Annotated in this window: 50 protein-coding genes and 1 riboswitch (2 of these 51 only partly in view); of the genes, 21 read left to right on the top strand and 29 right to left on the bottom strand. The window is 44.7% G+C overall.

Annotation, left to right across the window (positions count from 1 at the left end; all coding sequences use genetic code 11):
- Nucleotides 1–232 carry the 5' portion of a homoserine O-acetyltransferase MetA gene (gene metA, locus VER99_RS08100; RefSeq protein ID WP_014232008.1) on the bottom strand. It extends 710 nt beyond the left edge of the window, so only the first 232 of its 942 coding nucleotides appear in the window; the start codon lies at nucleotides 230–232; its stop codon lies beyond the left edge, outside the window.
- A 363-nt stretch (nucleotides 233–595) separates the two neighbouring features.
- On the opposite strand from metA, the gene VER99_RS08095 reads away from it, so the two are divergent.
- From VER99_RS08095 to VER99_RS08075, 5 genes are all read left to right on the top strand, one after another.
- Complete coding sequence (locus tag VER99_RS08095) at nucleotides 596–952, top strand: hypothetical protein (RefSeq protein WP_014232007.1); 357 nt, start codon at nucleotides 596–598, stop codon at nucleotides 950–952.
- A gap of 376 nt (nucleotides 953–1328) precedes the next feature.
- Complete coding sequence (locus VER99_RS08090; protein WP_020336383.1) at nucleotides 1329–2279, top strand: LpxL/LpxP family Kdo(2)-lipid IV(A) lauroyl/palmitoleoyl acyltransferase; 951 nt, start codon at nucleotides 1329–1331, stop codon at nucleotides 2277–2279.
- Between the two features lie 274 nt (nucleotides 2280–2553).
- Nucleotides 2554–2754 (top strand): DUF1656 domain-containing protein, encoded by a 201-nt coding sequence (locus tag VER99_RS08085; protein ID WP_014232005.1) that lies wholly within the window; start codon nucleotides 2554–2556, stop codon nucleotides 2752–2754.
- Nucleotides 2755–2760: 6 nt separating this feature from the next.
- Entirely contained in the window at nucleotides 2761–3627 is an 867-nt protein-coding gene (locus VER99_RS08080) for an efflux RND transporter periplasmic adaptor subunit (protein ID WP_020336382.1), read from the top strand.
- Nucleotides 3628–3629: 2 nt separating this feature from the next.
- On the top strand, nucleotides 3630–5681 hold the full coding sequence (locus tag VER99_RS08075; protein ID WP_020336381.1) for an FUSC family protein: 2052 nt from the start codon (nucleotides 3630–3632) through the stop codon (nucleotides 5679–5681).
- Nucleotides 5682–5837: 156 nt separating this feature from the next.
- Here the strand turns inward: VER99_RS08075 and VER99_RS08070 are convergent, their stop codons facing one another.
- Entirely contained in the window at nucleotides 5838–6800 is a 963-nt protein-coding gene (locus VER99_RS08070; RefSeq protein ID WP_020336380.1) for a ketopantoate reductase family protein, read from the bottom strand.
- A gap of 191 nt (nucleotides 6801–6991) precedes the next feature.
- Nucleotides 6992–8473 (bottom strand): carboxypeptidase M32, encoded by a 1482-nt coding sequence (locus VER99_RS08065; RefSeq protein WP_020336379.1) that lies wholly within the window; start codon nucleotides 8471–8473, stop codon nucleotides 6992–6994.
- A 209-nt stretch (nucleotides 8474–8682) separates the two neighbouring features.
- Between VER99_RS08065 and VER99_RS08060 the strand changes: the two genes are divergently transcribed.
- The gene (locus tag VER99_RS08060) at nucleotides 8683–9318 is read left to right on the top strand and encodes a LysE family translocator (protein WP_024373076.1); all 636 of its coding nucleotides are present in this window, start codon (nucleotides 8683–8685) and stop codon (nucleotides 9316–9318) included.
- A gap of 54 nt (nucleotides 9319–9372) precedes the next feature.
- On the opposite strand, the gene VER99_RS08055 is transcribed toward VER99_RS08060, so the two are convergent.
- The 4 genes from VER99_RS08055 to VER99_RS08040 form a co-directional block, all read right to left on the bottom strand.
- A complete protein-coding gene (locus tag VER99_RS08055; RefSeq protein ID WP_020336377.1) occupies nucleotides 9373–10374 on the bottom strand; it encodes an LLM class flavin-dependent oxidoreductase in 1002 nt (333 codons plus the stop codon).
- Between the two features lie 145 nt (nucleotides 10375–10519).
- Nucleotides 10520–11281 (bottom strand): alpha/beta fold hydrolase, encoded by a 762-nt coding sequence (locus tag VER99_RS08050; RefSeq protein WP_024373077.1) that lies wholly within the window; start codon nucleotides 11279–11281, stop codon nucleotides 10520–10522.
- Entirely contained in the window at nucleotides 11269–12282 is a 1014-nt protein-coding gene (locus tag VER99_RS08045; protein WP_020336375.1) for a DUF2817 domain-containing protein, read from the bottom strand. The genes VER99_RS08050 and VER99_RS08045 overlap by 13 nt, the downstream gene beginning before the upstream one ends.
- A 298-nt stretch (nucleotides 12283–12580) precedes the next feature.
- Nucleotides 12581–13954 carry an alanine/glycine:cation symporter family protein gene (locus VER99_RS08040; protein ID WP_020336373.1) on the bottom strand — a complete coding sequence of 458 codons (1374 nt, stop codon included), beginning with the start codon at nucleotides 13952–13954 and terminating at the stop codon, nucleotides 12581–12583.
- A gap of 115 nt (nucleotides 13955–14069) precedes the next feature.
- A riboswitch (glycine riboswitch) is annotated at nucleotides 14070–14170 on the bottom strand.
- A 592-nt stretch (nucleotides 14171–14762) separates the two neighbouring features.
- Between VER99_RS08040 and VER99_RS08035 the strand changes: the two genes are divergently transcribed.
- Entirely contained in the window at nucleotides 14763–15422 is a 660-nt protein-coding gene (locus VER99_RS08035; RefSeq protein WP_020336371.1) for a nitroreductase family protein, read from the top strand.
- Between the two features lie 36 nt (nucleotides 15423–15458).
- Here the strand turns inward: VER99_RS08035 and VER99_RS08030 are convergent, their stop codons facing one another.
- Nucleotides 15459–16430, bottom strand: coding sequence for a LysR family transcriptional regulator (locus VER99_RS08030; RefSeq protein ID WP_020336370.1), 972 nt, complete (start codon nucleotides 16428–16430; stop codon nucleotides 15459–15461).
- 558 nt (nucleotides 16431–16988) lie between these two features.
- Here VER99_RS08030 and VER99_RS08025 point away from each other — a divergent pair.
- From VER99_RS08025 to VER99_RS08015, 3 genes are all read left to right on the top strand, one after another.
- Nucleotides 16989–19634 (top strand): S8 family serine peptidase, encoded by a 2646-nt coding sequence (locus VER99_RS08025; RefSeq protein WP_014231979.1) that lies wholly within the window; start codon nucleotides 16989–16991, stop codon nucleotides 19632–19634.
- A gap of 478 nt (nucleotides 19635–20112) precedes the next feature.
- A complete protein-coding gene (locus VER99_RS08020; RefSeq protein ID WP_014231978.1) occupies nucleotides 20113–20271 on the top strand; it encodes a hypothetical protein in 159 nt (52 codons plus the stop codon).
- Between the two features lie 32 nt (nucleotides 20272–20303).
- Entirely contained in the window at nucleotides 20304–21038 is a 735-nt protein-coding gene (locus tag VER99_RS08015) for a hypothetical protein (protein WP_020336369.1), read from the top strand.
- A gap of 87 nt (nucleotides 21039–21125) precedes the next feature.
- Here the strand turns inward: VER99_RS08015 and VER99_RS08010 are convergent, their stop codons facing one another.
- From VER99_RS08010 to proV, 12 genes are all read right to left on the bottom strand, one after another.
- Nucleotides 21126–21509 carry a hypothetical protein gene (locus tag VER99_RS08010; protein ID WP_014231976.1) on the bottom strand — a complete coding sequence of 128 codons (384 nt, stop codon included), beginning with the start codon at nucleotides 21507–21509 and terminating at the stop codon, nucleotides 21126–21128.
- Between the two features lie 270 nt (nucleotides 21510–21779).
- Nucleotides 21780–23720: an LTA synthase family protein gene (locus VER99_RS08005; RefSeq protein WP_020336368.1), complete on the bottom strand. Its 1941-nt coding sequence runs from the start codon at nucleotides 23718–23720 to the stop codon at nucleotides 21780–21782.
- Between the two features lie 200 nt (nucleotides 23721–23920).
- Nucleotides 23921–25333, bottom strand: a complete 1413-nt coding sequence (locus VER99_RS08000) for a sensor histidine kinase (RefSeq protein WP_020336367.1) — start codon at nucleotides 25331–25333, stop codon at nucleotides 23921–23923.
- On the bottom strand, nucleotides 25323–25979 hold the full coding sequence (locus tag VER99_RS07995; RefSeq protein ID WP_014231973.1) for a response regulator: 657 nt from the start codon (nucleotides 25977–25979) through the stop codon (nucleotides 25323–25325). The genes VER99_RS08000 and VER99_RS07995 overlap by 11 nt, the downstream gene beginning before the upstream one ends.
- Before the next feature lie 3 nt (nucleotides 25980–25982).
- Nucleotides 25983–26618: a tetratricopeptide repeat protein gene (locus tag VER99_RS07990; RefSeq protein WP_020336366.1), complete on the bottom strand. Its 636-nt coding sequence runs from the start codon at nucleotides 26616–26618 to the stop codon at nucleotides 25983–25985.
- A gap of 14 nt (nucleotides 26619–26632) precedes the next feature.
- Nucleotides 26633–27427, bottom strand: a complete 795-nt coding sequence (locus tag VER99_RS07985) for an SDR family oxidoreductase (RefSeq protein ID WP_020336365.1) — start codon at nucleotides 27425–27427, stop codon at nucleotides 26633–26635.
- An 8-nt stretch (nucleotides 27428–27435) separates the two neighbouring features.
- Complete coding sequence (locus VER99_RS07980; protein WP_020336364.1) at nucleotides 27436–28119, bottom strand: TenA family transcriptional regulator; 684 nt, start codon at nucleotides 28117–28119, stop codon at nucleotides 27436–27438.
- A 10-nt stretch (nucleotides 28120–28129) separates the two neighbouring features.
- A complete protein-coding gene (locus tag VER99_RS07975; RefSeq protein ID WP_020336363.1) occupies nucleotides 28130–29665 on the bottom strand; it encodes an AMP-binding protein in 1536 nt (511 codons plus the stop codon).
- A 7-nt stretch (nucleotides 29666–29672) separates the two neighbouring features.
- On the bottom strand, nucleotides 29673–30284 hold the full coding sequence (locus VER99_RS07970) for a thermostable hemolysin (RefSeq protein ID WP_020336362.1): 612 nt from the start codon (nucleotides 30282–30284) through the stop codon (nucleotides 29673–29675).
- Between the two features lie 242 nt (nucleotides 30285–30526).
- On the bottom strand, nucleotides 30527–31534 hold the full coding sequence (proX, locus tag VER99_RS07965) for a glycine betaine/L-proline ABC transporter substrate-binding protein ProX (protein ID WP_020336361.1): 1008 nt from the start codon (nucleotides 31532–31534) through the stop codon (nucleotides 30527–30529).
- Complete coding sequence (gene proW / locus VER99_RS07960; RefSeq protein ID WP_020336359.1) at nucleotides 31527–32606, bottom strand: glycine betaine/L-proline ABC transporter permease ProW; 1080 nt, start codon at nucleotides 32604–32606, stop codon at nucleotides 31527–31529. The genes proX and proW overlap by 8 nt, the downstream gene beginning before the upstream one ends.
- A 4-nt stretch (nucleotides 32607–32610) precedes the next feature.
- Nucleotides 32611–33798: a glycine betaine/L-proline ABC transporter ATP-binding protein ProV gene (gene proV / locus VER99_RS07955; protein WP_014231965.1), complete on the bottom strand. Its 1188-nt coding sequence runs from the start codon at nucleotides 33796–33798 to the stop codon at nucleotides 32611–32613.
- Nucleotides 33799–34514: 716 nt separating this feature from the next.
- On the opposite strand from proV, the gene ectA reads away from it, so the two are divergent.
- From ectA to VER99_RS07935, 4 genes are all read left to right on the top strand, one after another.
- Nucleotides 34515–35048, top strand: coding sequence for a diaminobutyrate acetyltransferase (gene ectA / locus VER99_RS07950; protein WP_020336357.1), 534 nt, complete (start codon nucleotides 34515–34517; stop codon nucleotides 35046–35048).
- A gap of 35 nt (nucleotides 35049–35083) precedes the next feature.
- The gene (ectB, locus tag VER99_RS07945; protein WP_020336356.1) at nucleotides 35084–36349 is read left to right on the top strand and encodes a diaminobutyrate--2-oxoglutarate transaminase; all 1266 of its coding nucleotides are present in this window, start codon (nucleotides 35084–35086) and stop codon (nucleotides 36347–36349) included.
- A gap of 15 nt (nucleotides 36350–36364) precedes the next feature.
- Entirely contained in the window at nucleotides 36365–36751 is a 387-nt protein-coding gene (locus VER99_RS07940; RefSeq protein ID WP_020336355.1) for an ectoine synthase, read from the top strand.
- Nucleotides 36752–36841: 90 nt separating this feature from the next.
- On the top strand, nucleotides 36842–38266 hold the full coding sequence (locus VER99_RS07935; protein ID WP_014231961.1) for an aspartate kinase: 1425 nt from the start codon (nucleotides 36842–36844) through the stop codon (nucleotides 38264–38266).
- A gap of 144 nt (nucleotides 38267–38410) precedes the next feature.
- Here the strand turns inward: VER99_RS07935 and VER99_RS07930 are convergent, their stop codons facing one another.
- The 5 genes from VER99_RS07930 to VER99_RS07910 all read right to left on the bottom strand — a co-directional run bounded on the left by VER99_RS07930 (nucleotide 38411) and on the right by VER99_RS07910 (nucleotide 43506).
- Nucleotides 38411–39562 (bottom strand): ABC transporter permease, encoded by a 1152-nt coding sequence (locus tag VER99_RS07930; RefSeq protein ID WP_020336354.1) that lies wholly within the window; start codon nucleotides 39560–39562, stop codon nucleotides 38411–38413.
- Nucleotides 39559–40725, bottom strand: coding sequence for an ABC transporter permease (locus VER99_RS07925; RefSeq protein WP_020336353.1), 1167 nt, complete (start codon nucleotides 40723–40725; stop codon nucleotides 39559–39561). The genes VER99_RS07930 and VER99_RS07925 overlap by 4 nt, the downstream gene beginning before the upstream one ends.
- A 21-nt stretch (nucleotides 40726–40746) precedes the next feature.
- Nucleotides 40747–41727, bottom strand: coding sequence for an HlyD family secretion protein (locus VER99_RS07920; protein ID WP_020336352.1), 981 nt, complete (start codon nucleotides 41725–41727; stop codon nucleotides 40747–40749).
- 3 nt (nucleotides 41728–41730) lie between these two features.
- Complete coding sequence (locus VER99_RS07915; protein ID WP_020336351.1) at nucleotides 41731–43146, bottom strand: TolC family protein; 1416 nt, start codon at nucleotides 43144–43146, stop codon at nucleotides 41731–41733.
- Between the two features lie 132 nt (nucleotides 43147–43278).
- Nucleotides 43279–43506 (bottom strand): hypothetical protein, encoded by a 228-nt coding sequence (locus VER99_RS07910; RefSeq protein ID WP_014231956.1) that lies wholly within the window; start codon nucleotides 43504–43506, stop codon nucleotides 43279–43281.
- A gap of 480 nt (nucleotides 43507–43986) precedes the next feature.
- On the opposite strand from VER99_RS07910, the gene VER99_RS07905 reads away from it, so the two are divergent.
- A complete protein-coding gene (locus VER99_RS07905; protein ID WP_020336350.1) occupies nucleotides 43987–45606 on the top strand; it encodes an ATP-binding protein in 1620 nt (539 codons plus the stop codon).
- On the top strand, nucleotides 45603–46289 hold the full coding sequence (locus tag VER99_RS07900; RefSeq protein ID WP_020336349.1) for a response regulator: 687 nt from the start codon (nucleotides 45603–45605) through the stop codon (nucleotides 46287–46289). Before VER99_RS07905 ends, VER99_RS07900 begins: the two co-directional genes overlap by 4 nt.
- An 83-nt stretch (nucleotides 46290–46372) precedes the next feature.
- On the opposite strand, the gene VER99_RS07895 is transcribed toward VER99_RS07900, so the two are convergent.
- Nucleotides 46373–48508 carry a TonB-dependent siderophore receptor gene (locus tag VER99_RS07895; RefSeq protein ID WP_020336348.1) on the bottom strand — a complete coding sequence of 712 codons (2136 nt, stop codon included), beginning with the start codon at nucleotides 48506–48508 and terminating at the stop codon, nucleotides 46373–46375.
- Between the two features lie 120 nt (nucleotides 48509–48628).
- Nucleotides 48629–49549, bottom strand: coding sequence for an AraC family transcriptional regulator (locus tag VER99_RS07890; protein WP_024373078.1), 921 nt, complete (start codon nucleotides 49547–49549; stop codon nucleotides 48629–48631).
- 528 nt (nucleotides 49550–50077) lie between these two features.
- Here VER99_RS07890 and zwf point away from each other — a divergent pair.
- The 3 genes from zwf to gnd are packed head-to-tail and all read left to right on the top strand — an operon-like array spanning nucleotide 50078 to nucleotide 53780.
- A complete protein-coding gene (gene zwf / locus VER99_RS07885) occupies nucleotides 50078–51580 on the top strand; it encodes a glucose-6-phosphate dehydrogenase (RefSeq protein ID WP_014231951.1) in 1503 nt (500 codons plus the stop codon).
- Nucleotides 51577–52296, top strand: coding sequence for a 6-phosphogluconolactonase (gene pgl, locus VER99_RS07880; protein WP_014231950.1), 720 nt, complete (start codon nucleotides 51577–51579; stop codon nucleotides 52294–52296). The genes zwf and pgl overlap by 4 nt, the downstream gene beginning before the upstream one ends.
- Nucleotides 52297–52331: 35 nt before the next feature.
- Nucleotides 52332–53780, top strand: coding sequence for a decarboxylating NADP(+)-dependent phosphogluconate dehydrogenase (gene gnd / locus VER99_RS07875; RefSeq protein ID WP_014231949.1), 1449 nt, complete (start codon nucleotides 52332–52334; stop codon nucleotides 53778–53780).
- Nucleotides 53781–53862: 82 nt separating this feature from the next.
- Here the strand turns inward: gnd and VER99_RS07870 are convergent, their stop codons facing one another.
- A complete protein-coding gene (locus tag VER99_RS07870; protein WP_014231948.1) occupies nucleotides 53863–54066 on the bottom strand; it encodes a hypothetical protein in 204 nt (67 codons plus the stop codon).
- 491 nt (nucleotides 54067–54557) lie between these two features.
- On the opposite strand from VER99_RS07870, the gene VER99_RS07865 reads away from it, so the two are divergent.
- Nucleotides 54558–54695, top strand: coding sequence for a hypothetical protein (locus VER99_RS07865; RefSeq protein ID WP_014231947.1), 138 nt, complete (start codon nucleotides 54558–54560; stop codon nucleotides 54693–54695).
- Between the two features lie 78 nt (nucleotides 54696–54773).
- Here VER99_RS07865 and VER99_RS07860 read toward each other — a convergent pair whose 3' ends face one another.
- Nucleotides 54774–56531 (bottom strand): sigma-54-dependent Fis family transcriptional regulator, encoded by a 1758-nt coding sequence (locus VER99_RS07860; RefSeq protein WP_020336346.1) that lies wholly within the window; start codon nucleotides 56529–56531, stop codon nucleotides 54774–54776.
- A gap of 257 nt (nucleotides 56532–56788) precedes the next feature.
- On the opposite strand from VER99_RS07860, the gene exaC reads away from it, so the two are divergent.
- Nucleotides 56789–57671, top strand: partial view of an acetaldehyde dehydrogenase ExaC gene (gene exaC, locus VER99_RS07855; protein ID WP_014231945.1) — the 5' portion only. Its footprint extends 638 nt past the window's final position; only the first 883 of its 1521 coding nucleotides appear in the window; the start codon lies at nucleotides 56789–56791; the stop codon falls past the right edge of the window.

Here is a 57671-nt window from a genome sequence, read left to right as displayed (position 1 = left end):
TACTCGGGCGATCATCAATCCGCAATAATTCGACATTGACTTGCAAAGGACTGTTTGAAAGCAAACGCAAAAACTGCGTTTCAGTCTCAATTTTTTTAGGCATCAAATTCAGAATCAGTACTCGCAACGGACGTATTTCCTGACTAGCCGCTCGAGTCTCACTCATCACGAAGATGTTCTCTGTCCTTAGTATGTCAGTTGCTGGTAATTGATCTGGAATTCTAATTGGCACGACTTTCTCTCCCTAATTCTAGTCATCTAGACGTCTATACATCTAAAGCTAACTCAAATCGTTATAGATGTCGATACGAAATGTGACTTAAAACAAGTTTAATGCCTGCGCATTGATCTGAACAATAAATACATCTGCGCTTTTCGTGTCTGGTATACCTTCATGGCTGGCTAATTGTGACTAAATCAGAAGTTTTGATGAGACATCATTGAAACACAGTGAACTGTATTTGAAGGTCATTATGTGATCACGCTAATATGGCTTTGTTGACTGAGTAAGCAAAATTCGAGTCATGTAAAACTTATCCATCTCAAAATAATACTGTGGTTTGCAGTTTGAGATGAATCGTCATTGGAGGACACTATGTTCGGTATTTTTAAGCGAAAAACGAAAATCCAGAGCATCGCTCAAGAAGTTCCCAGTTTACTGCTCAGCATGTTTGGCGATAAAAGCACTTATGCGCCCGATGAAATTGATATTGCCTTGCTGCAACTTGGTTACGATAAGCAGAAAGATATCCACCATCACCAATATGCTTATGGCATGTTCAGTAGTGAATCGAGTTATCGACAGCTGGGTTTAATCGATGAGCTTGGAGACTACAGACACTTTCAGCGTGAGGTTGGGAAGATGCTACTCAATACTCCCGAGCCTATTGATATGCATATCTATTTTGTTATTTCTCAGGAGCATCACAAAGCGGCTAATACGCTACATTAATCCTTTCACTGTGCCGCAACTGTTTTCAATAGCGTGGCACAGTTTTCTAGCTTGTTTTTCCAACACATTTTTCTAACACCTTTCTTTATCGTCCTTTCCAAAGCGTATGCGCTGCATTTTCGGGTAGGAAAATTCTATTTATTCAAAAGTTCATGAAAGTATGTAGGTAATTTACTCTAACCAATGTTAACGTGCTCAAATCTTTTGTCGCCTTTACAATTTAATTCGAAGTCAGTTTGGGTTCCCTGTGTAGTGTGTCGAAGATCCATAAAATACCCGCGCTTTAACTTTTTTTGAAGTGCAAACAATGATAAACGTTTATGCAATTATCATTAACTTTAATTACTTATAGATGGGCACATCTGGCGATTCTTTCATGAACAAACAAAAAGAGCCTGTTTTCGAGGCTCGGTTCCTAATGCCTCGGTACTGGGGAACTCTACTCATCATCGGGGTGATGTATTTACTTAGCCTTCTACCTTTCAAATTTCAATTATTCCTGGGACGCAGTATTGGCCGTTTGGCCATGCGATTAATGAAAAAGCGTCAGGTCACCATTCGTCGCAATTTAGAGCTCTGCTTCCCGAAGATGGACGAGAGCAAACGAGAAGCGATACTGAAAGCTAACATCGATAATTCTGGCATTGCACTGTTTGAGACAGCGATGGCTTGGTTCTGGCCGGATCGCAGGGTTAATAAACACGTAACGATAAAAGGGATGGAACACCTAGAAGCGTTAGAAAAAGACGGCAAAGGGGTGTTGATGCTTGCCGTTCATTCCATGAACTTAGAGCTGGGTGCACGTGCATTTGGCATTCAAAAATCTGGAATGGGTGTTTATCGACCGAATAACAATCCTTGTTTTGACTATTTTCAGTACAAGGGTCGTTCGCGTTCCAATCGTACTTTGATCGATCGTAAAAATGTTAGAGGAATGCTGGACGCTTTGAATTCCGGCAATCGCGTTTGGTATGCGCCTGACCATGATTATGGAACCAGAAGATCGACCTTTGCGCCTTTGTTTGCTGTCAAAAACGCCTGTACCACAACAGGCACCAGTTTACTTGTTGATGCAACAGATTGTGCGATTGTGCCGTTTACCATGGTAAGAGGGGATGATGGCCATTACACATTAACGATCAGGGAGCCAGTTGACGGATTTCCTAAAGGTGATACCAGAAACGCGGCGATTTTTATCAATAAAATTGTTGAAGAGTCGATTATGGCTAGCCCTAGTCAATACATGTGGTTGCACCGCCGATTTAAAACCAGACCGCAAGGTGAAGATTGTTTGTACAATCCTCAGTTAATCCCTGCGATGAGTTAGTGAATCGTTTTTAGCTGTTAATGCTAAGTAGTGGTTTAACATTTTGAAGCCCCCAATCGTTCACGATTATTGGGGGCTTTTTATTTGGATAAGTGAAACGATACGGGGATTGAGCCTCTTTTCTCTCGATAGGCTAGATCACTGAGGCCTGTCATTTCTAACCTGTTTAATCTGCTATTTTTTTTACATTCATTGGGTTGTATAGTGAATGTACTAAGCTTTTCTAACAATCCGTTTTTATCAAGCCAACACCAAGAATCGAGAACTATGCCCTATGTTTGACGAGTTAGCTTTTGCCGGGCTTCTGTTTAGTCCGTTGGTGGTTTTTATGCCTCTTGCTTTTTTACTGTCATGGAGTACGCGTTTTGTGCTGCATAAATCAGGCTTATACGCAAAACTGTGGAAGGCACCTTGGTTTGAAGTCAGCTTGTATGTCTGTTATCTCGCGTTAGTCATTTATCTATTTGGGAGCTAATCATCTATGGGAAAATTCGTTCGCATCTCCCTCACTCTTACGACTTTGGTTATTGCCGTTATTCTTGGCCATTGGATTTGGCAACATTATCTGTATTCGCCTTGGACCCGTGATGGACGAATAAGGGCTCACGTGATAACGATTGCTCCGGATGTTTCTGGTTGGGTTAATGATGTTAAGGTCAGTGACAATCAGGATGTCAAAAAAGGCGATGTTATTTTCACCGTTGACGATGCTCGTTATAAAGCGGCGATAGCCGAGCTGGAAGCGCAGGTTGAAAATAAAAAATATGCATGGGAATTAGCAAAACATCAGTACTCACGTCGTGAGACATTAACCAATAAGCAATTGATTAGTGAAGAAACAGCGGAGAGCGCCCGTATCACTACGGAACTTGCCAAGTCCAATTACAAACTGGCGCAGGCCCAACTTGCCAGTGCCCAAATCAACCTAGATCGTACCGTTATCAAAGCGCCAGCGGATGGCAGTATCATCAATTTGACTCTTCGCGTTGGTAATTATGTCAGTCAGGGTAAATCCGTACTTTCATTGGTCAAAGCGAACTCTTTTTATGTGACGGGGTATTTTGAAGAAACAAAAATACCACTGATCAAACTTGGCCAAAAGGCAAAGATCACCCTAATGAGTGGCGGTAAAGCATTAACCGGAACGGTTACGAGTATTGGTGACGCGATTGCTGACAGTAACACGACCGCTAACAGCCAATTGTTACCACAGGTTCAGCAGACCTTTAACTGGGTCCGTTTAGCGCAACGAATCCCGGTGGATATCCAATTGGATGAATACCCTGATGATTTAAATCTTAGTGCCGGGATGACCGTTTCTATTCATTTAGATGAGAACATGCAGTAACCATGCAAGCACTGTTTAATAGTCTAATTTTCCCTGACAAACAGGCGATAAAGTTTGCTATAAAGGGCGTGATTGCGATGGCGCTGTCTCTGTACATCGCCATGTTCCTGAATCTGGACCGACCGTATTGGGCGTTAATTGGTGCGGTATTTCTGCAAATCCGCCCTGAGGGTGGTTTGGTTGTTGAAAAGGGCATGTACCAGATTATCGGCACACTGGTTGGCGGTTTTGTCGGTATCACGATTCTTCAATGGTTCGCACCTTACCCTGAAATAGCACTCGGCTTATTGGCGCTCTGGTTGGGCATCAACTCTGGACTATCAGCAATGGTGCGCCGCCAGAATTTAGTCTACGCCTTTGCGATGGCTGGCATGACAGCGTGTTTAGTCTGTTTGCTTGTTATGATTCAGCCAGAGATGGCGAGCAGCCAGCGCGTTTTCGACATTGCTCAGGCCCGAATTAGTGAGATAGTCATTGGTGTTATCTGTGCGACTCTGGTCAGTAAACTGATTTGGCCAGTGAAAGTGAAAGATGGTCTGGTAGTCAACGCGAGGAACGTGATTAACCAGACGTTAGGCTATTTAGTCATTGAGCTGGATAAAAATGGTACTCACCAGGAACGTCACCACACAATTGATAGCATACTCGAATCGGTGACGGCTCTGAGTGATGACTCCAGTGCAGTGAGCTTTGAAGGGCCGGAAGGTTTAGGTCAAAGCAGAGCTGCCAATGCGATTGGTAATAGCGTGTTGTCGCTATTGGCTCTGGTGCAGATATTCGGGCGCTTACAGCGACGCCATCCGGAGCTTGTCGGCGAGGTTCTTGAGCCAGTACTGGACTCAATGCGCACGAGCTTTACGCAAATGGCAACCTCAAGAGATTATGATGAGTGCTACGCTATTGTCCAGTCACTGCGCCGCAAGCAGATGGAATATGCCAATCAGGTTAGTGAGAAAACTCCGCTGCAAAAACGGTTACTTAAGATTGCTCTTGAGTTGAGTGCTGAGTTGATTGTTTTGTTGAAAGGTTACGCCAAGTTATCCAGCAAAGAGACGACCAATTTGAATGCTCCGAGTTTCCAAAGCCATCGTGATCCGTTAGTTGGCATTACTACCGGGCTTCGCAGTGTGTTGCTATTTCTGGTTGGCGCCGGGCTCTGGGTGGGGACGGGCTCATCCTCGGTCATGATGATTATGATACTGCCGGTGGTGTTTTCAATCATGATGGCTCGCTTACCAATGGCTATTCTTACCACAGTGTTGAAGCGGTTACTGGTAGGTATTGTTATCGCCTTACCATTGGCCATTTTTTATGCACTACCGTTAGTCGCGGCAAGCAGTAAAGATTTTGAGCTGCTAGTGCTCATACTGGCTGGTCCATATTTCTTAGGCTTGCTGGCGTTAGCGAATCGAGCAACCTTACCGTACGGTCTTGGAATTTGTATCCCGTTTACTACCTTCGTTATGCCGAGTACAGATATGACCCGGGCACTAACCATTAACACGACGATCAGTAATGGGATGGCCATTTTTGTTGGTGTAACGGTGCTTTACTGGATTTTCAAATTAGTCACAGGCCCAAGTTTACCACTCATGCAGTCGCGCCTGATGAAAGCGACTCAACGTGATCTTATTGATATGGATAAGCACACCGCGCCAGAGCTGTGGTTCAATGCGCGCATGGGGGATCGGTTATTAAGAATTTCGACTTATGATAAAGCACTCAGTTCAGAGAGAAACGTTACAGACCTGGCGTTAACCGGATTAAATTTTGGTCATGTTTCCATGCGTTTACATCGTATTGTTCGAAGAGTCGCAGATAATCAATTGGATTCATCTTTGAAATTCTGGCAGGAAGCTTTGGCGAATGCGTACCTTAACGCTTTTCATGGTAAAGAAGACCCGAGGTTTCAGCTTGCCAATGAGTCACTGTTGTCGAGATTGGATGAATTTGGTTTTTTGCAGGAGCAGAAAGACATACTGACTGGTATGTGTGAACGCATTCAACTGACTCTTGAACGTAGCGCACAAGCCATCGCGGCAGAAAAAGCCTAACTAGAGATGTGTAAGGCAAAGGACATCATTGGATGTCCTTTGTTACTCAGGAGGACTTTTACTCTCAAATTACTACCGGCCTGATTTTGTAAACGCGATATCGGCGCAGATGATGTTTCAGGCTTTGTTGCCGTCAACTAGTCCGAAAGGTTGACCTCAGAATTGTATGGGTTTTATGTTTAACTCGTCGGCGTTTACCAATAACCTGTAAATCAGTTCAGTCGTTTCTGCAGGTTGGCTGATTTTTCGACAATACTCGATCACCGGCCCGCAGATTTCGTTTACTTCCAAACTACGACCACGTTCCATATCAACTTGCATGGAAGTTTTGATGTCGCCAAAATTGCTGATTAAGTCAAACATTTCTTCTACATCAGCAGCGGATATTTTTACGCCAGCCACATTTGCAGCGCGAGCCGTCTCTTCCATCATGTTGCGAACGGTACGACTTAAAATAGGGTCTGTGGTTACAAAACCTGTTTTTTGAGCAGTCAATGCGGTCAGAGGATTGACACCATTATTCAAAACGAGTTTTCGCCATAGCGCATAACGGACATCTTCATAAAGACGAGTCTGTATGCCAGCCCCCTTAAAAACAGCTTCTAATGTATGACAAAGCTCAGCCATTGTTGGATTACTTTCTGTATTCGGCCACGCGCCAAACTCGATTTGTCCCGCTCCTTGTACTTTTACATGTCCCGGACTTTCAATATGGCCACTGATATAATTTCCTAACCCACCAATTGTTCGTTCTCGTCCCACTTGCAGCTCAATGTGTTCCTCATTGGTTACTCCGTTTTGAATGGACAACACAGGCGTGCTTCCATGTGCTAACCAAGGCTTCATTTCATCAAGCATTGAACTTGTTGCGCCACTTTTTGCGCCAAGGATTAACAAATCAAAATGGTCACAAGAATAGCCTTGACATAATCCTGTCACGTCAGTGCTTTCAACCGAAGAATGATACTGAAAGTCAGGGTGCTCCAGATGCAGTCCATTAGTTTGTAATGCTTCTAAGTGCTCACCCCTTGCAACTAATACACACTCATGGCCAGCATCAATGAGTCGGGCTGCAAAATAACAACCGATGCCTCCTGCACCTAACATCGCAAATTTCATGGTATTTCCTTTTTACTAACGCTGTTGTATTTGTAATTTCAGTATTTTTTCTGAATCGATTTTCATCCAGAGCATCGACCGCCAGAAAGCTCCGGCGTACGCCATTTTATTGGGGTGGAGAGTCAGTATTTGACTCAAGCCTAATGTAATTTCTGAGTTAGGTGCCCAGTAGGACACCTAACTACTGGCTCTTATAAATATCGATTGACCAAGTGATGTTTGAAGTGGGTTGGATTCAGAGTTTCACCCGTCGCTTGCTGCACTAACTCTTCAGTTGTGAAGAGACTGCCTTTGCTCCAGATATTATCTGACAGCCAAGTGAAGATAGGGCTTAAATCACCACTTTGGATAGCACCGTCAACGTCCACCGTTTTCTTCATCGCCGCCATGAACTGAGCCGCATACATCGCACCTAATGTGTAACTTGGGAAGTACCCGAATGCGCCATCAGTCCAGTGGATATCCTGCATGCAGCCGTTTTTGTAGTTGTCTTTGGTTGATAAGCCCAAGTAGGCCTGCATCTTTTGATCCCACAACTCAGGGACGTCGGTATGCTTGATCACACCATTCATCAAGTCACGTTCGATCTCGTAACGCAAGATAACGTGAGCAGGGTAGGTCATCTCATCGGCATCGACACGGATGAAGTCTTTCTTCACTCGCGTGTACAGTTTTTGGAAATTGTCTTGAGAGAATAACTTAGGGTCGTGGTCGGTGAAGTGAGCGCCAGCAAGACGTGCTAAGTGCTCAATAAACGCATTACTACGACCAATCTGCATCTCAAAGAACAAAGATTGAGATTCGTGAATTCCCATAGAACGAGCCTGACCAGACGGTAACCCAGCCAGAGATTTCGGCAAGCCTTGTTCATAGCGAGCATGACCTGTCTCGTGAACAATACCCATCAGAGATTGAACAAACTCGCTTTCATCATAGCGCGTGGTGATACGAACATCTGTTGGAACGCCACCACAAAATGGGTGGACACTTTCGTCGAGTCGGCCATGTTCGAAATCGAATTGCAGAAGCTTCATCACATCCAAGCCCAGGGCTTTTTGTGTATCGCTCGAAAAGGTACCTTTAGGCTCAATGAAATTCTCAGCAGATTGCTTTTCGATCGCTTGGTCAATCATTTCTGGAAGCCAAGTTTTTACGTCGCTGAATAAAGCGTCTAATGATGCAGTGGTTGTGCCCGGTTCATAAATATCAAGCATTGCATCATAAGCTGAAAGACCAGTTACTTCAGCGCGGATTTGGGCTTCTTCCTGAGACAGTTTGACGACTTCTGCCCAGTTCTTTTCAAAACCTTGCCAATCATTTTCACCACGTTGAGTACGCCAGGCATGTTCACACTTAGAACCCGCTAGCGATTTTGCTTGCACCAGGTCTTCTGGCAGAACATTCGCTTGCTGCCAGTTACGTTTTAGCTCGCGAAGCGTCGCGCTATCTTGAGCGTTTAGCGTCTCTTGCTCTGCCTGCGCAAACCAGTCTGATAGTTGTGGCTGCGTTTGTAAGTTATGCATATGAACATACAACTCTGCCATGGCTTCTGAGCGAGCCTGACTGCCACCGTTTGGCATAACTGCCGCTTGATCCCAGCCGCAGATCGCCGCGAGGTGTTGAAAGTTTGAGAGTTTTAATGAGTGTTTTTTGAGTTTTTCGAATGCGCTCATGTGCCGCCTTCCATGACTATAGAAAACAAAAGTTTACCAACCCTACAAAGGCTTACCAAGTTATTCACGCAGAAAGTTGGATTTATTCCAATTTGTTTTATCAACATCTGTGAAAGGATTTTACGGGTAAGCAATCAAAATTCATTGAAATGACAGCGTAAATATGACAATAAAGGAGAAGTTTCTCTCTTTGCTTGGTGGATGTAAGCTTGATACAAAATTTTGAAGCGTTTTTAATCGCTATAACCATACTGACGCTCACTCCGGGATTGGATACCGCGTTAGTCATTCGTAATTCGTCTCGGGGTGGATTTACTGATGGAGCGGTCACTAGCCTTGGTATTTGCCTTGGGTTATTTGTTCACGCGACATTTTCCGCGATCGGTATTTCTGCGATCCTTGCCCAGTCTGCAGAATTGTTCCATATGGTTAAAATGGTCGGTGCGGCTTACCTTATCTATTTAGGCTTTACGACGCTGAAAGGGTTATGGAACAACACGGCAGCACCGCAAGATGCTTCTAGGGGAATTACCCGTCACGAATTCAGCTTCTCTCGTTCATTGAGAGAGGGATTTTTGTCTAATGTTTTAAACCCGAAAACTGCGGTTTTCTATCTCGCATTCTTACCTCAGTTTATCAACCCAGAAGGCTCGGCATTTTTACAGTCGACATTTATGGCGGCAATCCATTTTGTTATCGCCATGGTTTGGCAATGTGGTTTGGCAGGGGCGTTAACATCGGCGAAAAACTTACTGAAAAGCGCACGTTTCATGAACTGGATGGAAGGCACGACTGGTGTAGTGCTGGTGGGGCTTGGCATTAAGTTGATGTTAGAAGACAAGTAGTCTTCATACAGATAAGTGAAAGAGCGACTGGTTAGTCGCTCTTTTTTATTCTGGTTACTGCATTTGTTCGCTTTTTAGCTCAGCGAGCAGTTCATAAGAACGCAGCTTTTTCTCGTGATCAAAGATAATCGAGTGGGCAATGATTTCGTCCGCTTGAGTACGTTCTAGCAGCGAGTTGAGTTTCTCCAATACAAGGGCTTTGTCACCGTGAATCGACTCTCTGAGCTGATGAGTGACCTGATGTTTTTCATGTGGTTGCCAGAGCTGATCCATGTCGGTAACAGGGGCAGGAATTTTACCTTGGCCACCGCGGATCAACTGCAAGAATTTCTGATATTCCGTCGTCGCTAAATAATTGGCCTCTTCAGTGGTCTCGGCAACGACCACGTTAACGCCAATCATCACGTAAGGTTTATCAAGTTGCTCTGATGGTTGGAAATTCGTTCGATAAATGTCCAACGCGCGTAGCATTGCATCTGGTGCGAAGTGTGCAGCAAAGGCAAAGGGAAGTCCTTTAACGGCGGCAAGGTGCGCGCTATACGTACTTGAGCCCAGTAACCAAATTGGAACCGAAGAATCTGCGCCCGGGCAGGCTTTTACTGGCTGTGATTTAGAAACTGGCCCCATAAAGAACTGTAACTCTTCGAGTAATTCAGCGAAGTCCGGGTCCATTCTTTCCGGGTCTCGGCGCAGGGCATGCATGGTCGAGTAGTCGGTTCCTGGCGCTCGTCCTAGTCCGAGATCAATACGCCCCGGATATAGAGCTTCTAATGTGCCAAACTGCTCTGCAATGACTAAAGGCGCGTGATTTGGAAGCATGACGCCACCAGAACCAAGACGAATGCTTTCAGTTTGAGCGCCAATATGACTCATCAGCACTGAAGTCGCTGCACTGGCTATGTCTGGCATGTTGTGATGCTCTGCCAGCCAAAAACGGTGGTAGCCCAGTTTTTCTGCATGTTGGGCTAGGGATACCGACTTTTTATAGGTTTCCGTATAGTTGGAGCCTTCTGCAACGGGCGCTAGATCTAAGATGGAGATTCGTAGGAATGGCATATGACCTCAGAGTTTTTTTCTTCGTTCATATAAAGTGGAGCCTTTGTAGTACGAAATAAACCCCTAATTCGTCAATGAAACGCAATCAGGTTATCACTAAGGAATATGCTTAGAAGAAATTCGCAGTGTAATCAAACCAATCCAACTAGGAATCATGTTTCGCCAGTTCAACCCTCTCTAGCCAATGGAGCAGGTAATTGGTAAGTGCTTGGGGCTGTGCTAATGGTAAGTCGTGCGCATCACAATCAAAATGTACTATTTCGATTTGCCAGGCTTTAGCAATGGCTTCCCCACATCGGCTATCAACCAGTTTATCTGCTGTGCTGACGATAACTTGGCTCGGACAAGCAGGTGGCGAACTTTGGCCTTTAAATTGTGCTGCCGCACAAAGCTGACGAATAGCATTACGGACGCTGACGGGATGTTGTTGAGCGAGCTTGATATGGTGTGCGAGAGCGTCTGGCTGATTGACACTGACTGGGCTGGTCCATTTTAGAATCGATTGTTGGAAAGCCTCGTTTCCTTTTAACCTAGAAACTGCGATGCTGAACAGCGCTTTGATGTTGATTCTGCGCCAAAACGGACTGTAACGAGAAAAGCTCGGATTGATCAGGGTTAAGCTGGCAACTTGATCGGGTAGGGTATGTGCCCAGTGGCTTGCAAGCATTGATCCCATTGAAATGGCGACCAGATGATAATGTTCACACTGGCCAGGGAGTTGCTCGAGCATGGATGGGAGCATCTGTTCAATCTTCAGCGGGCTGAGTTCACGATATTTTTCACCATTCCCAGGTACGTTAGGTGTGATGATAATCAACTCTGGTGAGATTTTTGTCAGTGCATTGAGCATACTTTGCCAATGACCACTCTCTCTTAGCAACCCTCTCACTAATACTATCGGTACCATAGCTTTGTTGCCTTTTCCGTATATTTCTTTTCTACATTCGCATCCATGTTTGCTATCAAATCATTATTAAGCACCTGAATTAAATAGCTTAAAAATGTGCTATGACGGCGCTGAACTCGTTTAATACGGTGGGATTTAGTCGGATGAAAAAGCTGACTAAATCGCAGCATTTGAATTGGGTTTTTCTTCACCCACAGCCATGACCCTAACTCTAGGGTTAGCGGCAAAAAATGATACTCGGATTGCGCTTGATGTTGGATCAGCATCCAGTCCCAGAAATCACCATGAGTGGTGTATTGATGCCACTGAGGTTCAAACTGATAGAGTTCATAGTGTGGATAGCTTTTGCGAAATAGCCGGTAAAGTAAATAATATTGAGCTAGGTTGCTCGGAGGATTTGTGTGATGGGCATAAGGAAACCACAGTCGATCGCGAGTACCAAATCCACTATGCAGATCCAAAAGAATGGTGGTGCGAGACTGCTTTGTGACATTTAAAACGTAACGTGACAATACCTGGAGCTCATGCTCCATTTCGTTTGGATTTCCTCGATACCAAGGCAAACAGGAGCTAAAACTTTGTCCGGCATAAAGGTGATAAACAGGGTTATCACTATTAATCGGTGAATTACGCATTAAATCCACGCCATTGTGATTTGCCCGCTTTTTAAGTGCCACACCCCAAGGATTCACAACGGGAACCGCGATAATTCGCAAATTATTGAGAGACTCGTTAAGTTGCCCATCCCATTCCAATCTTCTTAGCAAACTCTTCAGAAAGGCGAGAATTATCTGGCTACCGATACGTTCGACACCGTGGATCGCGCCGGTAAAAAACAGACAAGGTGCATCGTTGTTGGTTGAGCCTAATTCAAGCGCATAAATCGGTAGCGATTTATCTTTATAATAGACGTCGTCAAGAAGGTGTAGGCGTATATGCTGAGGGTATTGCTCCGCGAGTTGCTCTATGTGCTGTATTTCACGAAGAATGTGTCCAGTCATCTCGATGCTCAGATAGGGTTTGAAGTGATACCATTCAAAATAAAGACTTGATCATTATCGTCAGTTGACAACGTAGCACACTGCCTAATTGCACTTGCTGTTCGAATAACGATCCGCTGCACTAATCGATTTCCTTGACGAAAACGAAATCATCTATTTGTCCAGACTGGCATAAGTGTAGAACGGGTTGAATGTTGGTTTGGTGAAGTATTTGTTTCAGTCTGAGTAACTAGGAATAAAAAATGCGAAGCTGGTAGGCTTCGCATCATGTTACTAACGTTTCTAAATTGGTAAAGAACTATGCCGTCACTTTATCGCCCATAGCCGATGTAACGTGCGCAAAGTATCTTTTGGTTTCTTCTACAACGACTTGGCGGAGTGCAATCAAACCGATCAAGTTCGGAATGGCCATCAGTCCATTTACGATGTCAGCCAGAATCCAAATCATGTCCAGATGCAGGAACGCGCCTGAAGCGACTAAACCAACAAAAATTAGTTTGTATGGCAGTACCGCTTTAGTGCCGAACAAGAACACGACACAACGCTCACCGTAGTAGTTCCAACCAAGAATGGTCGTAAAGGCGAAAAACATCAGACCAATTGATACCAGCATAGGACCAAATGTGTCAGCATTTAAACCAACCGCAAAAGCGTGGGTCGTCATTGCTGCGCCAGAGAAGTCACTTTGCCATGCGCCAGTCAGGATAAGAGCAAGACCGGTCATAGTACAAATGATGATGGTATCGAAGAAGGTACCTGTCATGGAAATCAGACCTTGTTTGACACAAGAATCGGTTTTCGCTGCTGCCGCCGCCATTGGTGCACTACCCAAGCCAGATTCGTTTGAGAATACACCTCGAGCGATACCCGATTGGATAGCCAGCATGATGCTTGCACCCAGGAAACCACCGGTTGCTGCAGTAGAAGTGAAGGCTGATACCAACACTAATTCAATAGCATTCAGTAGTTGGTCTGCATTCATGATAATCACGCTTAGACACGCTAATACATAGAATACAGCCATGGTTGGTACAACTTTACCAGCGACTTTAGCAATAGATTTGATACCACCTAAAGTGACAAAAGCGACTAATAAAGTCAGGATGAAAGCAGATAGCTCACGGTTAGCACCGAAAGAAATCTCTGTCGCATCCAAAATCGCGTTCACTTGAGGAAAAGTACCGATACCAAAACAAGCCACACCTAAAGCAAATACAGCGAACATGATCGCCAGTGCTTTAGATCCTACACCATATTGTAGGTAGTACATCGGGCCACCGATCATTTGGCCTTTATCATCAACTTGGCGGTATTTTACTGCAAGTAGACACTCAGCGTATTTGGTTGCCATTCCGAATAGTGCAGCAAGCCACATCCAGAACAAGGCCCCCGGGCCACCAAGTTTAATTGCAGTAGCAACACCAACGATATTACCAGTACCGATAGTGGCTGAAAGTGCAGTACATAATGCTGCAAAGCTAGAAACGTCACCCTGTTTATCAGATGACTTATCTTTACTAAATACCATCACTAACGCGGTCGGTAGATGTTTAAACTGGATTAAGCCGAGGCTAAAAGTGAAGTAAACACCGGTACCCACAAGCAAAAGCAGTAGTGGTGGACCCCAGACAAAGTTATCGATGGTTTGAAGTAAAGATTGTAGGTCGTTCATGATTTCCCCTTAATAAAACAACTAATAAGGAGAAGAGGGAAAGGGCGAGATACAAGATCTCTAATAGAACAAAGCTATTTAAAAGACGGGAACGCCAAATAGTTAGGTTACAACTTTCCACTCCTCTGTCCTTTTGCCTGAGAGTTTCACCCTGTGCATGACACAGGACTTGCTCCTTCGGCGACCGATTAAACGGTTCTCTCCAGAGGTTCCTCCAACTACAGTCCCCGCTACCTAAGTAGCACCTGAAATAGTTAATTCTTCGGCAGGTTATGCTAATCAAAAATTAAATTTTGATTAATAACCACTCTCCTGCAGTCTTCATCGGAACAATTACCTGAAATGATTCACAAACTTAGCGAATGTTACTAAAATGTTAAAAAGTTTCAGATAATCAGATAGTTAGCTTTCGCTAACGCAGGTAATCTATCAAAAGTGTGATGTAGGTTTCAAGTTGTTTTTGAGTGAAAAGCACAATTTGTACCCCAGTTTGTATGCCAATTTAAACTTGGTTTGAGCACGGTTCAGCAAGTCTTGAGTAGTCACCTTAATAAGCAACAAATAGTACTGGGTTCCGTTAATTAATTGATAATTACCCTTAGAGAGGCAGAAAAACTGCCTGAAGTGGGGCGGTAGACCTCGACAACAGGTAAATTGCCAACTGAAGAATCCCACCCGGCTATTACATAGATTGATCAAAAGAAATTATGGACAATTTATTCCATAATGATTGGCCAAAATGGCTCTGTTTCTGTTACCTCGTGATAGGTAATATGCACCGCATCGGTAACGCAATAAGGAATTATAAATGTCACATCCAATCATCCAAGATTTGAATCGTCGCTACACAGCGAAAAAATATGACGCAAGTAAGCGTATTTCACAACAAGATATGGATGTAATCAAAGAAGCGATCCGTTTGTCAGCATCTTCGATCAACTCACAGCCATGGAAGTTCATCGTGATTGAGAGCGATGAAGCGAAGCAACGTTTTCACGATACTTTCGCGAACATGCACCAGTTTAATCAACCGCACGCGAAAGAAGCGTCACACATCATTTTGTTTGCGCACAACCCGAAGTTTACCAAAGATGATTATCGCAAAGTCGTCGATGTGGAAGTTTCTTCAGGTCACTTACCAGCAGAGATGTATGACAACATGCTCAATGGAGCATTCGGATTTGCAGAGTCACAAACCAATGAACTTGGCTTTAATGGTCACTGGACTAAAGCGCAAACCTACATTGCCCTAGGTAATACTCTGCATGTGTTGGCACGCCTTGGCATTGCTTCAACACCAATGGAGGGCGTCGATCCTGAAATGATCGGCAAAATCTTCGAGAAAGAGCTTGATGGCTACGTATGTGAGTTTGCACTGGCGATGGGTTACCATCTTGAAGGCGAAGACTACAACTACGGTTTACCTAAATCTCGCCTTGCAGCAGAAGATGTTCTGGTTACCCTGTAATTAATAAAACAAGATAGAATCACTAAGCCACCCGAGTCATTCAGCTTGGGTGGTTTTTTTATCTTCATTTAGCGGAGTTTTGGCCTCGATATACTCAAGCCAGCGTGGTGGGTTGCCTATGTATGCCTCTACTGCGCTTATAAACGCTTGAACCAGCCGAGTTTGTTTACGGTGCGGATAGAGGGCGTAAATAGCCTTATCCTGCGTGACAATGTTGTGCTTGGGAAGCAGTTGTACCAATCCAAGCTCAGAGAGTGGTTGCGACAGGTTTGAGGCATCAAGACGCGCATAACCGACGCCATCTCTGACCGCTTCAATCAGGGTGCGCACATCATTAACCCGATAGCGTCCTTGCATCTTATACTCTTGATAATCCTCGCCATTGGCAGTTTCACTGATAGTAAAAGTATCCAAAGTGACATCATTATTGCTGTAGATCACCGCAGGCAAAGCGTTAAGTTCCTTCGGCGAGGTTGGCAAACCATACTCTTTAACAAAGCGGTTTGAAGCCACTAAGATAAAGTGAGATTTGGCGATAGTTTTAGCGATCAAGCTTGAGTCGGACAATTTGCTCAAGCGAAATGCGAGATCGTAATGATCAGAGATAATGTCAGATTTTCTGTCGTCCAACGAATGGTGGATCTGCACATCGGGGTGGGCGCGCATAAACTCGGTGATCACTGGCCGTAAATATTGATGACCAAAATAACTGGGCGACGTGATACGCAAGACTCCTTTGGGTTTTTCCTGATAGGCATCTGCGGAGAGTTGGATCTCTTGCAAGGTATTGCGCAGAGTTTGTCCGTAACGGAAGATCTCCTCACCGGCTGAGGTCATTGAAAATGAGCGCGTAGAACGATTCAGTAACTGCACGCCCAGATCGCTCTCAAGACGCTTGATCTGTTTAGAGAGCGAGGAGTTATCCATCTCATTGAGCGCTGCCGCTTTGGAAAACGAGCCTTGCTGTACGACATCGACAAACAGCAGAATTTGGTTGGAGTTGACCATGATGTTCCTATCAAATCAGGGGGAGTAAAAGCTAGAAAATAACAGTTCATTAGAACCAGATCATAGCTCGTATTTTGTGGAGCTAGCCACTTCCCGAAGCTAGTTCGAAACTGGGTACAAACCAGTTAGGCTTCTCTTAGCGTCTTGTTATGTTACCGTTTAAACCTAATATGTTCAGCGCTGCCGATGCCTTCCTTATCATTTGCACAATATGACTCTGAGTTATTCCATCTCTCTTTATTCATTCTGATGAAGTCACGATATAGCTCCTGGAGCAAGATACTCATGACAGGCGATGTTGCATTCTCTTCATCCTTTCACTTGGTTTTTATTTGTTGCGAAAAAGTAATGGGGATGTGGATTCATTACATTAAGGTAACATTTTGCAACCACTATCGAGTTCTGTGATAACGCTTCATTTTGTTACATCATAACACTACGTATTCATTTCCAATGCATTGAATGGATTAGCATATCGCCTTAGCATAAAAATAGACCTCGGTATCAAAATTATGCCTAGGTCTCAAAATTACGACAACTAATGGATTAGGAAAGTAAATGGAAAGTCTTAGTTTTAAAGCTAGGTTAGCTAGTTGTATAGTCGCGCTATCTTGTTGTTCAACAACAGCATTAGCGAATCAAATAGACGGTGATGGTCGTGTAAAAGATCGCTATATCATTGAGTTTAAAGGTAAGTCACTTGCTGATGTTACCGATGCAAATGAAAGCTCTCACCTAGAAGATATACAGGAAGAACAAAACGCTTTTCGTAGCCAAGCGAAGAAAAAGAAACTTAATTTTAAAGAGCATTCCAAATTTAACCGATTGGTTAATGGTGTTTCGATTGAAGCAGATTCTGAAACGATTAAAGCAATAGAACAGTTTTCAATGGTAAAGGCTATTCACCCTGAATACGTTTACTTCTCAGGCGAAGAAATCGAAGAAGCAGTACCTGATGCTACTCGTGAAACCATAACAGTAACTAACCTTACGGGTGTTCCAGAGGCTCATGCTGCAGGTTTTACCGGTAAAGGTATTACTGCCTGTGTGGTTGATTCTGGTATTGATGCCGAACATCCGGCATTCGCTGGTAAAATTTTAGGTGGTTATGACTTTGCCGAGGGTGATTCTGATTACTCAGACTCCGGCTACCACGGTACCCACGTCGCAGGTATTCTTGCTGGTAATGGCCCAAATATGGTGGGTGTAGCGCCTGATGCTAAATTACGTATTTATAAAGTATTTGGTGGTGAAAACAGTGGCTATACATCAACAATTTTGAACGCGCTAGAGCAAGCCGTTGCTGATGATTGTGATGTTGTTAACATGAGTTTAGGTTCAATCCGTGGTGGGGTGATTCAAAAGTCTATTTTACCGAAAGCGGTTGATAAACTAGCGGTAAAAGATATAGCGCCGGTCGTATCTATTGGTAATGCGTCTGCAGGTCCTTTCCTTCCTGCAGCGCCCGCAATTGCTAAAAAGTCAACAGCGGTAGCCTCTGCTATTGGTAGTTACTATGATGCGGCGTTAGCGTTCAAAATAGATGATTTAAAAGTACCATTTGTTATTGCGAATAATTCATCTGTCCCTCTAGGTGGCAGCAGTGAAGTGATTAACTATGGCGCATTTGACTGTGATGTTGAACCGGTTGGCCCTTTTGAAGGCAAAACAGTATTAGTTAAAAAGCCGAAAGGATCCATCCCTTATTCATGTACCTCTAAACAGGCTGCTTTGTTGGAAAGAGAAGGCGCAGGGGCAATTATTTGGTGGGATGAACCGCTGTATGATACAGACTTTTGGTTGTATCGTTGGGCCAGCAATATGATTCCATATAAACAAAACCTATCGATTCCTGTAGCGAAGATCAGACCAATTGATGTTCCGGCCTTAGAGGCCAAAATTGAAGCCGGAGAAACAACAGTGATTTGGGGTGACTATGTATCTATAGATAACCCGTATGCAAATACTCCTTCAATTACATCTACTTGGGGTCCAACACACGAGTTAGACTTCAAGCCGGAAGTAATGGCTCCGGGAGAAAGAATTTATTCTGCGATGCCAAGCCAGTATGCGCATTACGGCTTTTTAACTGGGACATCAATGGCTTCACCCCATGTAGCTGGTATTACAGCGTTAATGAAGTCAGCAAACTCTAAACTTAAGCCTGGCGATATTCGCAACATCCTTATGAATACTGCACAGCCACAAGTCATTGGTTGGACTGGCGAAGTTGGACCTGCATCAACAGCATTGCAAGGCGCTGGTATGGTAAACGCTATTCAAGCATTAACCACCGAAGTTACTGCGTTACCTGCTAAATTTGCTATCGGTGATTTGAACGGTCATAGTTTTGATGGGTCAATTGAGCTAAATAACGACTCTGATCAAACATTAACGTTCAATGTTCGTCATGAAGCAGCATTAACCGCAGCGCCACCTATGACTCAGCGATGGATTGCAAGGAAAGAAGCGGCTGAAGTAACGTTTAACGTTGATCAAATTGAAGTATCTGCAAGTGGTAACGGTACAGTCTATTTTAGTATTACAGAGCCTACCGACGTGCCAGAGGGTTCAGTGATTTCAGGTTGGATCGTATTTGATGCAGTTGAGACGGGCCAAATCATTCGTGTTCCTTATTTAGGTTTAAAAGGCGACTATCACGCCTTACCTATAGAAAATGAGACATTGACTGAAATTAACCCAAGTATGAGCTCATTCTTTACACGTCCAGAAGCAATACCGAACTGTAGTGGCCCTGTTTGGACGCAATCGCCATGTTGTAACCAAACCGAAATTGCAGGTTCTTGTGGTCCTTCATATGGTCCGGGTGTACCTGTCACTTTAGACTTTACTAACGACAGTGCAAAAGACGATACGGTGTTCATGGGGATATCACAAGCCTTCCCTATGTTGCGAAAATTTAAAGCACAAGTGCTAAACAACAAAGGTAAGGTTATTGCTCCTCTGGGTTGGCGTAATATGCCTGAAGGCGTGACGATGGAAGATGTTCAGTACATGGTGCGTACTAGTGGTGCAGGTACTGGATTAGAATTCGGTTTCTGGGATGGTAAACTCGCTGATGGCACCGATGCTCCAGCGGGAGAATACATAATCAAGCTGGAATTCCATAAGTTACTTGGTGAAAACGACATGTCACCAGACATTGAAACTTGGGAATCACATCCAATTACATTGACAAGGTAATTTCCTTTACGCCGTGTATACGCCCGCGAATTAGCGGGCGTTTTTATTAATGAGCCCAAGAAAAAGGGTCGTGACTCACAAGTGGATCGACCAATAGAACTCACGCTCGTTAAATGTTCCGATAACCTTTTCATGCATCTTGACTGACTTTGAACACCCAATGCGGATTTATTTTTCAAATAATTATTTGCCAAGAGCGTGCGTAATCATGGCTAGCTAATCGTTTTGCGTTATACACCGTATAAACTTCACTATTTTGCAGCGTAATGTCGACCAGATGTTCCATAGCGTCAGGTAATGGTTATTCTGTGACTCTAGGTAAGTAGTTCAATTAAGAGCACAAAATTGATCAAAACACCCGCACTCACCTTAAAATCTACGCTATGTTGACGTTGAGGAATATAGAAATAGGTTACAATAAACTTTTGTGAAACTGTCTATGGATTTAGACGAAGTCACAATCGGACAAGGAGGCTGTATGACCAGATTGTTAGCCATAGTGGTTTTGATCGTGTTTGCATTCGTGCTATTTCGTTATCGAACCAATGAAAAAGTCCAAAAAGCGACCATCATTATTTTGATAGGCGCATTCCTGATTTACACCGCATCAATAATGGTCGCGGAACTGATTCGCTAGCAAAATAACAAGATTCCTTGGAGTAATATACGGTGAGTTCTCAGAATAACATTGAAGAACATGAAGACGTGGTTGTGATAGAGCAGCGTGACAAGCGTACTCAAATTTATATCGCAATTGCAGCGGTCTTGGGCATTGCCTTGGGTGGCTTAGTCGGCTCCATTGTAACTGCGTACAAATGGGAATCGGCGTATCAAAGTTTAGAAGAGAAATATCAGGTACTTGCTCAGGATAAAACTCAGCTGGTATCGCAAGTGCAAGTTCGCGAAGCGGGCTTAGAAAAAGAAGTCGAGGACAAAGTAGCGGCTCTTCTTGCGGCAAAAGAAGCGGAGCATCAAAAAGAGCTGAAAGCGCTACAGTCACAACTTACCGAAGTCGAGAAGGTAAACTTGTCTCTTGAATCTCAGGTTAAGCAACAGAACGACAAGATTAGTACCACTAAATCAGAAAACGAAAAATTGACTCGCCAGAGTGGTATACAAGCGACAATGCTGGAACGTTCGCGCGAAGTTTTCCAAAAAGAGCTAAAAGTCTCACAAGAATTAGAATCTTTAGAAAAAGAGCGTGAAAGTTTACTGCCGAAAATTAGTAAGCTAAAGAAAGAGTGCGATGTGTACTTAGAAGGCAAGTCTTGGGATGTAAAATCTGATGTGTGCAACAAACATGACGAAGCCACATCACGCTTAAGCCAGGTTGATCAGCTGATTGAAGTCCACAAAATGGATTTAAAGCAGATCAAAGAAATGAGTGAAGACATGGGACTCTAATTAGTCTGACTATCGCTTCACATAAGCATAAACAAAAAGGAGCACCAATAAGTGCTCCTTTTTTCGTACTCTTGTTTGTTTAAAAAGCTAAATACGTGACGCGTCGTAGCCAGACGCCAGCAGTAGCTCTCTTTCGCGTTTAATCAATTGCGCACGATCTTCGATTAATTCGTTTAACGCTAGGGAAGGTTTACCCGCGAATGTTTTGAATTCAGCGAACGTTGTCGCCTTGGCAATTTCATCGATCATACCGCTGATGACGTTACGAGCTTCACACGGGTTATCAACGGTTTTGAAATATTCAACTTGTTGTGCTGCTGCTTTCATTTCTGTCAGTAGTTCAAGAGGACTACTATCCTTTGCCACTGCCATGTAGTTATCAAGCACGCGTTTTGCGTACAGGAGTTCGGTTAGTGGGATATCTCGTCCGCTTTCGATTAGGGACTCGCTAAGGATCATACTTGAGCTCATTGCCATTCCTTTTTTGTCTTCTACACAGCTGTTGGTTTTCACTTGAGTCTAATTTATTGAAGTCCCAATGGGAATGGTTGAATGGAAATTAAAATGATATTTTTAGTCTTTTTTGGTGAATAATAATTCATTTTTGGGTTGAAGACTAAAAATGTGGTTTTTCCGCTACGAACTTTACATTCGATGTCGAAAAGCTAAGGATCTTTTACAAGTAGAAAGAGGAGCTCAAATGGCTCCTCTTTTAATCAGTATTAACCCCCAATCTTCTTCTTATTGAGATGAGTACCAATCATGTTTATACGCTTTTGAAGCGAATAGCGCATTGGCTTTCGCTCTTTCAACAATGGCTTCTTCAACATCCAAAGGTTGCATTGTTTTGTTTTCAAAGTCGTATGACAAAGTAGTCACTTTTTCTCCAGGAGAGAACACGACCAAGTTATCACGCGTTAAGTAACCAAAGTTTTTGTCGTACTGCATCATAGCGCGTTCGTCTTCTCGTGCTAACGGCTTGGTCAGATCGCGTCCAATCATCGGGCTTTTGGCATCAACGCCAATCAGAGAAAGCAGTGTTGGCGGCATGTCGATGTTGTTAGAAATCCGATCGTCTTTTCGAGGCTCAATCCCTTTACCAATGATCAATGCAGGGATGTGGAAGTGTTTGACCGGCACTAAGTTAGCGCCTGATACACGAGCATCATGGTCGGCAATCACGATAAATATGGTGTCATCCCAGTAGCCAGATTTCTTTGCTTTTTCAAAGAAGGTGCCAAGCGCGTAATCTGAATACTTCACCGCGTTGTTACGCGTCATGTAGTTCTCATCATACTGCTCAATTTTACCTTGAGGGTATTCGTACGGGCTATGGTTACTTGATGTGAACACTAAGCTGAAAAATGGTTTGTCATCCTTAGACAGGCGTTCGAACTCTTCATCCGCTTTGTTATAAAGGTCTTCGTCACTTACGCCCCATGATCCAACGAAGCCGGGGTTTCGGTAATCTTTTTCTTCAACAATTTGTTCAAAACCATTCCCAAAGAAGAAGGTCTTCATGTTGTCGAAGTTTGCCTCACCGCCATAGATAAACTGTGTGTGATAACCTTGATTTTTCAACAAATCAGCAATAGTAAAGAAGCCGGTTTGGCTTTTGCTCAGTTTCACAACCGAACGTGAAGGGGATGGTGGAAAACCAGTTGTCACCGCTTCAATGCCTCGTACTGATCGTGTCCCCGTGGCGTACATTTGGGTAAATAACCAGCCTTCCTCTGTTAATTTGTCCAGATTTGGGGTCAATGGCAGGCCACCTAAAGAGCCCACAAACTGCGTACCTAAACTTTCTTGCAACAGGATAACTAAATTTTTAGGTTTTCCTTTGTAAGTCGCAGAGTTGTGATTCATTGTTGGCAAGAGTTCAGGGTTAAAATCCGATTTCTTCGACGATTCGCGAACGATCTCCAACATTTTTTGGCTATCCATCTTGCCGTAAAACTGCTCAGCACTCTTTTCCGATTTCATGTTATTGACGGCAAACAACAGAGAATATGAAGAGTTGAGGGTCAGGTCGTTCAATAGAGGGTCGCTAGAGAAGGCTACCATCGCTGGGTTAAGAGGACGGTGACCCAAAGAAGAGCGCGCGCCTGCGACACCAATCAGTACAACCAAAATCGCCAACAAAGGACGCCACTTCCAGTGGATCTGCTGTGCAGAATCAGTCAGTTTTTTACTCCATTTCCAACCTAAAATAAGAGTAATAGCCGTACCAGCGGCACCAATGAACAGTTCTAGCTTATAACCTGTCCAGAGCATGCTCATGACTTCTTTAGGATAAATTAAGTACTCGATGAACAGGCGGTTAGGGCGCAGGTCATACTCCTGAATAAACGGAGCGGTTGCCAATTCCATGTAGACCAGAATCCATAGGCCAGCGACCATCCACAGGCGCAGTATCCACTTCCAGCCATTGCCTATTTTGCCCTTCAAAGGCAGCAGTGCAGACAGCAGAGCAGGGAGAATAAATAACCAACACAATGTAGCGAAATCTACGCGAACACCTTGGCCAAGAATATAAATGAGATCTTGAAATGATTCGATTCGGTCTGATTGCCAAAAGAGTAACAGAATTCGTGAAAGTGATAAGAAAGCGAGTGAAAACAAGGAAAAAACAGCAATTGGCTGTAGTGGCCCAAAAACGGGTCTATTAAAAGTACTTCTCATATTTACTTATTTGATAGATTTAAAAATTGTGCGACGCAGTTTTTATCACGGGTAGCGTGAAATAAACGTGAAACATAACCGCAATCTATATGTGAAAGGAGAAGTATCTGAGTTTTTATTTGGGAATGCGACGAGCCTCACTGATAGTTGGGTCAATAACCGCGCAAGCTATGCGCAACTTGACGCGGTTGGTTCGCTTGTTAGGTATTGGGGAATGCGATCACAAACGTATTCATCCCGTTTTCCCGAGGAGCAATCTCAATCGTGGCATTGTGCAGTAATGCAATGTCTTTGCAAATTGACATACCGAGACCAGCACCATCGCCGGTTTCTGAGTGACCACGATAAAATTGCTCAAAAATTCTCTCACGAGTTTCTTGAGCAATTTCTGGCCCTGTATCCGATACAGACACTTTGATGGCATTCTTATTCTGGGTCACTTGCACCTGAATTTCGCTATTCGCACCGGAATATCGAATAGCGTTATCTATCAGGTTACGGAACAGGACACCGAGCAACATCGGATCTCCTGACACCTGAACATCCAGAGAGGACAGGCTGATGTCTTGCTCTTGTCTCAATGCCAGCGGAGCCAGATCGGCTACTACCGTTTGTAGCAGAGGAGTAAGCTCAATAGTGTTAAATACACGTTCTGAGAGACTGTCTACTTTGGCTAAAGTGAGAAGCTGATGAATAAGCCGGTCGGTTCGTTCTATGCCTTTGAGGATATTTTCCAGGTCACCGCGCAGTTGTTCCGGATCATTACTCTGAAGCGCATTTTCAGCGTTTAGGCGCAGTATAGTGAGCGGTGTTTTCAACTCGTGAGCTGCGGCGCGAGTAAAGCGTTTTTCACGTTGCCATGCCTGTTCCAGCTCAGACAGCAGCGAGTTTAGCGCATTTACCAAAGGGTCTAGTTCTACCGTGTGGTCCGTTACGTGTATTCGATCTAATCGATGTACATTTCTTTGTGTGATGGCACTACGAAGCTCATTGATGGGGCGAAAGTAGCGTTGAATCAACCAAATCAACAAAAGCAATAACGTTGGGATCAGCAAGATCTGTTCAATCAATGTCGACAGAGCAATTTCACGAATGATCTCTTGTCTTATTTTCTGTTTCTCAGCCACCACGACATACTCATTGTTATGGGTGGTATGAGGGAAAGAGAGCTGGAAGGTTCTCCACGCTGTGCTGTTTACTTTAATGTCAAAGTAGCCGTTGTTGTTTGATGAAGTCGAAAGCGGAGGCAGGCTGGGGGACGAACTCCAAATGAGTTCATCGTTCCTGAAAAACTGAAACACGAGGTTTTGTTCGTAGGGGTGGCCGAACTTGGTTGCTTCATCACCATCGGCTTTTGCTAACTGCTTGATATTTTGCATCCATTGCTGGAACAACTCTTTATGATTAGCAAGTGTGCTCTCTTCTTTCGATACCGAAAGGGTGAGAAACATCAGTTTCGCGGATTGTCCAAGCCTTGCGTCATAAACCTCTTCCACCTCATGTTTGGCGGATTCAAAACTGAAATAAAGTGATATCAGGAGTAAGGTCGAGACCAGCAAGCCAACAGAGACGGTAAGCTTACGTTTTAAAGAGTAGGGCTTGTTATTTTTCAAGAATGTACCCCACACCACGAATGTTTTTAATCGCTACGTTTGGCGCTTTTTTACGTAAGTTGTGTATGTGTACTTCTATCGCGTTGTCACTCGCGCCTTCATCCCAGCCATGCAGAGATTGTTGCAGCTGCTCTTTACTTTGTACCCGACCTGCGTTGGTGATCAAACTCGTTAGAATTTTAAACTCATTGCGGGTCAGTTTGAGAGGCACGCCGTCATAACGAATGTTCTGCTCAGATAATGACAGAGATAATAATCCTACTTGAATAAGCTCGTCGGCACTGCCTGATTGACGTCGAATGACAACACGCAACCGCGCAAGTAGTTCTTCCAATGCAAATGGTTTGCCGAGGTAATCATCCGCGCCACTATCCAGGCCCTGAACACGATCGCGAATATCATCTCGTGCCGTGAGTATCATGACTGGTAGTTTAAATCCGCCTTTTCGAATGTTACGTAGCACCTCTAATCCATCAATATCGGGCAAAGTGAGGTCTAAAATCACGGCAGTAAACGCTTCAGTTTTAAGTGCGCTAGTCACACCCGCCCCTTTTTCCAACCAGTCCACGGTGTATCCATGGCGACTAAGTGAAGTCACCATGGATTGGCCGAGTAGTTTGTCATCTTCTACCAGCAATAAGCGCATAAATTATTTTAGTCTCCCTAGCGTTGCTTCGATTTCTTGTCTTCTGCCTTTATCAGCTAAAGGACGGTCAGGGCGAGGAGAGGCTTGCATCGCTTGAGTCAGATACACTTTCGCTTCTTGATCTCTTCCTTCCTCAGCAAGGAAATCACCATAAAAATAGTTAGGATCGATGCCATTTGGGTTGATCTCTAAAGCTTTTTTCAACATTTGTTCAGCTTTATCGTCATCACCAAACCCAATTGGCCACCCCGGAACTTTATAATACAGCGAACCCAGGCTGGTGTAAGCTGATCCATCAAGAGTTTGTGGTGAAGTTTTAATGACTTGTTCAAGCAGAGACTTCGCTTCTTTCGCTAGAGACAGTGCACCCAATCCACCTTTAGCTCCCGCAAGAGACGCTTTATTGATAGCCAGCCAAACCGTCAGCTCTGGGTTGCCCGGTTCTCTGTCTAAGTAAATACTGGTTTTTGCAATTGCGCGATTAAAGCAATTTTCCTTTTCATCACTGCTAGGTGTGCTGTACTGACACTCTGCCCATTTCTTTTGCACATCTTGAAGCGGGCTGTTTCCTGCCAACGCAGCGGTTGAAGCTAACGCTGAACATACAGTTAAAGTGCATAGTAGTTGTTTAGTATTCATCGTTTCTGTCCTTTTTAGTGGCTGGCGCGGTTTACATATTCATGGATGGTGTCTTGCTGTTTTCTAATCGCTGATGACACGATGTTTGGCAGCAGTTGATTAATGCGTGCGAATAGCTTTTCTGGCCAGCCGATCCATTTGGCTGAAATCTCTTTTTCCAGCATGGTGACTACGTGCTCAGCGACCACCTGTGGTGAATCGGTTTTGTTTCCCAATTTCTGGTTCAGTTCATTAACCGTGTCGCTGTTTAATGACGTCTCGGTGGCTCTAGGTGCTAGGTACAGAGCCCGAATTCCAGTCGCAAACAACTCACGGTCCAGCGCTTCAGTGAAACGGTGCAGTCCCGCTTTTGCTGCGCAATAAGAGGTATAACCTGGATATCCAATGGAGCCGAATGTGGAACCAATGTTTAGGATAACGCCTGGTTGCTTCAGCCAGGAAAGTGCAGACTGACAAAGCAGCATGGGTGCCACCAAGTTGAGTTGAATATCCGCTTCAATCTGTGTCGGACGTTTTTGACTTAATAAAGAGAAGTCGTTACTTCCGGCGTTATTGATTAGCGCATCCACTTTTTGTTTTTGTCGGGCTAGATCACGTACGGCATTCAGTCCATCGGTAGTGGTAATGTCTGCGACTAATACGTCGTGGGAATCTGGATTAGCGAGAGAAGCCATCAGCGTGAATAGCTTTTCTTCATTTCTTCCAACTAGTATTAATGTCGCACCGCGATTGGCCAACTCTGTTGCAATAGACTGACCAATCCCGCCTGTTGCACCAGTGAGTAGAATTTTGCTGTCTTTGATGTTCATTGCTTACCTCACGCGGCTTGCTGATTCGAGTAAGATGGCAATGCTCGAAGCATCTGGCCATAAAGAGAAAACACCATGTTTGCCGAGTCGATGATGACTTGCTGATCTTCCTCTTTGGTTATTTTGTTCATCAATGACTCAAAAAACTGCAGGTGATCCTGATCCAACACGCTATGAGAAACGAGATAGGTCATTGCAGAAGGAGGAAGGCCCAGCACAGACTGGATTTTCTCTGCCATCTGCCCGCCGATACCAACACTTGTACCTTCCAGAACCCAGACCATGCCAAACAGCGCTAATGGGTTATTTCGATCAATGTTGTGGTAGAGGTAAGACACCATCAACTCGATTGCTTGTCCGACTCGGCCTTCGTCCTGATTGTTACGCACAGCGTCAGCGTTACCGCTACAGGCTTGGATATCATTGAGAATCCATTCTTGGTGGCCTTTTTCTTCCTCAATATATTCAGCAATGGCTTCACGAACCCATTCATATTCAGAAGATAGTCGGCCTCCACAAGCCATCAGCAGTGGCACGGTGTGTTTAACGTGATGATAAGCCTGGGTAAGAAAGGCGATATACATCTGCTTAGAAATTTGACCTTGCTGCACGTCACCAATTACTGGCGCGCTAAGCATAACTTGTTGAGCTGCTGAAGTTTGTTGTTTTAGTTGTTCGAAAAAAAGGGTCATAACCTTCTCCTTAATATGCGATGGGCTGCGGTAAAGGCAGGTCAAGTTTTTGAACCTTTTGACCTTGCAGCATGAATTCTGGATTCGTATTCGTGATTAGTTGATTAACACTGTGTTCGATTTCACTGCGTTTAAGTTTGCCGTTTTCGGTGTACCAACTTGCGATGGCTCGAGGATTTTTGATGACCAGCAAAGTCTGGATTCGCGCGTAATCAGGCAGTGTGCTATTTAATGCGGAAATTTTTTCTACCAGGTTCTCGCTGGTGGCGACAATGGCGCACAACGCAAGCCGTCCGTCACCTGTGACAATGAGCGGAACATTAGGCAGAAATGCCAATGCTTCGGACTCAATCCACTCAGGTGACACATTTCGTCCATAAGCGGTGACGATAAGGTTTTTCTTGCGACCAGATAAGGTGACAAACCCTTGTTCATCGAGCTGAGCTAAGTCGCCCGTTGCTAGCCATTCTTGACTAAAAGGCTCATTCAAATAGCCCAGTGCGATGTTGCCCTTTACATGCAGTTCACCATCTTCTGCGATACGAATTTGTGTATGCGGCAGTGGTTTTCCACACGTCCCAGCTTTGAAAGACAAAGGCGTGTTTAAACAAACGACCGAGCCACATTCCGATAAGCCGTAGCCTTCAAAAGCGGGAATGTTCAGCGCGTGAGCTGCGTTAATCAGAGATGACGACACTCTTGCGCCTCCAACGGCGACAAATTTCAGCGAAGCAGCAAGATCTGGCTGCTGTCTGACAATATGGGTAAGCGCGAGCAACAGCGCAGGAGTGAGTACTAAGCTGTCTGGCTTAATCTCCGCTAACACTTTGGCAAATAACCCCGCGTCGAACTGACTGGAGCCCAACAAACCGGTTTTTTCGCCGGGCAGAATATGGGAAGTCGCGCCCAATAAAAGTGGTACATAAATCCCTGTGATGTTTTCCAGCAATGTCGATAGGGGAAGTAAAACCAAATGTGATTTGGCTAAACCGTCAACACTTTTTGCTAGCGATTGTGCCACTGCACAGAGATGACCATTACTTAAACAGACACCTTTTGGCTGACCTGTTGAACCCGAGGTGAAGGTGATTTTCCCCGTTCCTGCTAGATAAGAAGTGGAACCTTGAACGGCTATGCGTAAGACATTCAAGCCAGCGACTTTGGTGCTTGTATTTTGGTTCGCTTGAGGCTCTATAGATGCTGGCAGTGAGACATCTTGCCAGTCGCCAATCAGTGCGTCGACGCGAGACTCTTTTAACGTGTGCGCCACTTGTGCATTCGAAAAGAAAGTAGGAATAGGGACAACGACGATATTCGCTGCCATTGCCGCCAAATCGATAATTGCCCAGTTCACGCTGTTTTCAGCACGTAGCGCTAGTGCTTCTATATTCAGAGCCTTTAACGCTTCAGCAGTCTGTTCTATTTCCTCCAGCAGTTCAGCATACGTAAATTGAACGCTTTGTCCCTGTTCATCGGTACCAACAAGTGCAATTTGATTGGGTTTTGTATTAGCCCACTGGTTAAGAGTATCGAAAAGAATATTCATATTTTACCTACGCTTGTTTGCTTTTGCGTTCGTGAACTAAACGAAGACGCTCTAACCCTTTGACCAGGTTTCCAGCGAGCACACGCGGTTGATGATCGTAATAAGACCCCCAAGTCGATAGCGAATCCGGAACCTTGTTTGGATCGGCTTGAGCGAGGGTTTGTGGTTCTAATCCAAGACGAGCCATCATGGCGTGAAGAGGATCTGTTGCGGTGAAAATGCACCACTCAAAGCCAAGATCTACCAGCATTTGAGCAATCAGGTAAAAGTGCAGGGCAGACATGCCTTTCGCAAATGAGGCAAGGTGTCCAAACTCAACCAGATTGGAGCGTTTTACGTCACACTGAAAAACGGTTGAGACAAGGTTTTGCGCTTCGTCCTCTAAATATTGTTCGAGAAATAGAGGCTCTTGCTCTGCAATACGAAACCCACAAACTGAAATAATTTTGTCGTTATCGATGAGCGTTAAATACGCAGGCATGAAAACTTTAAGTTCGGCAAAAAATGCTTCTTGATAACGAAGAGAAACATGCTCGATCACATCATGCCAAAGAGGATGAGTCGGGCTTACGATGTCTAAAGTAAAACCCTGAATAGAAGTCTGTTCATGTTTTTTCATTAGCGCTTCCATTTGTTGTTTAGTCACCAACAAAATAAAACGCGAAACTTAAGAAACTCTTAAGGAATGAAATTTAACTGAATTTTATCTTACAAATGCAGTTTCAGTAGCTTAGAAGAAGTAGGGAGTGGCATGTTTAGGCTGGAAAGGTCAAAAAATAAGAGCCAGTTGGCTCAACCAATGGCTCTTATTGTCGTGAGTTGTGCTGTTACATCGCACTCTAAAAGTCGTTATCTGATGGTTTACATCGCCGCTTTCTTAGCTTCGGCTACCCAGCCATCGAACATTTTTTGGTGCGCTTTAATCCAGCCGTTAACATGAGACTCGATATCCGCGGTACTGTTTTTACCTTGGCTCATCATCATGTTTTGTGCACTTACGTCATTAATGTTGAGCTTCATGATTTCAAACAGCTTAGCTGCCGCTGGGTTTTTCTCAGTAAACTCTTTATTCGCAACGATGCGCATAGAGTTCATTTCGAAACCGTAGTTCTTACCGTTTGGCAGGGTAGTGTCGATATCGTTACGCTCACCAGGTAGTGAAGAGAATGGTACTTCTAACCAAACGACGTCTTTACCCGGAACCAAAACACCACTTACCCAGTATGGCGTCCAAGTGTAGTAAAGGATTGGTTCGCCTTTCTTGTAACGAGAAATGGTGTCTGCGATGATCGCGGCATAGTTACCTTGGTTATGCGTGACGGTGTCACGAAGTTTGAAAGCATCCATCTGGTGTTCAACCACCATTTCACAACCCCAACCTGGGTTACAGCCAGTTAGATCGGCTTTACCGTCACCGTTGGCATCAAACAGTTTCGCCAGTTTTGGATCTTTCAATTGGCCAATATTGGTAATGCCATATTTCTCTGCGGTTTTCTTGTCGATCAAGTAGCCTTGGGCCGCGCCGCTAACGTACTGGCCTTTGCGATAGAACTTATCGTCACCACCAGACATGGTGTACTTGTCGGCGTGAAGAGGGAACCAGCCAACGGCTAGAAACGTCGCGTCGCCTTTAGCAATGGAAGTGTAGCCAACGTTGTAGTCTACTTCTTTGGTTGGCTGAACGTCGTAGCCAAGTTCTTCCAACGCACGATTTACGATTAACGTTTGAAACGTCTCTTCTGCTACGGTTGACTGCACTGGTTGAACAGTCACACCTTCACCTGGTAGATCGGCTGCAATACCACTTGTCGAAAAAGCAATGGTACTTAGTGCCCCAATAGAAAGGGTTGTCTTCCATGAACTATTCATTCGTTTTTCTCCTAAGTTTTTTATCGTCTTGGTTCGTTTTCAGTTTTAACAGGTATGAAACAGGACCCGTGTGATACCAGCGCAGTTTGGTATTACCTGCGTTTACGCCTAATACCTGAGTTATTCGGTCTAAAAGAATCGCAAGGATTACGATACCGATACCACCTACAGCCGCTAGACCCATATCAAGTCGCCCGATACCACGTAACACCATTTGACCCAAGCCTCCGACAGCGATCATGGAGGCGATAACCACCATAGAGAGCGAAAGCATCAGAGTTTGGTTTACACCTGCCATGATGGTTGGGAGTGCCAAAGGTAATTGGATGCGATACAGCATCTGTTTTTTGCTTGCCCCAAAAGAGTGACCCGCTTCGATCAGTTCTTCCGGTACTTGTTGAATGCCCAGAATGGTCAAACGAACAACGGGCGGAAGTGCGAAAATAATCGTAACCACAACACCAGGAACATTACCGATACCAAACAGCATAACGATAGGTACCAGATAAACGAACGCAGGTGTGGTTTGCATGGCATCTAAGATCGGCCTGACAAATTTTGCCGCGGTGTCACTTCTTGCAAGCCATATCCCTAAAGGTAGCCCGATCAACAGACAGAAAAATACGGCTGTTAAGACCAGTGACAGTGTGGTCATCGCTTGAGACCAAGCGCCAATCAATCCAATGAAGATGAGAGATAGAGCGGTCGATACGCCCAGTTTGAAGTTTGAGAATTGCCACGCGAGTAGAAACAGAACCAGTACCATAATTGGTGCTGGCGTTGACACAAGTGTGGTTTCAAATGAGGTCAGAATAAAGTCGATTGGAACTCGAATCGCCTGAAAAACCGGACGGCCGTGATCCACTAACCAGTTTAATCCTGTCTCTACCCAGTCATCGAGAGGAAGTACAGCTTCCTCAAATGGGTGCATGATATCGAACGGTGCATGTTCAACTGTTTCCGAGCTGAGCCAGTCATTGCTGGTGGCTGCGTCCGAAGTTTGACCCCAGGGATCATCTTGCGCAGGAGCTGGCTGAGCCCACGGATCGTTATTTGTTTCTTCTGATGACATTGCCTTACTCCTTGTCTAGTGTTTGCAGAAGACGTGATTTCGTCACAACGCCAAAGTAAGTCCCTTGTTCATCGACAACGGGTACTGCATAAGGAACGTCAGCAACCACGCCTAAAATATCGTTAATCGACTGGTGTGGTTGGAGGGTGACATCGTTCTCTAACTGTGCGCTGGCTAAGGAGCGATTTTCTTTGTGCGCTGAGCGTAATGACTCGAGCGAAACAATGCCGGAGTAGCGGCTGGATTTGTCGATGACAATACCGTATTCACGATCATGGTCCATGAGTATCTGCATTGCAGATCCCGGACCGTCGTTATCCGATTTTTTAAACACGGCTGCTGGCTTTTTACGAGCGATATCTTTAACCGTCAAAACACTGGCTATGTTTACGCCGCGGAAGAAGGCTTCTACATAGTCGTTAGCGGGGTTGTGAAGGATTTCATCCGGTGTACCAACTTGAACAACCGCACCATTTTGCATGATCGCAATTCTGTCACCGATTCGCATCGCTTCGTCAAGATCGTGAGAAATGAACACGATTGTTCGCTTATCGTCATTCTGTAAACGGATAAGCTCGTCTTGCATTTCAGTTCGAATAAGCGGGTCGAGGGCAGAGAATGCTTCGTCCATCAGAAGAATGTCAGGGTCACAGGCAAGTGCTCTTGCTAAGCCTACACGTTGCTTCATACCGCCTGACAGTTCATCCGGAAATGACTCAGCGTAAGTATCTAACCCTACGCGCTCTAGCGCAGACAGAGCGCTGGCTCGTCTTTTCTCTACATTAACTCCGGACAGCTCAAGACCAAAGGCGGCGTTTTCAATCACCGTCATATGTGGCATCAGTGCGAAGCTTTGGAAAACCATTGAGATGTTGTTACGACGGACTTCTCTTAGTTCGTCTTCAGAGATGTGGGCAATGTCTTTACCTTTAAGGAAAACACTCCCTTTGGTTGGTTCAATCAATCTGTTTAGGAGGCGGACAAGAGTGGATTTACCTGAGCCTGATAGGCCCATAATGACGAAGATTTCCCCTTCATTGATAGATAGAGAAACATCGTTTACACCGACAGTTAACCCAGTTTGCTCAAAGATGTTGTCTTTATCGACACCTTTGTCGATAAGTGAGAAAGCACGCTCTGGGTTCTCACCAAACACTTTATAAAGTCCCTTAACTTCCAGTATGGGGTCCATGTAATCGTCCTTTTTTGTGTTAAACGTTTTGTACTCTAATTAATTTTTGAAAAAATATCAACGAACTAGGGTTGTGTGTGATCTTGGTTCCAACTGGTTTTGGGTGCTTTCTTTGATATTTTTAATAACCATTAAATTGTTTAATAACAGTTATTTATGTTTAATTTTATCTGGATTTTTTGGGTCTAATAGACGGTGCTAAATTAATCTTGAACTTTATTAGACATATTTGTGTACAGGCGTTGAGTGTATTTTAATCAAGATGAGGCCGCTTTGCTTAAGAAATAGAGATTAGAGGTCAAATGTTTAGATAACAAATGGCTGGCTTGTTGTTTTGATTTGGGATGGATTGGTTAGGAAAATGGTAGAGAAAATTGTTTGGAACTTAGATTGGTTGATTAAACAGTAAGGAATTTGAGCGCTTTCATGCATGGTAGCGGCAAAACAGTGCGTCTCTATTCGTTGATAGGCTTTAGGTTATCCCGAAAAATAGAGTGTACGCGATATATTATTTTCTAATTTACGATCCCCCGCGCTATTAACAGCTTCTGAATAAGATTAGAACTCAAATATTTTAATATATGGTTAAATGGCTATAAAGTGTGACTAGTGTCACATTTATCAGGTTATAATCCGCGAATATTTGATTTTTGGTGGTGAGGGATGCCCATAATAATAGCGAATTTAATTAGACCTCAAAGGATATGAATTTTCACATGATCACATCAGCACCTTGGGTCCTCTATCCAGAAATTAAAGAGGAAACAAGAACCAAATGGATTTTTCGTGAACCTAAGATTTCTGACGGTGACGACATTTACAGCTTAATTGCAGACTGTCCGCCGTTGGATATGAATTCTTCTTATTGCAATTTCCTTCAGTCAACACATTTCAGCAAGACCAGTATTCTGGTTGAGTGCAATAACGATATCGCTGGTTTCATATCGGGTTATCAGAAACCAGACGAACAAGAAGTGTTATTTGTCTGGCAGGTTGCAGTGTCACCTCGTTACAGAGGACACGGTTTAGCGTTTCGCATGTTAAAAGAGCTTCTGACCAGAGAAGGTCTAAGTAACGTGAAGATGGTAGAAACGACTATCACGGAAGACAACAAAGCTTCTTGGGCTTTATTCAAAAAGTTAGATGCGATGAACGGCAATTCAGGCCAAGTAAGCACATTTTTGGATGAAAAAGCTCACTTTAAAGGCAAACACGATACAGAGTACTTGTATCGAATTCCCCTAAAATAATCCCCTAACAATAGGAATTAAAAAACGGTCTCATCATGGATATTTTCAAAAAGCAGGAATCCAACGTACGCTCATATTCAAACAACTTTCCAGTCGTATTTCGTAAAGCGAAAGGCTGCTGGCTGGAAACAGAACAGGGCGAACGCTATTTAGACTTCCTTGCTGGAGCGGGATCTCTAAATTACGGCCATAACAACCCTGTACTTAAGCAAGCATTACTTGAGTACATTGAAATGGACGGTATTACACATGGTCTAGACATGCACTCAGAAGCGAAAGCAACGTTTCTTGAAGCGCTAGACAACTACATTCTTAAGCCAAGAAAACTGGACTACAAAGTGCAGTTCACTGGGCCTACTGGTACTAACGCCGTTGAGGCAGCACTTAAGCTGGCTAAAAAAGTAACGGGCCGCAGCAGCATCGTCGCTTTCACCAATGGTTTTCACGGCTGTACAGCCGGCGCATTGGCGGCAACTGGTAACCAGCATCATAGACAAGGCAATGGTTCTAGCCTTCACAACGTGTCTCGTATTCCTTTCGAAGGTTACGCAGGCGTGGATGGTTTGGCTCTGTTTGAAACCATGCTTAACGACAATTCTGCTGGTATGGACAAGCCTGCCGCTGTACTTCTTGAAACAGTACAGGGTGAGGGTGGCTTGAATGCCGCTTCAAACGAGTGGTTACAACGTCTAAGCAAAATTTGTAAAGCAAACGACATTCTTATGATTGTCGATGATATACAGGCTGGTTGTGGACGTACGGGTACGTTCTTTAGTTTTGAGCCATCAGGCATTCAGCCAGACATCGTAACCTTGTCGAAATCTATTGGTGGTTACGGTTTACCAATGGCGGTTGTGCTTCTGAAACCAGAGCTTGACCAATGGAAACCAGGTGAGCACAACGGTACATTCCGTGGCAACAACCACGCATTTATTACTGCCGCTAAAGCGCTGGAAATCTACTGGGCTAACGAAGACTTTGAAACGCACATCAAGCAGTGTTCAGAGCGTGTAAGTAGCGTTATTGAGCGTTGTGTACGTCGATTCCCACAAATGTTCGTGAAGCAAAAAGGTCGCGGCATGATGGTTGGTATCGAGTGTAACAGTGGTGACCTGGCATCAGAAATTGCTAAATCGTGTTTTGACAGCGGCATGGTCATCGAGACTGCTGGTCCAGACGACGAAGTGGTTAAATTCTTCTGTCCTTTAACCATCAGCGAATCAGAGCTCGATCAAGGACTAAGCATTTTTGAAAATGCAGTAGAAACTATCGCTGCAAAACACTTCAAACAAGCATCTTAATAAGGAAAATTAATAATGATCGTTAGAACACTCGAAGAGTGTCGCAACAGTGAGCGACGTGTAGTTTCAGATACTTGGGAAAGTGTCCGTATGTTGTTGAAAGACGACAAGATGGGCTTCTCTTTCCATATCACAACTATCTACGAAGGTACGGAAACGCACATCCACTACAAAAACCACTTAGAGTCAGTTTTCTGTATGAGTGGTGAAGGCGAGATTGAAGTGGTAGGTGGTGAAACCTATCCAATCAAACCAGGTACACTGTACATTCTGGATAAAAACGACGAGCACTACCTAAGAGCATATAAAAACAAAGAAATGGTAATGGCGTGCGTATTCAACCCACCTATCACAGGTGCGGAAGTACACGATGAGAACGGCGTGTACCCTCTTGTTGACTAAAACTAAATAGTCACTGTGAGGTGGGCTTCCACCTCACATTTCAATTCTCTCTTCTTTATTTTTTAAGTTACCAATCAAAAAAGGCTTAACATGACTTTTACCGTAGAAAAAATCGGCGGTACTTCAATGACAGCATTTGATGCTGTTCTAGACAATATTATTCTTCGTCCCAAGACACCATACAACCGAGTATTTGTTGTATCGGCGTACGGTGGTATGACTGACGCGCTATTAGAATGTAAAAAAACCAGTAAAGCGGGCGTATACCAACTGGTTGCTAAGCGTGATGACTCGTGGGAAGAAGCGTTGGCATACGTAGAGAATCGTATGTTGCTGACAAACGAGAATATTTTCGCCGATCCAATGAATCGAATGCGAGCGGATAAGTTTATTCGTTCACGCATTTCAGAAGCGAAAAACTGTATCGCTAATATTTTAGAAACGTGCCAGTACGGCCAGTTTTCACTGCGTCACTACTTGCCTCAAATCCGTGAGTTTCTTTCTTCAATTGGTGAAGCGCACAGTGCTTATAACACCGCGTTGAAACTGAAAAACATGGGCATTAACGCTAAGTTTGTCGACTTGTCAGGTTGGGATACAACCGAGCCGAAGAGTCTTGATGAATCAATCAGTGAAGCTTTTGCTGATATCGATGTATCAAAAGAACTACCTATCGTGACGGGTTATGCATATTGTAAAGAAGGTCTTATGCATACGTATGACCGAGGCTACAGTGAGATGACTTTCAGCCGAGTTGCTTCGATCACGAAAGCGAATTTAGCGATAATCCACAAGGAATATCACTTAAGTTCTGCTGACCCACGTGTTGTTGGTCCTGAGAAAGTATTGCCAATTGGCAGCACGAACTACGATGTGGCTGACCAGCTGGCTAACCTGGGAATGGAAGCTATTCACCCTAACGCAGCAGCGGGTTTGCGCGAAAGTGGTATCGAACTGCAGATTAAAAACACATTTGAACCTGAACATGAAGGTACTTTGATTTCTTCTGGTTACCGTCCAGAGGAAGACAAAGTGGAGATCATCGCGGGTAAGCAGAAAGTGTTTGCGTTGCATCTTTTTGACCAAGCGATGGTTGGTAAAGTAGATAACGTGAGTTACGAGCTGATGGAAATCATCTCAGATGCACACGTGACATTGGTTGGTAAAGAAATGAACGCCAACTCGATTACTTACTACCTGGGCGGTAATGCAGACAGCTTAAACAAAGTTCTGTATAAAGCGGAAAAATGTTACCCGAAAGCATCAATTAAAGGCCGTATGGTAGCGTTGATCTCAGCGATTGGTTCTCAGATTGACACCAACAAAACCTTGGCGAAAGGTGTATTGGCACTGATGAATAGTGGTGTGACGCCAGTGGCTCTGCACTCATCATTACGAAATGTTAATGTACAATTCGTTGTGGGTGATAAAGAGTATCAGCGAGCAATTTGTGCACTGCACGATGAGTTCTTCGAACCGGTTGAGAATGCTGAGTCGATAGAAGACGTTGCGTAAGTCAATTACACAACAAGACGTGATACAAAGGGAGCCTTTCTAGGCTCCTTTGTTGTTTGTGGCTTTACTGTGTTTATTTCGGCAATGAAAAGCGGCTTATTTGGACGATAACACACGGGCTGTGTGCGTATGCTTATCCGTTCTTTAGCTTACACTTTCTGTCACGACAGGATTTGAGTGGCGTCTGGCTATCCAATACGCGATACCGCCCCAGAACACGGTTAGCAGCCAAAGGGCAGTCCAGTGTTTAGCCACTTGTTGCCATGTTGCGCCCATTTGATTTAAGGCGAGAAAGCCCTTAATCGCCCAAGTACTCGGGCTTAAATCAGCAACCCAAAGCAGGGGAGCCGGAATGGATTCTACTGGCCAAATGAAACCGGCAAGGAAGATAAGTGGCATTGAGCTGACCAATACGACTAAGGTGACCAGTTCTCTGCGTGGTAAAAGGTAACCGAGCCAAAAACCCAAACCACAGCAGCTCAACAGAAACGGAACCAGCAAGGAAAGCAGTTCAGTTGCCTGAGCGATGTGATTAACGCTTAACCTTTCAAAGCTGGCACCAAAATAATACGTACTAAGCAGGAAATAAATCGCGACAAAGATAAGCGTTCGCACAAACAACAATGAGGTCGTTGTAACTTGTGACCAGTAACCTCGACCATGTCGCTGTGATCCCGTTTGCAACCCAACCGCCATGATCAACGTTTGTTGTAGAATCAGGACGAACACCGCGGGTACTACGTATTCGATATAACCCATGGTGGGGTTAAAGGTCGGTTTCATATTTAGTTTTATCGCCGAGTAGTTGTGGCTGGCCATACTCAAAGGCACACCTTCAATCACTAGCTTACTGACTTTTACCTGCGCACCTAGCGTCCCGCCAGCTTGTGCCAAACCTTCTACGACTGTGCCATACACCAAAAAGTAAGAAGCGTCCGCGGCATAGGCAAGAGTTGGGCTTTTACCTAGCATCAAATCTTTATAGAAGTGCTCAGGAATGACTAAAAAACCGGTGATATCGCGGTTCAAAAAGGCTTGTTTGGCGTCTTCGATGGTATGTAGCCTGGATACAATTTTTACCTGAGGTGTCGCATCCACCATACGCTCTAATTTCAGACTGGTCTGGCTGTCATCCAAATTAACAACTGCAATCGGCTGCTCCCGTGGGGTTTGCTGGGTATAGGGCAGTGGGTATAGGAATGAATAAAATATCACACCACCAAAGACGGTTAGTGTGACGACCGGGTTGGTAAAAACTGAGCGAATTTCCGCTTTAATCAGTTGCCAGAGTGTCATGCGCTCTCCTGACTATGATTAAGGCTTGTGGCATTTCGGTGTTTGTGGATTAACGCAGCAGTGAGTAGCAACGGTACGGTGTAACCGATCATTGTCCAAAGTGAACTTAGTGATTGAGCTGCTGACGCTCCGTAGCTTGCCTGACCTACTTGAACTTCAATGTAGTGGCTGATTGGCAATAGCGAACGCCAAGCCGTAGCAAGCGTGCTCATGTCTGTGACTGGAAAAGTAATGCCCATAAAGGCAAAACTTGGCGCAGTAAACGCACCAGCGAAACTCATCGCGCGAGCGGGATCCATAGACAGAAAGAAAAACAGGGCACCCATAATAATACAGGCGATAATCGTCACCAGCTGTGCCAGTAATATAACTACTACGCTGCCTTCCATTGGCCAGTTCAGCAGAGTATAAAACCAGTAGAGGTATAGAGCACCTTGGATCATAAATACTGGAATGTAATGGCTTAGAATTGACGCCAGTCGTAAGCAAGGTTTTTCGCCGAGAAACTCGAACCTATTTTTACCTCCATAAATACGAAAATGAGCAGCAAGAATTAAAATCGTACTTACTACGATGCAAATCTGCCAAATAGCGGGCACGATAGCCGTAACCAGAAATTGTGCATAGTTGGTATTGCGATTAAAAAGCGCAGTAATTTGTGTCGAAACAGGCACGGCCTGCCCGATAGTGGCAAGCGAAGTGGTATTGCCTTTGGCGAGATTACCCATGGTTTGCACCTGAGCATCAAAATAGCCTTGCGCTTGTGCAACGGCCGAGTTTATTAACTTCGCTACCAGAATATATTGGCTGTTGAAGAAAACAGACAGCTGAGGCTGACGGTGCTGAAGTATGTCCTGATCAAACTTTGGCGGGATCACGGCATAAGCGTAAATGTCACCTTCGATCATGGCATTTTTCGCCTCGGTGGTACTGGCGTAATGGTAATCCACGGACAAAGTCGAAGACGCATCTAAGGACTGGATCAGCTTACGTGAAAGCTGTGAGTGCTGCATGTCCACGATACCGATGGGCAAATCACGTGCGATACCAGCAGAAAAGACTCCCCAAATCGTCAGAGCAAGCAGAATGGGCACCCAAGTAAGGCAGGATGCCAACCATTTATCGCGTCGTACTATATGGCGTTGTGAAATCTGAATCGTCATAACGTTAACCTAAGGCCGTGTTCAGAGTTCAACTACAACACTCATGCCCATACGCAAGTCAGACTCTTGCTGGACTGGTCTCGCTTCGACTTCAAAAGTACGTAAATCAAACCCTTGAGCCGCATCCGTTGCACGCCAAGTCGCGAAGTCGCCCATTACCGCAACATGCGTGACTTTAAATTCTACTTTCTTATCCAAAGCGGGTAAGTAAGCCTGAAAGGTTGTCCCTTCATTGAAATACTTCAGAAGATCTTCACGCACATTCAGCGTTGCCCACGCGTCTTGTGTATCGATAACCGTAACGACAGGAAAACCTTGTGGTGCAAGTTCTCCACTTTGCAGTAGAACCTGAGACACTTCGCCATTAAACCAGCTGTGTATTTGGGTGTCTTTGGCGTAAGCTTCTACTTCAGCAACCGCGCCAGACGCCATGCGTGCTTTTTCTGCTGCAGCGACTTTGGTTTCACTGCGAGCGCCTTCTTTCGCCATCTCATACATTTGGAAAGCCGCGCTTTCTGTGTATTTAGCTGCCTGCCATTGAGTTAATGCCTCGTCGCGTTTCTGTTCAGCAACGACACCATCTCGGTACAGGTTATTAACTCGGTTATAGGTTTTTTCCATGAGATTAGCAGCGGCTTGCGCTTTTAACCATTGATCTTTAGCGGCTTGGATCTGCTGTTCACGAGCCCCTTTTTCTGCCTCTTGGGCCAAGGCATCTGCCGCTTTCTCACCCGCTTTGGCTTGTTCTAATTTTGCTGCGATTTCTGGACTGTGTAGCGTGAAAATTAGCTGGCCTTTTTCAACATCATCTCCTTTACGGACCATGACTTGATCAATACGACCCGGCACCTTTGAGGAAATGCTGTATTGCTGTGCCTCAATCATGCCTTGAAGACGAACCGGATCTGGCTGATAAGCCCTATAAAACTGAAAGCCAACCCAGGCGGTAACACCTACAGCGCAAAGTGATAATAAAATGGGTTTTAATGATTTTGCTGCCATGGTTTATCGCACCTCTTTAGACGGTAAAGCTGGGGTATAGGCGGTGTTTTTATATTGTTGGAAACTATCGATTTCACTACTTAATGCCAATAACTTGGTTAAAGAGATTAGGTAGCGGAATCTCGCTGCCGAACGTTGCGTTTCTATATTGGCGACATAAAGCTGCGCATCAACAACATCGAGCGAAGAAGACAGGCCTTGGGTAAACGCTTTTTCACGCAGAAGCAGATTTTCGTTTGCAAGCGCGATACTGGATTCTAGCCCTTGCACTTCATCAATCGCTTGTTGAGCTTCCAGATAGGTTTTCTGAACTAATAGTGATAAGTCTTGTTTCGCCTGAGATTTCAATGCGTCGACTTGCGAAACCATACTTTGCGCCGCTTTGGTCTTTTCACTTCGGCCAGTTGATTCTATCAATGGGACACTCACGCCAACGCCGACCAACCAATCGGGTTTCATTTGGCTTGCGAGAGAGTCGTCTTCATATAAGGTGTAGTCACCGTATAAAAAGACTTCGGGATAGTACTTACCTTTTTCCGCTTTGATTAAACTTCGTGCTTGTTTGTCTTTAGCATCGAGAAGATCCAAACCAGGGTAGGTGTGTAATGTCTGCTCAATAAAGGCATTGAGTGGCGGAAGGCTCGTGTTGATAAATAACGTTTCTGCTGGCTCAACAGATTGCTCTTGGGCGAGAATTTTTCCCAATGCTGCTTCAGCAATGGTGAGATCACTCAAGGCTTTACGAGTTTCAACCGAGGCTTTATCTAATGACGCTTCAGCTTGCAAGCGTTCTACTCGGGCAATTTGTCCTTGCTCTTCCAGTTTAATCGCGAAGTCGCGGTGTTTTCTCAGCCCTTTTTCTACGGCTTGACGAGTCGCCAGCACTTCTTTTGCCAGCACAACTGAAAAATAGTACTTCGACAGATCTTCAAAACGCGCTTGTTGTTCCATCGCGAGTTGGCTTTTTGCTTCATCGGTTTTCCCTTCGGCGGCAGTCTGCGCGGCAGAAATACGACCGCCAGTAAAAATAGGCCAGATCGCGCGAATAGAAGAAGAGAAAATATCACGCTCAGTAATGGTCGACGTGGTGTTCGCTAGCGTACCCAGAATGTTTTGAAAGGCAGGCGGAACCGCGATCTCAGCACCTGTGCTGTCGAAAATCTGCTTGCCAGAAAGGGTGATGTCGGTATCCAAGCGAGTGTAGTTTGCGCCAAGAGAAACTTGCGGCAAATTAAGGTTGCCTGTTGCTTTCTCCTGATATTGATAACTTTCAACATTTGAGCGTTGTGCTTTCAGAGAATAGTTGTTTTCTAATAGCAATTGCCATGCACTATCTAGGGTAATAGGAGTGGAATGACAGGCGAAAGAAATCGAGCTACTGATGAGAGTAAGTACCCAAAACTTTCCAGTTGGTTTCATAGTGGCTGCTTTGTTATAGAGTATTAGCTCTAATATAGAGGAATAATCGTTCGATGTTAAGTGGTTAAAGCGAGAAAAGCGGGCTACAACGGCGTCCGGTTAATGCTTACCAGACGCCAACTTAGTATAACTTTATTTTTGGTACGGGCAGTGGAACTCTGCTCTCCACTCTAACTGGCGAGAGCCACACATTGTATTCAATAGATCCTTTCCACTCATCTGAGGGAATGACAGCAGCACTTTAAGTTCTGACGCGCTACCTCCATTTTTCTCATAAGCACGGACATGCGTGAAAGTTGAATACATATTTTCTGACAACATGGCCTTATTAAGACAAATTCCAAAATTATCACGTTCCATTTTTAAGTGTTCCTTCTAACTATAAATACACCTCTGTTTATGGTTTTTTAGTACTCAGAGGGTGTCTAACTATTTGTCATATCGCAGTATTTCTTTTTATTAGTTTTTTATTCGAATTTACTGACAATGATGTTGAGCTCTTTATAGACTTCCGGTTTCACTGCTTTATAAGTGAGAGGCTCTGTTCGGCCTCCCTGACTAAAAATTATACGCTTGAAAACCTAAGGGCGCTTTAAAAATCGCCTAAATTGGCGTGATCGAATTCATGTTTCCGAGTAAGTGCTATGTATGCTGTTGAATATAAGGTAATTCCCCATTTTTTGGTGAATGATTGTCTTTAACGCTTTCATGCCGTCTATTATTTGAGCACAAACTTTGCTGTTTGTTTGTGTTGTTCACAGATTTGCTATCTGATAACAGCCTGACTGTTAACTCAATGTTAACTTATGTGGCTTGGAAGGTGTTGATGAGGAGTAAATAATGAGTTGGAGCACCATTAGCTTTCGTAAGCGAATGCTCATTATTATGACACTTTCTGGTCTCATTGAGTTACTGCTCCTTGTCGCTGCAGGGGTTACGTACCTGAAAGTCAATCAAGAGCAGGAAATGGGTGAGAAAGCGCTCGGTATTGCTCAGTTTTTAGCAAACTCCGAGATCGTGCGTGAAATCATTGAGAGTGATGATCCACAACGTTATCAAGAACGTTTTCGCGAGCTGACTCAAGCTATCGGTGCGGCATTTATTGTCATTGGCGACCGAAATGGGGTACGTGTGATTCACCCTATCGATGAGCGGATAGGAAAGCCAATGAAAGGCGGTGATAATCAGCGAGCGCTCGATGAAGGCAAGTCATATATATCGACAGCGAAGGGTTCATTGGGTTACTCCATTCGAGGCAAAGCCGCGATATTTGACGATAAAGGCCAAGTCATTGGGGTCGTGTCGGTAGGTTATTTGCTTGAACGTTTACAAGACCGCATCGAGCCATTCTTAACTTTCTTAATTCTGATGGTAATTATCGTGGTTATCGCAAATGCGGTGGTTTCTAACTATGCCTCAAGAAAGTTTCAACGTGCCATCCTGGGCTTTGAACCTGAAGAAATTGGCCGTTTGTATGGTGAGCTCGAAGTCACGATGGGGACCATTAAAGAAGGGATTTTAAGCATTGATTCTCAAGGCGTCCTTCGTTCAATAAACCGCAGCGCGTGTCAGATATTGGGAATAGACAGAGAAACGGCGCTTAATAAACCGTTAACAGACACATTACGTGATAGCGATTTATATACCGTGCTTGAAACGGGTCAAGAAGATCACGACATTGAAATTTACCTCAATCACAAACGCTTAATTGCCAATCGTTCCCCAATATACGTTGATGGAAAAGTCGTGGGTGCGGTATCCAGTTTTCGCTTACGTGACGAGATCAGTGAGCTAACAGAACAGTTATCTCAGACAAAGGAATACGCGGAACTGTTACGTTCGCAGACACATGAGCACAGAAACAAGCTCAACACTATTAGCGGGCTTGTCCAAATGGGGGAGCTTGATGCGGTGCAAAAACTGATAGGGCAAGAAACCGCACATTATCAAGCGATGATCGAGTTTTTGCGGGACACGATAAAAGATCCTCTGATTGCGGGTATGTTGTTGGGAAAAACAGAACGTGCTCGTGAGCTTGGTTTAAACCTGGTTGTGGAAGAAGGGAGCCGCTTAGAGCCGCTACCTGAATGGTTGAACGCAGAGGATTTGGTGACCATTTTGGGTAACTTAATTGACAACGCTTTTGATGCGACGTTATCGACGATTCGTGAAGAGTCGACGGTGGCGATTGAACGACGTGACATCGAGGTATCGCTGAGTGACTACGGTAACGAAGTGATCATGGAAGTCAGCGATCAGGGCTGTGGGCTGCCAGAAGACATTGAACCACAAACACTTTTCAAAAAGGGCATTTCAACAAAAGCACTCCATAATCGCGGTGTGGGGTTGCACTTGGTCAATCAACTCGCCACACGCTATCACGGTCATGTTGAGATGCTGCCGAATACGCAATATGGAACGAGAATAACCGTGTATTTGCCTAAGGAAGAACAAATATGAAGACGGCAACGCGTGTCATGATCATCGAAGATGATCTCGCTATTGCAGAACTCCACCATAAATACCTCAGCCAATTGTCCGGCTTAGAGGTGGTGGGCATAGCTACAACGCGAATGGAAGCAGAAATGCAATTGGAGATACTCAACCCCGATTTACTGCTGATGGATGTGTATCTACCCGATGGGACAGGGCTGGAGATCCTCAATACGTTACGTGCTAAAAATCAAACTTGCGACGTCATTTTGATTACCGCTGCGAGGGATGTTGATACGCTGCAAACAGCCATGCGTGGTGGTGTTGTTGACTACCTGCTTAAGCCGATTATGTTTCCGAGGTTAGAGGTAGCACTGAAAAAGTATCTTGCGCAGCGTGAGCGTTTTGATATCGCTGGCAGCCTGGATCAGAGTCAGGTTGATAAGATGTTTCAGTCGAACAATATTGCTGACACAGGCGCAAAACGTCTGCCAAAAGGGATTGATAGTGTGACGCTGGATAAAATCCGAGACTTGTTTCCGGGTGAAGAAATGCTCACTGCGGATGAGGCTGGAGAAAAAATCGGAGCCAGTCGAACCACGGCAAGACGATACCTGGAATACTTAATTAGCTCTGGTGAATTAGAGGCGGATTTAAATTACGGCACAGTGGGGCGTCCTGAGCGCTGTTATAAGAAAGTGACAAGGTAACCTATTCTGGCCAGTTAGATCTTCAAAAACGGTGGCATTCAAGCCACCGTTTTTTATTTCAAAGTTGAAACCTTGCCAGAGAACTAAAACTTGTACTCTAACTTGGCTTCAACAGAGCGCTCTGCGCCAAACCAGCAGTTACTTTTGTCGTAGCAAGAGTAGTACTCTTTATCAAACAGGTTCGATGCAGACAGCGTAACCGCGGCACCTTCAAGTGATTTAGACACAGAAGAGAAGTCGTAGCTTGCCGATACATCTACCAGTGTATAATCCGCAACTTGCTCACTATTCTGTGCGTCCATTTGCGATTCTCCAACATAGCGAACGCCTGCGCTGGTTTGCAGCCCGGACAACGCGCCTTCAAAGTAGTAATTCGCCCACAGCGATGCCATTTGCTCTGGCACCCAGACGGGAGTTTTACCTTCTTGACCGTAATAACTGTCTTCGGTGATCTCCATGTCAATGTAGGTGTAATTAAGCGTTACGTCTGCTTGTTGCGTTGCCTGCCATTTTGCCTCTAACTCGGCACCTTGAGAGACGACTTCACCCGCTTGATAATTTGGCGCATAAGGGTTGTTCGGGTCGTTCAAGATAGTATTTTTCTTGGTGATATGAAAGAGCGCTAAGTTGCCCGAAATGTTACTTCCCCATGGTGCATATTTAAAGCCCAGCTCCCATTGATGCCCTGTTGAAGGCTCAAATGCATTGCCATTCGCATCTGCTCCGGCAATCGGTTCGAAACTTTCGGAGTAGGTCAGGTAAGGTGACATTCCGAAATCAAGTTCGTACAGTGCGCCTACGCGGAAAGCAACATTGGTGTCATCCAGCTTTTCTTTGCTGTTGGAGATAGAACCAAGGTAATCACTGGTGGTATCCGTATCTGACTCGTACTTATCCCAACGTAGACCAGCAATCATTACTAGTTTGTCGTAACGCGCTTGGTTCTGGAAATAGACACCAATCTGCTTGGTCTGAATATCAAGGTTTTGTTGATACTGGAAATTCAGAGCATTCCTATCAATTTGATTGTGGTCAGGATTAAAAATGTCCTGTGTCAACGAGTAGTCGAGCGTATCTTTGTACTTCACATCCGAGTCTAAGTATTGATAGTCCAAACCAAAAAGCAGGTTATGTTCCCAGTTGCCAGCCTTGATAAAACCTGACAATTGGTTGTCGACAACAAATGACATTGATTCTTCATCGGTGAGGTAGGCGTTACGTCCAACGGTGCGGTTATCAGCAGCGAGGGCACTGTTATAGGTGTTTTCCTGATACGCGTTCGCTGTCATGTAGCGAGCATTTTGCAAAAACTGCCAGCTATGGTTGAAGTCATGCTGAATTTTATATCCCAGCATAAGAACTTCACGTTCGTATGTGTTCCAGTTTTCATCGCCTAAATAAGTGTTCGAAGACATTGAGCCGAGTGGGTTATTCGACGCCGAACCCGCTGCTGGCACTGTGGTATATATTCCCGCAGAAGGGTCGTTCTGATAGTAGACATTTACATTCACCAGAGTGTTCTCGGTCGCTTGCCAGTTGAATGAAGGAGCGAGAACGTAGCGCTCATCCTCTGAAGTCTCGGCCTGTCCGTCCTGCTGTTTTGCCAAGCCGACCAAGCGATAATCCACGCCAGAGTCGCCTAACTGTCCAGTTGTGTCGAAACTCACCTCTTTTAGATTATTAGAACCAGTTCTTATGGCGAGACTATTTTCAGGTTCGGACTGTGGCGTTTTAGCAATGATATTCACCATGCCACCTGGCGGGATGTTTCCATACAGAACCGACGTTGGCCCTTTGAAAACCTCAATCTGCTCCAATGCCACGGCATCAATTTGTGGCTGAAGGTTCCAGCCATTAAAGAGTAGGGGAAGACCATCGTAAAAATTGGTGTAGTTAATGAAACCACGAATATTAAACAGATCGAGGCGAGAAACGGCCCCGCCGCGCAGTTCAGTATTGACACCGGACGCGTAACGCAACGCCTCACTGATGGTACTGACACCACGTACATCCATTTCTTCTTTGGTAAGTATGGTTATTGCCTGAGGCGTTTCTTCTGGTGCTAGTGCCGTTTTTGTTGCGGTATTGCGGTAAGTTTCGCCAAGTACGGTGATGGTCTCGTATTGTGATTGGCTTTCATCGGCGATGACAGAGCCAGAGACAAGTGCAGAAACAACGGCAGCGAGGGCTGAGCGTTGAAATCGGGCTGGGCATTTCATATCTATTCCACTACTTTTTATTTGATAATGATTGTTATTTGTATTCTATAGGCAGGGGAAAGAGAAAAGTTAACAATTTGGTGCAAAGATAGCGTTGTCACTGCGTGTTGCAGCAAATCTTTACTTTGAATCTGAGGGTTTTACCGGGAGCCAGTATTGCATTTGAGCGTCTTCACTTTCAGGTTGGTAGTCTCTGGGATAAATTTCCAGTTCGTACCCGTCGATACCACGGTAGTTTGAGTTCGGCAGCCAGTGAAGGATAAACCATTCCAGGGTCTGCGCTAACTTGGAAGCTTTGCCATTGTGAGTTATAACGGCGTAGCTTTGTTGCGGGACAAACAAAGAATCCAACGGAGAAAAAGTCTCATCACTGCTCTTGAATACTTGATCATTTTCGAATGGGTACCCCGCCCAATATTCCAGTTGAGAACAACTTGCATGAGCATTCGTCACGTCAATTACGCCAAGACAAGCATCTTGATAGAGATGATCTTTGACTGAAAAAAGACGGTCCCATAGTTTGGGCACGATCCATTGAAAATCTGGCTCGGAGGAGAACAGGCCATTGATGGACTGGTGAACACCTCTTAGGTAAAACGCCGGTTTTGTTTCAATTCTTACATCGGCAAAGTGAGCATCTAGTCTTGAAGCTTCGGGGGCAAACACCAAACTCAGAGGCTGCCTAAGGCCAGACAACTGCTGTTTTTGGCGATACTCTCTGGGGCTTACAGAGAACATCTGTTTGAAAGCTCGGCTGAAGGCATTTTCTGAAGTAAAGCCGAGATCCATCGCGATATCCAGCGAGCGTTCAGAACTACTGACCAGGCGTTCAGCGGCGTAGCTTAATTTTAGTTCTCTAACGTAATGAGCCACTGACATTCCAGTGTGTTGCTGAAAAACTCGTTGTAATTGCCATCGGGACCAACAACTTTGCTGCGAAAGGTGATCAACATTCAGAGGCAATTCCAAATTGTTATGGATGTAATCAAGCACATTCTGAATACGGTTTATGGGGTGTGTGCGGGTTACGCCAGCATTCATTGCGTTATCGTTGTAGGTAGACATGCGCCATATTATCTATTATTGAGAATGATTATCAACAATGATTAAAGGTAAATGATAAGTGTCATGATCAAAGTAACTACTGCTTTGATTATTAAAAGAATAATTTTTGCCCACTTTTGAGTTTTTACTCAAATTGCGGGTGGTTCTGGCTAGAGATTTTTTATATATAAAATACAATGAGTTAACCGTTTTTCTGCAACTTATTTAAACGTTTGCACTGGCAAGTGTTGATGTAAATCAAATTGTCGTAGACAATACTGCACCGTGTCGGACTCTCCTTAACCTAAGTGACGGAGGGCTCCTTGACCTAAATGACCTCAGCAAGTCGTGCTTTGAAGTGGTAAACGAGCATCACTTATTGAGGTTCTTTGGGCCTAATTTGACTTACCTATCAACGTAATAGGTAAGAGCAATTTTCTATTTTGAAGTGCCATTGATAGGGTAGGCAAATCCTTGAGCCATATCCTGGCACACAATAAGTACCTCGTTTTTAAGGGAAAGATGATGGTAATACCAGAAAACAGCAGCATCGTTATTTTTGGTGCTTCAGGCGACCTTACATACCGTAAGTTAATTCCTGCTTTATACCACCTTTATGCGAATAAGCAGCTTCCAGATAACTTTGCGATTCTGGGCGTAAGTCGAACTGAATACAGTGATGAATCTTATCGTGAAAAGCTGAAGAAATCGCTTCAGGAGATGGAAAAAACAGAGCCAGAAACGCTTAATGCATTTATTAACCATCTGCACTACCAAGCAATCAATACCTCTGACACCCAAGATTACGGCAAGTTGGTGACTCGTTTAGATCAACTAGCCATCGAATACAAGCTAGAGCAGCGTAATACGCTTTTCTATCTAGCGACCCCTCCAAGCTTATACAGCGTGATCCCGGCAAGTCTTGCAGCGCATGGTCTAAACAGCGAAGAAGATGGCTGGAAACGTCTGATCATCGAAAAGCCTTTCGGCTACGATCTAGAATCAGCCCGTATTCTGGACAAAGAAATCCACGAGCATTTCCAAGAGCATCAAATCTACCGAATCGACCATTACTTAGGTAAAGAAACGGTTCAAAACCTGCTTGTTTTCCGTTTCTCAAATGCGATGTTTGAGCCACTGTGGAACCGTAACTTCATTGATTACGTCGAAATCACAGGTGCGGAATTCCTGGGTGTAGAGGAGCGTGGTGGTTACTACGATAACTCTGGCGCAGTGCGTGATATGTTCCAAAACCACTTGCTACAAGTATTAGCAATGGTGGGTATGGAGCCGCCAGCACAAATCAATGCTGATTCGATGCGTGATGAAGTCGTAAAAGTACTTCAGTGTTTGAAACCTCTGGATGAAGAAGCGCTTCGTAATGACCTTGTTCTAGGTCAGTACACGGCATCTGATGTTCGTGGTCAACACCTACTGGGCTACCGTGAAGAAAACGGCGTCGCTGATGACTCTCGTACAGAGACTTACATCGGCCTGAAAGCACACATCAATAACTGGCGCTGGAACGGTGTTCCTTTCTACGTGCGCACAGGTAAACGACTGCCAACGCGCGTAACAGAAGTGGTTATCCACTTTAAAGCGACGCCACACCCAGTGTTTGGCCAAAATGCACCAGAAAACAAACTGATCATCCGTATTCAGCCAGACGAAGGCATCCAGATGAGTTTCGGTTTAAAAGAGCCAGGTGCAGGCTTTAAGGCCAAAGAAGTGAAGATGAACTTCCACTACACTTCTCTAGAAGAAACGCAAATGCTGACGGCTTACGAGCGCTTGCTGCTTGACTCACTAAACGGTGACGCGACATTGTTTGCGCGTAGTGACGCAGTTGAAGCATGCTGGCAGTACGTGCAGCCAATTCTGGACTTCAAACAAGACCCGCAATCACTCTTTGGATACGCATGTGGTACGTGGGGCCCTAAAGAGTCGGATGACTTGCTACAGCGCGATGACCGTGCTTGGCGTTTCCCATGTAAAAACTTAACAGATACGGACTACTGTGAACTATGATCAACCATAAGATCTATCAAACAGCAGAACAGGTAGTAGAAAGCCTAGCAAACGACATGAAAGCGTTTAGCGAAATGGGCCGACCTGTTCACATCTCGCTTTCAGGTGGCAGCACGCCAAAAATGCTGTTTAAACTTCTAGCATCGGATGCTTACGCGACGTCAGTTCAATGGCAAAACCTGCACTTCTGGTGGGGTGATGAGCGTTGTGTTGCTCCTGACGATGCAGAGAGTAACTATGGCGAAGCGAACGCACTTCTTTTTAGCCAGGTAAACTTACCTGCTGAGAACATCCACCGCATCCGTGGTGAAGATGATCCACAAGCTGAAGCTGAGCGATTTGCAAAAGAAATGCTGGATGCGATCCCATCTCTACACGGTGCACCAGTATTTGATTGGATTTTGCTTGGCGTTGGTGCGGACGGTCACACGGCATCTCTGTTCCCAGGCCAAACCAACTATGACGACACAAACTTGTCTGTCATTGCATCGCATCCTGAATCTGGTCAGCTTCGCGTGTCGAAAACAGCGCGCGTTCTAGAAGCAGCAAAACGCATCAGTTACTTGGTACTTGGCGCAGGTAAAGCGGATATCGTTGAAGAGATTAACAACTCACCTGCAGAAGAATTGCCATATCCGGCAGCGAAGGTACAGTCAAAAGCTGGCCTGACTGAGTGGTATTTAGATTTAGACGCAGCAGCAAAAATTGCTAAATAAGCTGCTCGTCAATAGAACACAATTGGAGAGAAACAATGAAAGGTGATATCGGTGTAATTGGCCTTGCGGTAATGGGTCAGAACCTTATCCTAAACATGAACGACCACGGCTTTAAAGTTGTGGCTCACAACCGTACTGCAGCTAAAGTAGACGAGTTTCTGGAAGGCCCAGCAAAAGGCACTAACATCGTTGGCGCATACTCTCTTGAAGAGCTAGTAGAAAAGCTAGAAGCACCACGTAAAGTAATGCTGATGGTTCGTGCAGGTGACGTTGTAGATAAGTTCATCGACGCGCTAGTTCCTCTGCTAGACAAAGGCGACATCATCATCGACGGTGGTAACACTAACTACCCAGATACAAACCGTCGCGTTGCAGCACTACGTGAAAAAGGCATCCACTTCATCGGTACTGGTGTATCTGGTGGCGAAGAAGGCGCACGTTTTGGTCCATCTATCATGCCAGGTGGCGCACCAGAAGCTTGGGAAGCGGTTAAGCCTATCTTCCAAGGTATCTCTGCGAAAACTGACGCTGGCGAGCCTTGCTGTGACTGGGTTGGTAACGATGGTGCAGGTCACTTCGTTAAGATGGTTCACAACGGTATCGAATACGGCGACATGCAGCTGATCACTGAAGCTTACCAGTTCATGAAAGACGGTCTTGGTATGTCTGCAGACGAGATGCAAGCTGTATTTGCTGACTGGAACAAAACTGAGCTAGACAGCTACCTGGTAGAAATCACAGCTGACATCCTTGGCTACAAAGATGAAGACGGTGAAGCTCTAGTTGAGAAGATCCTGGACACGGCTGGCCAAAAAGGTACAGGTAAATGGACGGGTATCAACGCACTAGACCTGGGTATTCCTCTAACGCTTATCTCTGAGTCTGTATTCTCTCGTTGCCTGTCTGCTCTGAAAGACCAACGTGTTGAAGCTGAAAAACTATTCGGCAAGACAATCACTCCAGTTGAAGGCGACAAGCAAGAGTGGGTTGACGCACTACGTCAAGCGCTTCTAGCGTCTAAGATCATCTCTTACGCTCAAGGCTTTATGCTAATGCGCGAAGCGTCTAACGAAAACGGCTGGGACCTAAACTACGGTAACGTTGCTCTTATGTGGCGTGGTGGTTGTATCATCCGTTCTGCGTTCCTAGGCAACATCCGTGATGCATACGAAGCGAACCCAGATCTAGCGTTCCTAGGCTCTGATGATTACTTCAAAGGCATCCTACAAAACAGCCTGGTAGCGTGGCGTAAAGTTGCAGCTAAGTCTCTAGAAGCAGGCATCCCAATGCCATGTACGACTTCTGCGCTAACTTTCCTGGACGGTTACACAACTGCTCGTCTACCTGCTAACCTGCTTCAAGCTCAACGTGACTACTTCGGTGCTCACACTTACGAGCGTATCGACCGTGAGCGTGGCGAATTCTTCCACACTAACTGGACTGGTACAGGCGGTGACACAGCGTCTACAACTTACGACGTTTAATACGTTTTAAGTACACCGACACTATCTAAATGGATGCCCAAGTGGCATCCATTTTGTATTGGAAAAACCAAGGCGAGAGTCTTCAGGCACTCTTTCCTTTAGTGTGACGTTTAGGGTGGAGAAATTTATCTTTTAAGTACAGGATTACGCTGATAACCAGAGCTGCAGCGGAGACCGTAAATAACGCATACATGCTCAGAATCCAAGCGAGTGTGGCGGTCAAAAACGCAATAAAAGAAAACATTCTGCTAAATGACATCACATGACCTAGCTTGTTACTTTTCATAACGCCTCCCAAATTTTAGTGGGTAGAGTCAAGAGAGCTCTCACTTCATTGTGATTGTCTCCATTTCTTTGCTTTAGCGCCTAAAAAACAGCTAAATATTTCTCAAAAAAGGTTGAATGTTGAACCTGTAGACAAAATTTTCATTGAAATGAAGAGATATGCAGGGCAAGTGTACTTTCAATCCAGAGCAAAACTCATCCTTTACGTCTGGTCGTTGAGGTATGCTTTTTTTCTTTTTGAGACAATAAGTTGCTGCCAAGCAAGTAATAAGAACCGTTATCACGCCAGCTGTTATTAGTGCTATTACTCTGACAGTCGTATTAGGTAAGCCCTTGAACTACGCCCGGAATATCCTCGTAAATGGAGGATGTGTCACTTTTAAATACACACTATCTTCAACATCAGCCACAAGCCGACAGAGAAACCCGTTTTCACTGATTCTCTTTTTAAAGGCTTAAAGGTAACAATCACAACTCATTGAGGTTCTCAAGATGACTCTTAACAAGTACTTTGTTTTCAACCCTGCCAAATTGGAGCAGGACACTCAAAAGAACAATAAAGTGGTATCTGAAAAGGAAACTCAACGTCAGGCATTGGTTAAACAGGCACAACAAGCTGGCGGACTCTAACGCCAACAATAAAAAGAAAGAGCACCCATTGAGGGTGCTCTTCAAAACGCCATCATAGCCATCATTAACGATGATTGACTACTTAATCATTCCCATGCTCTTCAGTTTCCTATAAATCGTATTCCGGCTCACACCGAGCATACGAGATGTCTTACTGATGTTCCCTTGATTTGCCTGGTAGGTTTTTACCAGTTTGTCTTCGACTGTAGTACGTATATCCGTAGTCGGTTCTGCGCTTGCCTGTTGTTGTATCTGGCTAAGTTTCTTAGATAAGTGAGTTGGGACATGAGCAAGCTCTAACACCGCCTCACCTTGTGCCATTAGTGCAGAAACTTTAATTAGGCTATCGAGCTCTCGCAAGTTACCCGGCCACGAATATGAGAGCAGCAGAGATAATAGGTGAGGGCATAAGTGTTGATTTGGTTCCGCATGTCGGCGGTGAAGACTTTCAATCAGCTTCTGCTTGTCTTGTCGCTCTTCCAATCTAGGCAACTCGATGATCAACCCATTCAGGCGATAATATAAATCTTGTCGGAATTCGCCCTGTTCAACCAAGGCTTCAAGATCTTTGTGTGTTGCCGCAATAATCTGAGTATCCACCTGAACGCTTTGATTGGACCCAACAGGAAGTACGGTTTTGTCCTGAAGTACATGTAATAGGCGGCTTTGTGCAGCGATTGGTAAGTCAGCAATTTCATCGAGAAATAGTGTACCTTTGTGCGCTTGACGGATCTTACCCTGATAGCCTTTGCTGTTTGCCCCGGTAAAGGCTCCCGCAACATAGCCAAACAACTCGGATTCAATCAGATCTTTAGGCAGTGCGCCACAGTTGACTGCCACCAGAGGGCCACTTTTTCGCTGGCTATTTTTATGCAGCGCTTTCACAAACTCGTTTTTACCCACGCCAGTTTCACCCAGTATCAATAAACTGATGTCTTTATCGATAACGCGGTTTGCTTGTTGCCAACAGTGTTCAACTTTCGAGTCGCCAAAATGAAGATCATTGGAGGCACTTAAGGAGCGGGACTGGATTTTTGTTTTTGAGAGTGGCGCCGTTTTGAATACGATAGGTTGGTCTGAGTTTTGATGCGCTAAAATCTCTTCTAATGATTGACCCACCACTGTACTGCGGTCGAGTAACTGAGAGGCAACTTGGTTGTGTGCCAAAATCTCACCAGCTTCGTCGGCGATAATTATGCCTTGCCAGCCGCTGTTTAAGAGATTTTTGTCGCAGGCTAAATCGACCCTAATATGACCACATGGAATCTGGTTTAACATTTGGTTTTCGACCAGCTGAACCATATTCTGAACTAACACTTGAGTGGATAGGTCATGCTTTTCCTGTTCGCTGGTAATGTCTAAGACCCCAAGGAGCCTACCTAGGTGATCGAATATAGGATTTGCAGAGCAACTGATGAAACGATGGTGCTGAATAAAGTGTTGATCGCCAATTACCGAGACTGGTTTAGCCTCAATCAAAGCAGTGCCGATGGCATTGGTGCCTTTCAGCTTTTCCTGCCAACAGGCACCTGAGCTAAGGGCAATTTCGGTCAGCTTCTCTCTAAATCTTGGTTTTCCCCAGCTACCAATGATCACGCCATCTGCATCCGTAAGAATCAGTCGACTATTACTGTGTGCGAAAATTTGGTTAAACAGAGGCAGCGCAAATTGCTTAACTGCATCGAGCAGAAAATTCAATTGGTGACGTCTGTCCTTAAGTGTCGCCGAGTTGACACGGACATCTTCAGGGAGTCGGCGCTGTTTTAGACCCGCTTGTTCACTTCTAAGCCAAGAAGTCGAAAGCCAATTGTTATCCGTAATAGGTTGAATTTCCATGACTGTACCATTTTGTCACAGTGAGCATGTGCCATTTTGGAACACTTGAACACTGGTGTTCACACCATACATCTATTCAAACAACACTCACTTAATTTGTTATCGCTTGGTAATCATAGTGTTACATTTAATTAACAACAAGTATCTCTTACTTGGCCTGTGACTTGCGTATTACTCTTCGTTAACAGTGACTATGACACTGTCAGAAAAACAAAGTGTTTCAAACACTAACTGAACGAGAAACAAAAGGAAGAGTTATGATTTACGCACAACCAGGTAGTGAAAATGCCATCGTGAACTTCAAATCACATTACGACAACTTCATCGGTGGAGAGTGGGTGAAACCGACCGGAGGAGAGTACTTCGACAATATTTCTCCAATTAACGGAAAGCCTTATTGTAAAGTGGCTCGTTCTGGTGAAGCAGATATCAATTTAGCATTGGATGCGGCACACAACATCAGAGAAAAGTGGGCGAAAACCAGCGCTGCAGAGCGTTCTAATCTTCTTTTAAAAATTGCAGATCGTCTTGAACAGCACATTGAAGAGCTAGCGTTGGTCGAGACATGGGAAAACGGTAAACCGATCCGTGAAACACTGGCAGCCGACATCCCACTTGTTGTCGACCATTTCCGTTATTTTGCAGGTTGTATTCGAGCTCAGGAAGGCAGCGCCGCTGAAATTGATGAGACAACGGCAGCGTACCACTTTCCAGAACCGATCGGTGTGGTAGGTCAGATCATTCCTTGGAATTTCCCAATCTTGATGGCGGCATGGAAACTTGCGCCAGCGTTAGCAGCCGGCTGCTGTGTGGTACTCAAACCTGCAGAGCAAACGCCAACGTCGATTTTGGTTCTGATGGAAAAAATCGCTGATTTACTTCCACCAGGCGTAGTGAACGTGGTAAATGGTTATGGCTCAGAGGCGGGTCAGGCACTAGCAACCAGCAATCGCATCGCTAAACTGGCATTTACAGGTTCAACGCAAGTCGGCAACCACATTCTAAAATGTGCAGCTGATAACCTGATTCCTTCTACCGTTGAATTGGGTGGTAAATCACCAAACATCTACTTCCCAGATGTGTTTGATCATGAAGATGAGTTTGTCGACAAATGTATCGAAGGTACACTGCTGGGCTTCT

The sequence above is a fragment of the Vibrio natriegens NBRC 15636 = ATCC 14048 = DSM 759 genome (assembly GCF_035621455.1).
GTDB classification, from domain to species: Bacteria; Pseudomonadota; Gammaproteobacteria; order Enterobacterales; family Vibrionaceae; genus Vibrio; species Vibrio natriegens.
The sequence above is the reverse complement of the archived record's forward strand: the minus strand, read 5'-3'. Positions and strand labels throughout refer to the sequence as shown.

Bases quoted from the DNA above. Each gene is read 5' to 3' on its own strand.
- ectB (WP_020336356.1), top strand. From the start codon at position 35,084: ATGGATATTTTCAAAAAGCAGGAATCCAACGTACGCTCATATTCAAAC.
- VER99_RS08070 (WP_020336380.1), bottom strand. From the start codon at position 6,800: ATGAAATTTGCGATGTTAGGTGCAGGAGGCATCGGTTGTTATTTTGCA.
- proW (WP_020336359.1), bottom strand. From the start codon at position 32,606: ATGTCATCAGAAGAAACAAATAACGATCCGTGGGCTCAGCCAGCTCCT.
- pgl (WP_014231950.1), top strand. From the start codon at position 51,577: ATGATCAACCATAAGATCTATCAAACAGCAGAACAGGTAGTAGAAAGC.
- VER99_RS07915 (WP_020336351.1), bottom strand. From the start codon at position 43,146: ATGAAACCAACTGGAAAGTTTTGGGTACTTACTCTCATCAGTAGCTCG.
- VER99_RS08045 (WP_020336375.1), bottom strand. From the start codon at position 12,282: ATGACTGGACACATTCTTCGTGAAATACAGCACATAGAGCAACTCGCG.
- gnd (WP_014231949.1), top strand. From the start codon at position 52,332: ATGAAAGGTGATATCGGTGTAATTGGCCTTGCGGTAATGGGTCAGAAC.
- VER99_RS08075 (WP_020336381.1), top strand. From the start codon at position 3,630: ATGCAAGCACTGTTTAATAGTCTAATTTTCCCTGACAAACAGGCGATA.
- VER99_RS07920 (WP_020336352.1), bottom strand. From the start codon at position 41,727: ATGGCAGCAAAATCATTAAAACCCATTTTATTATCACTTTGCGCTGTA.
- VER99_RS08030 (WP_020336370.1), bottom strand. From the start codon at position 16,430: ATGGTCAACTCCAACCAAATTCTGCTGTTTGTCGATGTCGTACAGCAA.
- VER99_RS07905 (WP_020336350.1), top strand. From the start codon at position 43,987: ATGAGTTGGAGCACCATTAGCTTTCGTAAGCGAATGCTCATTATTATG.
- VER99_RS08095 (WP_014232007.1), top strand. From the start codon at position 596: ATGTTCGGTATTTTTAAGCGAAAAACGAAAATCCAGAGCATCGCTCAA.
- VER99_RS08090 (WP_020336383.1), top strand. From the start codon at position 1,329: ATGAACAAACAAAAAGAGCCTGTTTTCGAGGCTCGGTTCCTAATGCCT.
- VER99_RS08085 (WP_014232005.1), top strand. From the start codon at position 2,554: ATGTTTGACGAGTTAGCTTTTGCCGGGCTTCTGTTTAGTCCGTTGGTG.
- VER99_RS07935 (WP_014231961.1), top strand. From the start codon at position 36,842: ATGACTTTTACCGTAGAAAAAATCGGCGGTACTTCAATGACAGCATTT.
- VER99_RS07865 (WP_014231947.1), top strand. From the start codon at position 54,558: ATGACTCTTAACAAGTACTTTGTTTTCAACCCTGCCAAATTGGAGCAG.
- proV (WP_014231965.1), bottom strand. From the start codon at position 33,798: ATGGACCCCATACTGGAAGTTAAGGGACTTTATAAAGTGTTTGGTGAG.
- proX (WP_020336361.1), bottom strand. From the start codon at position 31,534: ATGAATAGTTCATGGAAGACAACCCTTTCTATTGGGGCACTAAGTACC.
- VER99_RS07985 (WP_020336365.1), bottom strand. From the start codon at position 27,427: ATGAACATCAAAGACAGCAAAATTCTACTCACTGGTGCAACAGGCGGG.
- VER99_RS08010 (WP_014231976.1), bottom strand. From the start codon at position 21,509: ATGAGCTCAAGTATGATCCTTAGCGAGTCCCTAATCGAAAGCGGACGA.
- zwf (WP_014231951.1), top strand. From the start codon at position 50,078: ATGGTAATACCAGAAAACAGCAGCATCGTTATTTTTGGTGCTTCAGGC.
- VER99_RS07925 (WP_020336353.1), bottom strand. From the start codon at position 40,725: ATGACGATTCAGATTTCACAACGCCATATAGTACGACGCGATAAATGG.
- VER99_RS07970 (WP_020336362.1), bottom strand. From the start codon at position 30,284: ATGAAAAAACATGAACAGACTTCTATTCAGGGTTTTACTTTAGACATC.
- VER99_RS07930 (WP_020336354.1), bottom strand. From the start codon at position 39,562: ATGACACTCTGGCAACTGATTAAAGCGGAAATTCGCTCAGTTTTTACC.
- VER99_RS07940 (WP_020336355.1), top strand. From the start codon at position 36,365: ATGATCGTTAGAACACTCGAAGAGTGTCGCAACAGTGAGCGACGTGTA.
- VER99_RS07910 (WP_014231956.1), bottom strand. From the start codon at position 43,506: ATGGAACGTGATAATTTTGGAATTTGTCTTAATAAGGCCATGTTGTCA.
- VER99_RS08040 (WP_020336373.1), bottom strand. From the start codon at position 13,954: ATGAACGACCTACAATCTTTACTTCAAACCATCGATAACTTTGTCTGG.
- VER99_RS08020 (WP_014231978.1), top strand. From the start codon at position 20,113: ATGACCAGATTGTTAGCCATAGTGGTTTTGATCGTGTTTGCATTCGTG.
- ectA (WP_020336357.1), top strand. From the start codon at position 34,515: ATGATCACATCAGCACCTTGGGTCCTCTATCCAGAAATTAAAGAGGAA.
- VER99_RS08055 (WP_020336377.1), bottom strand. From the start codon at position 10,374: ATGCCATTCCTACGAATCTCCATCTTAGATCTAGCGCCCGTTGCAGAA.
- VER99_RS07890 (WP_024373078.1), bottom strand. From the start codon at position 49,549: ATGAATGCTGGCGTAACCCGCACACACCCCATAAACCGTATTCAGAAT.
- VER99_RS07995 (WP_014231973.1), bottom strand. From the start codon at position 25,979: ATGCGCTTATTGCTGGTAGAAGATGACAAACTACTCGGCCAATCCATG.
- VER99_RS07975 (WP_020336363.1), bottom strand. From the start codon at position 29,665: ATGAATATTCTTTTCGATACTCTTAACCAGTGGGCTAATACAAAACCC.
- VER99_RS07900 (WP_020336349.1), top strand. From the start codon at position 45,603: ATGAAGACGGCAACGCGTGTCATGATCATCGAAGATGATCTCGCTATT.
- VER99_RS08035 (WP_020336371.1), top strand. From the start codon at position 14,763: ATGTCACATCCAATCATCCAAGATTTGAATCGTCGCTACACAGCGAAA.
- VER99_RS08050 (WP_024373077.1), bottom strand. From the start codon at position 11,281: ATGGTACCGATAGTATTAGTGAGAGGGTTGCTAAGAGAGAGTGGTCAT.
- VER99_RS07870 (WP_014231948.1), bottom strand. From the start codon at position 54,066: ATGAAAAGTAACAAGCTAGGTCATGTGATGTCATTTAGCAGAATGTTT.
- VER99_RS08065 (WP_020336379.1), bottom strand. From the start codon at position 8,473: ATGAGCGCATTCGAAAAACTCAAAAAACACTCATTAAAACTCTCAAAC.
- VER99_RS08025 (WP_014231979.1), top strand. From the start codon at position 16,989: ATGGAAAGTCTTAGTTTTAAAGCTAGGTTAGCTAGTTGTATAGTCGCG.
- VER99_RS08080 (WP_020336382.1), top strand. From the start codon at position 2,761: ATGGGAAAATTCGTTCGCATCTCCCTCACTCTTACGACTTTGGTTATT.
- VER99_RS08005 (WP_020336368.1), bottom strand. From the start codon at position 23,720: ATGAGAAGTACTTTTAATAGACCCGTTTTTGGGCCACTACAGCCAATT.
- VER99_RS07860 (WP_020336346.1), bottom strand. From the start codon at position 56,531: ATGGAAATTCAACCTATTACGGATAACAATTGGCTTTCGACTTCTTGG.
- VER99_RS07980 (WP_020336364.1), bottom strand. From the start codon at position 28,119: ATGACCCTTTTTTTCGAACAACTAAAACAACAAACTTCAGCAGCTCAA.
- VER99_RS07895 (WP_020336348.1), bottom strand. From the start codon at position 48,508: ATGAAATGCCCAGCCCGATTTCAACGCTCAGCCCTCGCTGCCGTTGTT.
- VER99_RS07990 (WP_020336366.1), bottom strand. From the start codon at position 26,618: ATGAATACTAAACAACTACTATGCACTTTAACTGTATGTTCAGCGTTA.